Genomic DNA, 53,933 nt, shown 5'->3' with positions numbered 1-53,933 from the left:
GCGCCGCGGGGGTCCGGCCCGTGACCGCAGGGGCCCCGGGGGGGGGGGGCCGGGGCCCGGGGCGCGGCTGGGCCCCCCCCCGGGGGCCCCCCCGCCCCCCCCCCCGGGGCCCCCCGCTGCAGTTTTCCCGGAGAAATCCGGGTTCGGCCGGTCCGCCACCGCGGGACCGGCGCCCGCCCGCGACCGGATACCGGCCGGCCGTCGGCTGGGGCCGGGGCGGCCCTTCCGGCGGTTGGCCGGAGCCGCCCCCTTGCGGAAGCGGCGGGAACCGGCCTTTCGCCCCGAGCCGCCACCGGCACCACGGCAGGGGCCGGACCGTGCGTCCCGCCGGAGGCCGGAACCGAACACGCGGGGAGAGGCAAGCCGCCCGCGCGGGGGGAGGCGAAGCCGCCCGTGCGGAGGGAGGCCGGAACCGTCCGTGCGGTGGGAGGCCGGAACCGTCCGTGCGGAGGGAGGTCGACGCCACCGCCCGGAGAGAGGCCGGAACCGTCCACGCGCAAGTGGTCGGGGCAACCGCCCGGAGGGAGGGCGCAGCCGCCCGCGCCGAGGGGGCCGGAACCGTGCGGCGGCACCCGGGGTGCAACCCGGGTCGGAGGCGCCGCCCACCGGTCCGCCGAGCGCGACAGGCCGGGTGCGGGCGTTGCCGGCCACCGCGTCCGAACGGGTGAACGCCGGAGCGCGCGGAGCGCGGCGGGCGGCGTTCGAGGGGGCCGGCCTCAGCCGTGGCCCAGGGCCCTCGTCAGCTCGATCTCGATCACCACGCGGGCCGGGTTCGGCTTCGGCACCTTCTGGTAGCGCTCGGTGTAGCGGCGCTCGGCCTCCACGACCCGCTCGGGGTCCGCCGAGACCCGCGCCCGCCCCTCCAGCGTCGCCCAGCGCCGGCCGTCCACCTGGCAGACCGCCACGGGCGCGCCGTCCCGGCCCGCGGCCCGGACGTGTGCCGCCTTGGCGGTGGCGCCGCCGGTGATGATCCGGGCGAGGCCGGCCTCGGGGTCGTAGGTGACGCCGACGGGCACCACGTGCGGGGTGCCGTCGCGCCGGAGCGTCGTCAGGGTGCAGAGGTGCCGCTCGCGCCAGAAGCGCAGGTAGGCGGCGTCGGGCTGTCGCGGGTCCACGGGAGGGGAGGCCATGGGGCCCGAATCTACGCTCCGCCGTCCCCGTTTCCCGCCCCACTCCAGCCTTGAGTGGAATAGACTCAAGTTTGTGTACGCTGACCGAGTCAGGAAACGGTCGGACTTCAGGAGGAGGAGACAGCGGACGTGGACGCCGAGCTGACCAACAGGAGCCGGGACGCGATCAACGCGGCCGGCCGCCGTGCCGTGACCGAGGGGCACCCCGACCTCACCCCCGCCCACCTGCTGCTCGCTCTGCTGGAGGGGCAGGACAACGAGAACATCATCGACCTGCTGGCCGCGGTGGAGGCCGACCAGGCCGCCGTGCGGGCCGGCGCCGAGCGGGTGCTCGCCGGCCTGCCCAGCGTGGCCGGTTCGACCGTCGCGCCGCCGCAGCCCGACCGCGAGCTGCTCGCCGTCATCGCCGACGCGGCCGAGCGCGCCGGGGAGCTGGGGGACGAGTTCGTCTCCACCGAGCACCTGCTCGCCGGTATCGCCGCGAAGGGCGGCCGGACCGGCGACGTACTCTCACAGCAGGGCGCCGGTGCGAAGAAGCTGCTGGAGGCGTTCCGGAAGACAAGGGGAGGGCGCCGGGTGACGACCCCGGATCCCGAGGGCCAGTACAAGGCGCTCGAAAAGTTCGGTACGGACTTCACCGCCGCCGCGCGGGAGGGCAAGCTCGACCCGGTCATCGGCCGGGACCAGGAGATCCGCCGCGTGGTGCAGGTGCTGTCCCGCCGCACCAAGAACAACCCCGTCCTCATCGGCGAGCCGGGCGTCGGCAAGACCGCCGTCGTCGAGGGGCTCGCCCAGCGGATCGTGAAGGGCGACGTGCCCGAGTCCCTCAAGGACAAGCGGCTCGTCTCGCTGGACCTCGGCGCGATGGTCGCCGGCGCGAAGTACCGCGGCGAGTTCGAGGAGCGGCTGAAGACCGTTCTGGCGGAGATCAAGGACTCCGACGGGCAGATCATCACCTTCATCGACGAACTGCACACCGTCGTCGGGGCCGGAGCGGGCGGCGACTCCGCCATGGACGCCGGCAACATGCTGAAGCCGATGCTGGCCCGCGGCGAGCTGCGCATGGTCGGCGCGACCACGCTCGACGAGTACCGCGAGCGGATCGAGAAGGACCCGGCGCTGGAGCGGCGCTTCCAGCAGGTGCTGGTCGCCGAGCCGAGCGTCGAGGACACCATCGCCATCCTGCGCGGGCTCAAGGGGCGCTACGAGGCCCACCACAAGGTCCAGATCGCCGACCGCGCGCTCGTCGCCGCCGCCGCCCTGTCCGACCGCTACATCACCTCCCGCTTCCTGCCCGACAAGGCCATCGACCTGGTCGACGAGGCCGCCTCCCGGCTGCGCATGGAGATCGACTCCTCCCCGGTCGAGATCGACGAGCTCCAGCGGGCCGTCGACCGACTGAGGATGGAGGAGCTCGCCATCGGCAAGGAGACGGACGCGGCGAGCCGGGAGCGGCTGGAGAAGCTGCGCCGCGACCTCGCCGACAAGGAGGAGGAGCTGCGCGGCCTGACCGCCCGCTGGGAGAAGGAGAAGCAGTCCCTCAACCGCGTCGGCGAGCTGAAGGAGAAGCTCGACGAGCTGCGCGGCCAGGCCGAACGCGCCCAGCGAGACGGCGACTTCGACACCGCCTCCAAACTGCTCTACGGCGAGATCCCCACCCTGGAACGCGACCTGGAGGAAGCCTCGGAGGCCGAGGAGGAGGCCGGCCGGGACACCATGGTCAAGGACGAGGTCGGACCGGACGACATCGCCGACGTCGTGGGGTCCTGGACCGGCATCCCCGCCGGACGGCTGCTGGAGGGGGAGACGCAGAAGCTGCTGCGGATGGAGGAGGAGCTGGGCCGCCGGCTGATCGGGCAGACCGAGGCGGTGGGCGCCGTCTCCGACGCCGTGCGCCGCACCCGCGCCGGCATCGCGGACCCGGACCGCCCCACCGGCTCCTTCCTGTTCCTCGGCCCGACGGGCGTCGGCAAGACCGAACTCGCCAAGGCCTTGGCCGACTTCCTGTTCGACGACGAGCGGGCGATGGTCCGCATCGACATGTCGGAGTACGGCGAGAAGCACAGCGTCGCCCGGCTGGTCGGCGCCCCGCCCGGGTACGTGGGGTACGAGGAGGGCGGCCAGCTGACCGAGGCGGTGCGCCGCCGGCCGTACAGCGTGATCCTGCTCGACGAGGTGGAGAAGGCGCACCCCGAGGTCTTCGACGTGCTGCTCCAGGTCCTGGACGACGGCCGGCTGACGGACGGTCAGGGCCGTACCGTCGACTTCCGCAACACGATCCTGATCCTCACCTCCAACCTGGGCAGCCAGTTCCTCGGCGGGCAGAGCCTCGCCGATCCGGAGAGTTCCGAGGAGGACAGGAAGAGCCGGGTCCTGGAGGTCGTCCGGGCCTCGTTCAAGCCGGAGTTCCTGAACCGGCTGGACGACCTGGTCGTCTTCTCCGCGCTCGACCGGGCGGAGCTGGAGCGGATCGCCCGCCTCCAGATCGACCGGCTGGCCGAGCGGCTCGCCGAGCGCCGGCTGACCCTGGAGGTCTCCGACGCGGCCCTGGCCTGGCTCGCCGAGGAGGGCAACGACCCGGCCTACGGGGCGCGTCCGCTGCGCCGCCTCGTGCAGACCGCGATCGGCGACCGGCTGGCGAAGGAGATCCTGGCCGGCGAGGTCAAGGACGGCGACACGGTCCGCGTGGACGCCTTCGGGGACGGCCTGATCGTGGGGCCGGCCACCGGCAAGACGCTGTAGCGGCGGGCGGGGACGGGGCGCGCTCCGCGCCCGCCTGCCGTCCGGGCCGCGGGTGCGGCGGTCGCGGCCCGGACGCGGTCCGCGTGCGGAGCCCCCGCCGGGGCGGGTGCCCCGGCCGGGGCTCCGCCGTCGGGCCGTGTCGCGGGGCGGGCGGAAGCCGGTCCCGGACCCGTTCGGGACGGACATGTGCATGTTCATCCCGTCGACGGTCCCGGGACGCCCCGCATACCCCGGTGGCCCATCCCCACCTGGGCCGTTTCCCCCGCATGACCGGATCTTGTCCGCCCCCGGCGGACAGGCCCGGCCAGGGGTTGCCACCCCCCGCCCCGGATGGGGGAGGATGGCAGAATCCGTACGAAGGGAAATACACGGTGAGCATCGACCCGTCCTCGATTCCGAACTTCGGGGGCCAGCCCGAGCCGCAGCCCGGCGGCCCCGCGGGCCCCGTGGTCCCGGATCAGGACCTCGTGAAGCAGCTCCTGGACCAGATGGAACTGAAGTACGTCGTCGACGACGAGGGCGACCTCGCGGCGCCGTGGGAGGAGTTCCGTACGTACTTCATGTTCCGCGGCGAGGGGGACCAGCAGGTCTTCTCGGTGCGGACGTTCTACGACCGGCCGCACCAGCTCGAGGAGAAGCCCGCGCTCCTGGAGTCGATCGACGACTGGAACCGCCGCACCCTGTGGCCGAAGGTCTACAGCCACACGCACGACGACGGCACCGTCCGTCTGATCGGCGAGGCGCAGATGCTGATCGGCACCGGCGTCAGCCTGGAGCACTTCGTGTCCTCCACGGTCAGCTGGGTCCGCGCGGCCATCGAGTTCGACAAGTGGCTCGTCGAGCAGCTCGGCCTGGAGCAGGAGATCAACGAGGCCGAGAAGCCCGAGGACGACGGGGAGTAGCCCTCCCCCGCACGGTGGCGCGTCCCGCGCGCACCCTGGCACCCGCGCGGTCTCGCATCCGGCGCGGGCGGGGTGCAGCGGCGCCGGGCGCCGCGACGCGAACGAGAGCCCGGCTCGGGCACCGGCCGTCGGCCGGAAGCCCGAGCCGGGCTCTCGCCGTACCGGAACCCCCGGCCCGCGCCCCGCGTCGGACGCCGGCCGTGGGAACCCCGCGAGGACGCCGCCCGGGGACCGCGTACCTCGGGGACCGCACGGCCAAGCGGCCGCCGCCGACCGGCTCAGGCGGGGACGTCACCCAGACGACGGCTCGTCGGCCTGACTCTTCGCCGGCGGCGCGACAGGCGCCCCCTGCGGATCCACGGCATCCTCGGTGAGCCGTCGGCACAGCGTTCCGGACCGGTCTTCCGGCCGTACCGCTGGGCTCAAGGGCGCGGCACCGTCCGTCGTATCCTGACCACACACGGGAAGGAGCCGTCCATGAGCGTCGACGCGATCGTGCACACCGAGTTCCCCAAGGGATACACGGTTCTGTTCGGGGCCGACGGAAAGGTGATCATGACCCCGCAGAGCGAAGAGCACTCCAGCACCATCAGGTCGATGCAGATCGACTCTCTCGCCCTCGGTCGTCACGCGAAGGTCACCTCCGACGTCTACATCGACTTCCCCGCCGACGAGAACTCCGCCCCCGATCTGGCGATCCTGCGCGAGGACGCGCGCAAGGAAGGCAAGCGCTACAGCTTCGAGGATGTCCTGCTGATCTCCGAGGTCGTCTCGACCTCCTCCGCGCGCAAGGACTACGACGACTGCACGGTCAAGTACGGCCGCTACGGTATCCCCGTCTACCTGGTCGTGGACCCCTACGCCCAGGAAGTCGTCCTCCACACGCAGCCGACCGGCACCGGTTACATCGCGGCGCACACCCACAAGTACGGCACGGGCAAGCTCGCCATCCCCCTGGCCGACGGCCGCACGTTCACCCTCGACCTCGACGAACTCCCGCGCCCGGAGCGCGAGGGGGACGCCCGCTGACGAAGGACCCCGGTGCGGCCGGTCGGAGGAGGCGGCAGGCACGGCGGCGACGGCCCGCGGCGCGAAGGGACCGGGCGGGTGCGGTGTGGCAGGCGGCGGGGGGAGCGTAGATCCCCCGCGCGGCGGCGGTCAGCGTGCGAACGCCGTGCGGAGCCGCTCCGCCGCGTCCGTCAACACCTCGGTGCGTTTGCAGAAGGCGAACCGCACGAACGGGGCGCCCTCCTCGCGGTGGTCGTAGAAGACCGCGTTGGGGATGGCGACGACGCCCGCGCGCTCCGGCAGCGAACGGCAGAAGGCGAATCCGTCGCTCTGCCCGAGCGGGCGGATGTCCGTGGTGACGAAGTACGTGCCCGTCGGCCGGAACACCTCGAAGCCCGCCTCCGCGAGCCCGGTGGCGAGCAGATCCCGCTTCGCCCGCATGTCGGCGCGGAATGCGTCGAAGTAGGTGTCCGGCAGCGCGAGCGCCTCGGCGACGGCGTACTGGAACGGCCCCGACGCGACGTACGTCAGGAACTGCTTGGCGGAACGGACGGCCGTCACGAGGTCCGCGCCACCGGTGACCCAGCCCACTCCGTGCTCACGCACCCATTCTTCCTGGCTGGTTGCCGCCTCGCCGTAGAAATCAGAGTGCAGTCAGAGTATGGTCTGAGTATGAGCATCGTGCACCCGGCAGCCGAATCGGAGTCCGTCTCGTTCACTGATCTGTCTCGCAACCCGAAGGCAGTCGCCGCGAGGGCCGCCGCCCTGGGATGCCTGCGGGTCACGCACCGAGACGCACCCGACATGGTGCTGACCACGGCCATACACGCAGAGCGCACCGAAGAAAACCTGGCCACAGCGTCCCGGCTGTTCCTTGCTTTGATGAAGCAGGACGACGGCATCAGGTCGCTTCTGCTCGCGTTGCCCGAGGTGTTCCCGTGGGTGCGCCACCTGAATGACGAGGAAGTCCGGGAATTCACCGTCGAGCTCCTCGATGCGCTGTCCGACGCCGCTGAGCTGGGTGCCAAGGAGGCTGTGCACCGAGCGATCGTCTCGTGGCGGGCAACCGCCCGCATCAACGCTGACCCTGACCAGCTCAGAGAGGCACTCCGTCCGCTGGGCGACGTCGACCTCGGCCCGGTCGAGGTGCACGAGTGAGCCCGAAGAAAGGCGATCGGGTCAGTGTCCCTCCGCTGAGCGGCTGGAACGTCATCCACGGCACGACGGAGGCCGCGACCGGTTGGGAAGAGCTGTGCCGGGTGGCGTTGCCGAACGCGCATCGCTGCCTGGAGGCCCTTCGCACCGACCCGCTGTCGAGGGCCAACTGGAACCGCCAGCATCAGCTCCGCGGCAGGCATGCCACCAGGGAATGGAAGGGCTCCGAGCTGGAGCAGTGGGAGTACGAGATCACCAGCGGCGGCCGGGTCCGCTACCTGGTCAGCCCGGACACCTCGACTGTGATCCTGGTGTACGCCTCCCCGCGGCACCCGAAGGACACCGAGTAGCCTCCAGCGCTTCGCCCTTGCCGAACGTGGAGCCGGAGCGCGCGAGTTGCGTGCGCACCGGCTCCGCAGGTGGCGCTGGGCCGACCGGACCGGAGCCGGAGGGAAGGCCAAAGGCGACCGGCCCTCCATGGCGGTGGTCAGCGCGCGAAAGCCTTGTGGAGCCGTTCGGTCGCGTCCGCCAGCACCTCGGCGCGTTTGCAGAACGCGAACCGTACGAAGGGGGCACCCTCGTCGCGGTGGTCGTAGAAGACCGCGTTCGGGATGGCGACGACGCCCGCCCGCTCGGGGAGGGCGCGGCAGAAGGCGAAGCCGTCGCTCTCGCCGAGGGCGCGGATGTCGGTGGTGATGAAGTACGTGCCGGCCGGCCGGAACACCTTGAAGCCCGCCTGCTCCAGCCCGTCCGCTAGCAGTTCCCTCTTGCTCCGCATGTCGGCGCGGAACTCCTCGAAGTAGCTGTCCGGCAGGCGCAGGGCCTCCGCGACCGCGTACTGGAAGGGCCCGGAGGCCACGTACGTCAGGAACTGCTTGGCGGAACGGACGGCGGTCACCAGTTCTGCGGTTCCGGTGACCCAGGCGACACCTCGTTCGTACACTCATTCACATGACACGCAACAGACCCACCAGGGGCAACACCAGCACCGCCGTCCCCGGTGAGCCGGCGGCGATCTACTGCCGCATATCCCAGGCGGACGATGATGACCAGACCGGTGTCGACCGTCAGGAGCGCATCTGCCGTGAGATCGCCGAACGGCGTGGTTTTGTCATCGATCCCGCCCACGTCTTCGTGGACAACAGCCGCTCGGCCTGGAGTCGCAAGCGGAAGCGCCCTGGTTGGGACCGCCTGCTTGAGGACGCCCGGAATCGCGGCTTCCGGCACATCATTGCCTACCACCCCGACCGGCTCATGAGGCAGCCCCGGGACCTGGAGGAGCTGCTCCAGGTCTCCGACGACCACGCCATCACCCTCCACGGCGAGGCGAACCGGCGGGACCTCTCCGACCCCGACGACCGATTCATCCTCCGCATTGAGGTCGCGCACGCTTGCCGGTCGTCGGATGACACCTCGCGGCGGTTGAAGTCCGCGATGCAGGACCGGGCTCGGGAGGGAAAGCCGCAGGGTGGGGTGAGGCGGTTCGGCTACACCAAGGACGGGATGACGATCGTCGAGGAGGAGGCAGAGATCGTCCGGGAGGTGTTCGACCGCTACCTGAAGGGGGAGGGGGCGGCGCCCATCGCGAAGGACTTGCACAGTCGGGGCATCCGTACGGCCGGTGGCAAGGCGTGGAACAGCGGGACTGTTCGTGCGCTGCTCGACTCCCGGCACGTTGCCGGAATTCGAATGCATCAGGGCGAGGAGGTCGGCCCCGGCACCTGGCCCGCGATCATCGACGCGGGCGTGTGGGCGGAGGCGCGGACGCGGCGCGAGTATCGGTCGGCGGTGTACCGGGAGGCACTCAGCAAGCCCGCGCAGCGCTACTACCTGCTGCGCGGCCTCGTAATGTGCGGGCGGTGCGGCACCCTGATGTCCGGCACCGCCAAGAGCACAGGACCGGCTTATCAGTGCAACCGCAGGGGCCGGAACGACGAGAAGAAGTGCACCCGGTCGATCGCGGCCCTGACGCTGGAGGACTTCGTCGTCGACGCCGCGATCGAACTGCTCGGCAAGCTGCGGGTGGATGGTCGGCTCGCTAGCAGCAACCTCTCGGAGAGCGTGACCGAGGAGCTGGAGGACGACCAGCGGCAGCTCGGCGAGTTGAACCAGATGTGGACCGCGAAGGAGATCTCCACGGCGGAGTACCGCAAGATGCGCAAGGAGATCACCGACCGGATCGCCAAGGCGCAGCGCAAGGTCGTCGTCCGGCCGATGGTGCTCCTCGACGGCCTCACGGGCGCGGGCGCGCGGGCTGCCTGGAACGCCGAGGACATGACGGACGAGCGGCGCAACGCGGTGCTGCGGTTCCTGTTCTCCGGGGTGGTCATCGACAAGCCGAAGAAGTTCGGCCGGTACATGGACTGGGACCGGATCGGCATCGAGCAGAACCCGCTGTAGCGGGTCGGCGGCCCGGTCCTCGCGAAGACCTGCTGGGGGCGTGGGGAGGCAGGGGCGTGGGTCGTACGACGTCCTCAGGCGCAGCGGCGCCGCCTTCGTGTCGCGTCCGCCCGCTTCTCGGTCCTGCCCAAGTGCGCGTAGGGGAAGCGTAGTTGGTGCCAGGGATCGAGAGCGGCTCACGGTGTCGAGCCTGCGCGCAGCCAGGCAACATAGCCGATGATCCCCGGTTAGCGAAACCGGGGATTCTCCGGCTCTGGCGAAGATCTTGTGGTCAGGCTGGCGCTGACCCCGGCTGATGGGCTGCGGCGGCCTCGGGCATCATGATCGGATGCCGGAAACCGCAGCACGCGCTGCCCTTCTCGATCACCTTCGTCGGACGCTCCCGGGTCGCGTCATCGATGAGGTCCCAGGTGTGAATGGGCCCATCGAGGATCGCGTGCCCGGATTCCGGGTGTTCCGGATTCATCCCGCGTATCCAGGCGACTGGTGGCTGTATGTGACGTCGGGCTGTTGGGAGGCAACTCAGCACGACGGCCATGGCACGGAGTTCTTTCTCGCGGCACCGCGCGACGAATGGATCAACCTGGAGAGCGTCACGGTCAACGCGTACTACCACTGCGGACCGGTACACCAGCGACTCGACGTCGGACACACCGTCCCTATTGGCCGACCGTGGCTCGATGACTCCGACTGCGACCACTACCTGGTGAGCCTGCCGTATCCCTTCGGACCCGACTTCGAGGTCTGCAAGTGGGAAGGTGAAGCCCATGCCCGGATCCTGTGGCTGTTGCCGATCACCGCAGCGGAAAAGGATTACCGCCGGGAGATGGGACTCGAGGCACTTGAAGTCCGTTTCGATGAGCATGCGATCGACCCCGTCGATCCAAAGCGGGCCTCCGTGGCCTGAGACGGGCGGGCGGAGACGAGAACAGCTGAGACGACGGTCAGAGATCGAGAAGAATCCTTTTGCGGAGAAGGTCGAGGCTGGCCCGTCCGTAGCCCTGCCTCTTGATCAGCTTGATGCGTGTGACCTGGCCCTCGACCTGGCCCGAGCTCCAGGAGCTGGACAGGCCGGCGGTCACGGCGTCCTGGTCCCGGCGGAGGCCGGTGACCAGGGAGTGCAAAGCCGGTAGGTCGTCGGCCAGGACGCGGTCCATCCAGTCGGACAGCAGGTCGCCGCGTCGGTCGTGGAGCATGGTTGCGAAGTCGCGGACGTGTCTGGCTGCGACGTCCAGGTGCGGGCAGGTGGCCCGGATCTCCTTGAGCTCCAGGGCATCGCCGGCGGTCAGGCGGTCTGGGTCGGTCATGATCCAGCGGACCACCCGGCGGGGACGCGGTGCGGGCCGCGGTGACACAGGAAGCCCGCTCTCCTTCGACCAGCGCAGATACCGGCGGACAGTCTGGACATCCCCGGGGAAGCCAAGTTCTCGGACTTCGCGGTGGAGCCGGGGGATGTCGTGACAGCCCTCGTTCCACCGTTGGTGCAGGTAGGACTTGTACTCGTCGAGGATCGACTGCCGGTTGACCGCCTTGACCAGCAGCTCGTCGATACTGGTGGCCCGGGCGAATCGGCGGACGGTGGAGTGGTCAAGCCGCAGTTCCCGGCCGATCGCCGTCAGGGACTTGCCCTCGGCCAGCCGTTGCTGCACCGCTGCGTAGCGGTCCCTGGTACGGGCGACCAGGCGCCGCGGGCGGCCGAGGCAGTCACTCGTCCGGTCCGGAGGGTCGAAAGGCGGTCTCCTGACGCGGGCCGTGTCCAGCTCGGTGGTCGGCCTCGTCGCGAACGCGGAACGGATGCAGGTGTGGTGTGAGCCGACGGTCTTCTCCACGGCCTCGGCGAGGTTCCGCCACAGGTGCCAGCCGTCAGCGACCTGCATGGCCTGCGGGGCGCCGGTTCGGGCGCCCTCGGCGTAAGCGCCGGCTCGATCCCGGCAGATGATCTCCACCTCGGGGTGCCCGGCCAGCCAGGCGGCCAAGGGCTCGGCTTCCCGGCCTGGCAGCACGTCGATAGGTCGGCGGGTCTCCAGATCCACCAGAATGGTGGCGTACCAGTCGCCCTTGCGTAGCGCGAAGTCGTCCACGCCCAGCACCCGCACCGGGCTCGCTCGCCGGTCAGGCATAGTGCGAAGCAGGTGCAGCAGGGTGTCCTTGGCGACTCGGATACCCAGCAGGTTCGCAAAGCGGGCACCGGGCCGGCCAGCGAGCGTGCAGGCTATGGACAGCAGTACCGACCGCAGCAACGGGGTCTTGCGGGCGTGAGGTGTCGTCAGCCCCTCGATCTGCTCCGCGAACGTCACCGCTGTGCAGGCGCCGTTGAGACAGCGAAAGCGGCGCACGAGCAGCTCGACAACCACAGCCCTACCCCCGATCGCCGCGTCCGCCAGGCGTCGGACGTACCGGCCGTGCACCCGCCCCGACGCCCTGGAACAATGCGGACACCTCGCCTGGGCCGCTCGCGCGTGGGCGTGCAGCACGATCTGGGTCGCCGAATGCTGAACGAACTCGACTACGACACCCGCCATATGAGGAAGAAACGCCTCAAGACTTCGCGAACCACACGCCTGACATCATGTCAGGACGCCCCGGTGTCACGGGCCCGATCACAAGATCTTCGCCACAGCCGATTCTCCGGATCATTTGACGTCACTCACCGCCTGCCCGCTCGCTCCGCGTCCGGCAGGTGGATCGCCGCCCGATATGCCCCGAGGACGTCTATGCCCCAACGACAGCCACAGCTCACCGAGATCCAGCCCGATCTTGGCATCGCCCCCGAATGCGACTCCGGCCGCCGCCAGAAGCCGGATGAGGCCAGGGAGGCCGCTCTCCGGCGCGTGTGCGACGGGTTCACCGCGACGATCAGCCCGCGGAGCGCGGCTCGGCTCGCGGACCTGCTCTCCGCCGCGAGCTATGCCCAGGCGGCATGACCATGCCCGCTTCGGCAGCCTGGGATTCGGCTCTTCCGCTCCGGAAATGCGGCACAGGACGCGTTCGCCCTGAGCTGTTCTTTTTCTCGGCGTAGTGCTGGACTTGTGCCTGGTGGGTGTGGCTGTGTTGGTCGTGCGCGCCGGATGCTGGTTCCGGAGTTGCGAATCCCCGACACGCCATCGCGTGGGCCAAGGTGCCCCTTGCGTACGCCTGCGTGCAGCGGTGCCGACCGCCGCAGACGCGCCAGGAAACTCCAAGCCGCGCCCCCTTCCTGCACGCAGCCTGAAGCGGACCCGCGCGCAGCCTTCAGCCTCGACGTAGGAGCCGCCTCCAGATGAGCCTTGACGCCCGCGAATGGGTGTGGGACCACAGCCGCAGCAAGGGCACCGCCCGCATGGTCCTCGCCTTGATCGCCGACCGGTGCCCCGACCGGCGCTGCATCGCGTACGCGTCCGTGCCCACCCTCATGAAACGCGCCAACGCCTCCCGTACGGCAGTGCGTGACGCCCTGGCCAAGCTGATCGCCGACGGGGAGCTGGTCCCGCTCGCTGGCCGCAAAGGGCCGCGCGGAGAGACGTACTACCACCTGCCGGACGCGGCCCGGTTCCTCGCCGAACAGGCCGCCGAGGGGGATCAGGATCTGACCCTCCTGGGGGATCGGGTTCCGACCCCGGGGGGACCGAAATTCGACCCTGTCGACGCCTTCGAAGGGGGTTCGGAATCTGATCCTCCGGTGCGGATTCCGACCCCTGGGGGGTTCGGATTCAGACCCTCTGCGGGTGCGGATCCCGACCCCCAGAACAGAAGAGAACCGAAGGTGAACGGTAGTAACAGCAGCAGCTCTGCCCCGCTCATCTCCGCCGCCGACTGGCAGATCGACGACGACGCCGGGGCCTGGCTGCAACACCACGGCCACCTCGACCGACTTGGCGAGCACGCCCTCCACGCCGCCGACGAGAAGTGGCGCGCCTACCGGACTGCATGCGCGCCCCGCACCGCCTCCGCATGGGCCGCCGACTGGCGTGCATGGATCACCCGCGAGCACACCCCGACCCCCGGACGCCCGCATCTGCGCGCCCTGCCCGGTGGCAACGCCCCTGCCCCAGCCACCGGCATGAGCCGCTCCGAGGCGCACATGGCCGCTCTGCTCGCCGCCCTCGACGAACCGAACGAAACGGAGTGACCACCCTGCAACGACGCGAAGTTGCCGCCGTCCTCGCCTACATCGGCCGCCTCGACCCCCGCGCCATCCGCACCGGCACGAACGAGGTTCGTGACCAACTTGTCCAATGGCACGAACTGCTCCGCGACGTGCCGCTCGCGACGGAACACGGCTGGGACGTCCGCGAGGCGGTACGAGCGCATGTCCTGGACTCCCCGTACCCGATCCTGCCCGTGGACGTCGCCCGTAAGTGGCGCGCGTACCGGCGCGACTGCCTCGACCGACACACCGACCCCACCCCGTCCGCCGATCCAGACGACTCGGCGTCCTGGCGTGCTGAGTTGCTCCGCACGCGGCACGCTGTCGCCGCCGGAAGGGCCGCGCCCTCGACGCACCGGCAGATCACCAGCGGTGCCCCGCACCCGGACATCGAGTCCCGCCTCGCCGCCATCGGAACGTGCATCCCGTCGGCAGTCCGTGCCGAGCTGGCCCCCTACCGGCCGGCCCGCGCCGCACGCGAGGCGGCCGTCGCCGCGGGACAGCCCGACGCCCTCAGCGTTCCGTGCCAGTGGTGCCGCGCCGCCCAAGGCGAACCCTGCCGTAACCGGCGCGTCGGTCTCGACGGTCGAGCCCGGAGCAACGTGCCCCGGGCGACGCCCCACCCGACCCGCGTGGACTTCGCCGTGGCGGAGCGCGCTCGGCAAGAAGCGGCGTGACCCGCACTGGCTCCCCGCCGTGGACGCGCTGATCACACGCGGCAGCTATCACGCGTGGGGCCCCTCACAGAAGGGGTCCGCGTGTACGCCCCCTTCGTGTCGGCCCTCATTCCCCTCGCTTCCTCCCCGTGGAGACCGTCTGCATGACCCTCGGCAACACCGCACACACAAGCGCCGACGGCGGCATCACTCCGCCCCTGCCTCACTGGACCACCCTGTCGGCGGTTGGCGCCGTCCTGGTTCTCGTCGCCGTCCTGCTCGTTGGACAGCTGCTGCGCCGACGCCCCCAAAAGCCCGGTGCCGGGCAGCGACGTGGCAGCGCCGCCATCCCAGTCGCGGCTGTCGCGGCGATCGGCTGTACCGCCTACAGCGCGGACACCAGCTGGCGCTTCGCCTCCGACTACCTCGACATGGGCGGCACCGTCGAGCGCGCCGCGATGTTCGCCGTCGCTGAGCTCGCCCTGTTCGCCGCCGCGCTGATGGCCCGGATGAACCTCAACGGCCCGAAGCAGGCGCCAGGGGTGCCCGGCACGCTCACCTGGGTGATCACCGGCGTGCAGATCGTGCCCGCCTACGCCGAGTCCGGGCTGGTCGGCGGAACCGTGCGGGCATTCGTCGGCCCGGTCCTGGCGGCGGTGCTGTGGCACCTGGCCATGGGCATCGAACTACGCAACCGCAGCCCGCACGCCGACTCCCGCAGCCTGACCGCCGTCCTCACCCGGCAGGCACGCGAACGGCTGCTGGCCCGCCTGGGAGTCGCCGACCGAGACGCGGACGCCGCCCGGATCATCCGCGAGCGCGCCCTCGACCGGGCCGTCACCCTGATCCTCCGGGCCGAGGCCATGACGCCGGCGAAACGCGCCAATCGGCGCGGCCGACGCCTCACCCGCCGCCTGCACCAGGCCCTGGAACAGGCTGACGTCGACCACGACGAGCGCCAGGACCAGCTGCTGCTGCGCAAGCTCGCCACCCGCCAACAGGCGCTCGCCCTGGCCTCCGTTCCGCTGCCCCGGCGTTGGCCCGCCCTCATCACGGACACGACGGGCACCTCCACGACCACCCGCCCGCGGGCCACAGCGACAAAGCGGGCAGAGTATCCGGGCTGCCCGCCCGAGACCGGTACGGGCGATGACGCCGCCCACCAGGCTGCCCGCCTGGAGCCCGCAGTCCGCCCGCACCGGCCCGCCCGCACATCGAGCGAGGAACCGCCGGACGCCAATCCGGGCGAGGCCGCGCGGGCGAAGCCGAATCGCCCGGGCCGCAAGCCTCGGGTGACACCCGGTCTCCTCACCGAGTACGCCCATCGCATCTTCCGTGAAACCGGACGCCTCTCCCGCGACCTGCTGGAGGAAGCCGTGCGCGAGGACGGCTACAGGGTCGCCAGCGACACCGCCGGAGAAGTCGTCCGCACCGTCAAGGCCGAGCTGAAGCCTGCTCGCGCCAGCCAGCCCCACTGACCTGCTCCACCCAGCACCGGAGGAGAACCGCTCAATGCACGACCCGCACCACGAACTTCCCACTCCCCAGAAGGAGATGGTCACCACTCCCGTTACACGCGCAGCAAGTTGTCGGATAAGGAGTCCTTATCCGGCCCCCGCCCTGGAGGGGGCGGAGGCGTCCGGTGCCGAGGCGGCACCGGAGTCGGCCGGCCCAGGGGGGCCAACCGGGGCAGGGGGAGCCGAGCCGTCGTCGAGCATGCCGCAGCAGTCTGCGCCGCGTCGCCGTCTGCGTGACAAGCAGCTGCGCGAGCGCCGCGTCCACCCTCGCTACAACGACGACGAGTTCGCCCTAATCGTGAATGCCGCCGCTCTGAGCGGCATGGCCCTTGGTGGCTACGTGGCCGAGTGCTCGCTCGCCGCCGCCCGCACCGACGACCCCACCGCAGCGGTCGCCGACTACCGCGCCATGGTCAAGGCGCTGATGGCCGCCAACGGGCAGCTCGGCATGATCGGCAACAACCTCAACCAGCTCACATGGCACCTCAACAAGGACGGTGCCTGGCCCCACCCCGACGTCGTCCAACGGCTCCTGACGCGCGTCGAGGCATCCATCGCCGAGCTGGACACCGCCATCGCCCAGGTCGCCGAGGGGCGGTGAGCGGGTGATACCCAAGATCATCCTCAGTGCCGGCCCGTATGCCACGCGCCGCACGATCGGCTACCTCTTCGGCAAGGGACGGGCCAACGAACACATCGACCCCCACCTGGTGGCCTCCTGGAACGGCTTCGCCCCCGACCCCGGCCGTAGTCCCCACCGCGATCCGAAGGACGCGATGGCCCAGCTCGTCGCCCAGCTCGACCAGCCCGTGAAGATGCTGGGGGACAAGGCGCCCAAGGACACCGTGTGGCACTGCCCCGTCCGCGCCGCCCCCGAGGACCCGATCCTCGCCGACGCCCAGTGGGCCGACATCGCCCGCCGGATCGTAGCCGCCGCCGGCATCGCCCCCGACGGGGACGAGCACGCCTGCCGATGGGTGGCCGTCCGCCACGCCGACGACCACATCCACATCGCCGCAACCCTCGCACGCCAGGACGGCCGCCGACCCGAGCGCGGCTACGACCAGCGCGCCGTGCAGCGCGAGGCCCGCAAGATCGAAATCGACTACGGGCTCAGGCAGTTGAAGCAGGGCGACGGCACCGGCGCCAAGCGCCCCACCAGCAAGGAACACTTCAAGGCCAAGCGCCTGGGCCAGGACGCCGCCACCCGCGACGTGCTGCGTCTGCGGGTCCGCCGCGCGGTCGCCGCCGCGGCCGACGAGGCCGAGTTCTTCGCCCTGCTGCAGGCAACCGACGTGATCGTGCGCCTCAAGCTCGGCCCCTCCGGCGACGCGCTCGGCTGCAACTTCGCCCTGCCCGCAGACACCAACGACCAAGGCGAGCCGGTCTTCTACGCGGGCTCCACCCTCTCCCCCGACCTGTCCCTGCCCAAGATCCGCAAGAGCCTCGCCACCACCAGCTCCGAACCGGCCACCGCCCGGCCGGGCAACTCGTGGCACCAGGCCACCGCTGCTGCCGAACGCATCCCCCACCACCTCGCCCACGACGACGCCCCCGCCGCCCAGGGCCAGCTCGTCGCGCTCGGTGCGACGCTGGACCTGCTGCCGGCCACAGCTCCGGCCGCGATGAAGGCTGAACTCGAACGAGCCGCAGCCGCCTTCGAGCGCGCCACCCGCTCCCGCATCACCGCCGACCTCGCCAGCACCCATGCCCTGCACCGCAGCGTCCAGGCGATCTGGCGCGACCGCCCACAGGACCGTGACGGCACGGGGCTGGCGATGCTCCTCGACGCCGTCCTCACCGCCGTGGCGTTCGCCGTGCACTGGCACCGCACCCCCCAGCACGCCCAGCAGGAAGCCGCCGCCGAACAGGCACTCGCCCACCTGCAGATCGCGTACGGGCAGGCCGCCGAGCCGGTCCTGGCCGGCCTCGCACAACGCGCCCCCAGCGACCAGATCAAGCGCCGCTTTGCCCATCACCTCCAGGAGGCGGTGCCAGAGCACGCCGAGCGCATCCTCAACGACGCCTCCTGGGACGCGCTCGCCACAGTACTCGCCCAGGCGGAGGCCGCCGGGCACAACGCGGCCACCGTCCTGGACCAGGCACTTGGCCAACGCACCCTCGACGACGCCCACAGCCCCGCCCGCGCGCTGACCTGGCGCATACGGCGCCTCGGCGAGCGTCACGCCCCCAGCCCCCGCGCCCAGGCGGCCATGGCCCGCAGCACCGCACAACGCCCCGGTATCCCAGCAGCCCACCCCACGGCCGGCGTTCCGCTCCAGCAGCGGCCTCCAGTACGGCGGCGCTGACCCACAGGCGCGCGCACTGTAGCCGACGATCCCCGGTTACCGAAACCGGGGATCGTCCGGAGCATTTATGCCCCAACCCCGGCCTCCGGAAGGAACCCTCTGCATGGCCCAGACCGACATCCGCCCCCGTGTCGTCATCCTCCTCGCCGACGTAGACTCCTCCCGCCGCGACGAACCCGGTCGCCTGTACCGCCGCGATGGCCGCCCCCTCACTGGTGCCGAGCACGACCTGTTCGCCACCAGCACCTCGGACGAGATAGCCATGGCCGTCGCGCACGGGCTGCCCGACGAGGCCGACTGGATGAGCGAAGCCGACCTGGTGGCGAAGGCCCTCGTCAACCTGTACATGAAGTACGCGTACCAGTTGCCCGACGACTCCCTGGACAGCGTCTACGACCTCATGACCAACGAGGACTACGCGGAGTTCGAGCGTCTGACCGACCTCCAAAACGCCCTGCACGCGTCCGAAGAACACGCCGAACTCGAAAAAGACTGACCGACCACACACGGGCGGCAATTCAGGACTCCGCCCACCGGCCGACACCCTCAGCACCACGCACTCTGGTCCTACACACGCCGCAGGCCCGACCGGAAACATCACCGGCCGGGCCTGCGGCATCCACGCGAACTCACGTGGCCACACGGGCTTTCGCCACCGCCTCCACCACATGGGCATCAACCAGCGCGGCCGAACCCGAGACCACCGCAACCACCATCCCCACACGAACAGCCGTCTGCTTGATGACGTGGCTGCGCCCGTCAGCGGTGAAGGTGAGCAGCTGACTCCACCGCTCGTCCCCCAGCCGGGGCACGGACACGTTCTGAGCGGTGACCGTGACGGCCATGCTGCCGACGAGCACCTGGTAGCCGGAGCAGGAGGTCATCGCCTCGAAGATCCGGCCCACCCCGCTGGAGAGCTCGGCCGCGGTGCCGCTGTACAACTCCTCGGAGATCTCCGAGCCGGTGCCGCTTGCGTAGGTGAAGGAGACCTTCGCCCGGCGCGGGAAGTTGAGGCTCCCGCCAGCCGCAGCGTCGCCGCCGAGTTCACCCAGCGCGGGGCAGCCGACGACGGTGACGTCATCGTGCCGACCGGGCTGCTCCGCCTTGCGAGCGTAGCCCTCGCCCAGGTCGCCCTCGTCCAGAAGCCTCTTTGCCAGCGCGGCCGAGGACAACGGCCCCGCAGCCGGGGCGTTTCTGCCCTCCTGGCGTCCGGAAGCGGAGCCGGAAGACGTCGGGTTTGTGGTGTGGGCGCTGCCGTCGGAGCAGGCCGTCAGGACCAGGACGGTCGCGGTACCGAGGCAGAGCGCGGTCGTGATGGGAAAACGCATGTGGAACCCCCTGTTGATGCGGAGCGAAAGGTCTGACCAAGACGGCTCTCCGGGGCCGGCAATGCGGAGGGGAAGGGGACAGGGGGTTTCGCGGGAGTCAGTGGCCAATATGGCGCAGCCCGTCCTCAAGGGTGGGGTGCCAGTGATCGGCCGGACCGGAGTGGCGGTTGTACCAGGCCGCGTCCAGGCACGGCTCCCTCGCCGTATGACCGGCACGGCACCGCAGCCACACCGAGTCGTCGCGCATGCAGAGGACAACCCAGTTCCGGTATGCGCCGCACTCGGGACACTCACGTACCTCGCCGTCGATGACGAGCGGTTGGTCCCAGGGCATCATGAACCCGGCGACGTCCTGGCGGGACGGTGCTCGAAATTCCGGCGGCAGGAAGCCGGGCTCCGCTGCAGCCTCCGGGGTGTCCTCGGCGGTCGCGGCGACCTGGCTGGGCACATCGGGCCAGGGCATTTCTGTGTGCATCTGCAGCAGCGCTCGGCCCGCACGCTGGCCATCACGGAACTCACGGTCGGCGCGAGCACGGCGCCGGAACCTTCGGAACATATAGGTCTCCTTCTCTGCCATCTGGCGAGTACGGGGAACGGTCCGCCCAGGGGAAATCGGCAGTCGGCGAGGAGCAGCACAACAGCTACTCCTGGGGCACAGGTGGTCAGCTGCGGCGGACGACCATGAGCCGGCCCTCGGCGTCCTTGGGCAGGGTGCGGCGGGACACCAATGCCGGCGAAGCCAGAGCGGAGGCAAAGGCGGCGACCAGGTCATGGGGAACACCGGCGCTGAAGCTGGCACACCACAGATACGGGGCCCCGAGAACGGGTTCCGCCCACGCCTGCCAGCCCATCAAGTCCGGGCGTGGATGCGCGTCCTGGACCAGTGGCGGCTGCAGCCCCAGGGAGACGGTGGTGGAGAACCCGGGGTCCATGGCGGTGGTGTGGGGACAGTCCACGTCACGGACCCAGCCTTGGGCACCGAGCGCGTTGAGCACCGCTTCGGGCCTCTCGAAGCCGATGTCGGGTGCCTCACGGGTGTCGATCGCCATGAGGAGGTCGGCGAGTGCTTCGTACGGGATACCGGTGGTGAAGTAGGCGTTCCACTCCGTCATCGCGGAGTCGGCGTGCGGGCGAGCGCTCAGTTGCCAGGCCACGGGCCGTCCGCCCAGTTCGAACGGGTAGGCCGCGAGGATCCACTCGGCACCGCACAGCCCGTTGGGGCTCACGTACAGCAGGGTGTTGCGGGAGGTGGGCCACATGCGCCAGCCGAGGCCAGCAAGGGTGTCGCCGATCCGCTCGGCGAGTACGCCGTCGTCACCCGCCAGGTGCCGGGGCGTGACCCAGTAGACCGGGTCCGGGGAGTCGGGATGAGATGTGTCGCTGGGGTGGTGCGGACGCAGGGGCGCCTCCAAGGACTCGGGATCTCCGGCAGGGTGTTGTACGTTGACATCCTTTGCCGCGCCGTACCAGTACTTGCGGGATCTTTCCTGTCTGCCCCGGGCGAACTGTCTCGTGACAAGGGATCTTGACCAGCTGTCAGGCAGATTCTGCGTGCAGCACGACCCCGGCCGTCAGGGCCGCGGCCCGAACAAGATCTGCGCGAGACGCTGCCGTACCTCTGGTCGAGCGAGAGCGTCGCCGGTGCTGAAGAACGTGATGTTGCCCGTGTCGCTAATGAGCTGGGGTGCGAAGTACTCAAGCCCGGGGTGTTTCCGCATCACGGGGCATGTCGATTCGTGCGGCAGGCGGTGGCCTCCTCGCCCAGCGCACGAGGTGCAACTGCCGGTGGCATCTCGCCGACGCCCATCTTCTGGCAACGGCGTCACCCACCCTTCTCCTCTGCAGTCCTGACAGATGTTGCCCTTCGCCGGGCAGCTACAAGCTTCGGTGGCTTCGGCGACCTGTGACTTCATTGGGGGACGGTAGCCAATTGTTTGGCCGGCGGAGGTAGATCCGGGGAACGGTTGCAGCGATCAAACCTGCCTGGTAGATGGTCAAGATCACCTGACAGGGGAAGTGCTGCAGGCAGTCGCCGCAGGGCGTGGGACCCAGCGATCTCGCGCGACTACATCCTCGGCGACGGGCGCCTTTTGCCGCATCACTGCTACGGTCGCGTCCATGGCGCTCTCGGTCTCCATGGGTCAGGCTGTCGACCTTCGCGTACAGCTGGTTGACGAGGTTCTTGATCGCGTCGAGCGGTCTCTCCAAGTGGGCCTGCTTCCGGAAACGATGGTGCGCAAGCGCCGATCCGTGGGAGCCAGAACAGACCGCGACACCTGGGTGCGGATCGAGCGGCGCCTGCTCGACAAGATCTCCGACCAGGGGTGGAACGGGACTGAAAGTGCCGCCCGCCTGAAGGGCATTGCCCAGCCTGAATGGCACGGATGTGTGGTCTGGCGGGCCACGGACGGGCCGGTGATGTGGCGAGCCGACGAAACCGAACTCCTGCCAGGGGCTCCTGTCGGAATCGCCATCCTGAGCGAAGCCCCGGAGCTGCCGGACGGCTGGTGGGAGGCGTTGAACGCGTCGCTGGACGCGCTGGCGGCCCAGAGCACGAGGCGGGTCGCCACGCCGGACACCGACACCATCACCCAGGCCCTCGTCACCGAGTCCATCCGCGGTGTTTTCTCCGGCGACTTCGATACGACCATCAAGCAGTGGGTGCCGGCCCACGCGGACCTGAACTGGGCCAACATGACCGCTCCGGCGTTCAGTCTCTTCGACTGGGAGGACTGGGGTAACGCGCCACTGGGGCTGGACTCGGCCTCGCTGTGGGCGAGTTCCCTTGCAGTCCCGGCTCTGGCCGATCGCGTATGGCTCGAGCGCCGGTCCGACTTCGAGAGCCGGGACGGCAAGTTGATGACGCTGTTCGCCTGCTCGAAGATCCTCGGGCCGTACGCGCACCCGGAAGACCCTCGGCTGGAACCCGCCCGGCGCATGGCCGAGCAGGTCATCAAGGAGCTTCAGGCCGACTGATCGCGTGAACCGTCTCGCAGGAGACTCCGGTACTTCTGGACCGTTCGTTCCTCGACCTCGCCGACCAGGGCGCCGAGGAGTTCGCCCAGATGGGCGGGCTCATCAGTGCCCACAGCCACAGCGCCGACCCTCGGGAGGTGATAGGCGGCTATGAACGCCGCCTGCACGCGCGAGAGCTGACGGCTTCCCCCGAGAAAGACACGGGAGTCGATCTTGGCCCACACCGGGTCGCTGGTGCTGCCACCGAAGGGGCTCATACCCCATACCTCGCTGGGGTCCAGGTCCCACGCCTTGATGAGGGCGTCCGCGACATCCAGAGTTCTGGCTCCGACCAGCAGGCCGGCGCGGATCATGAGGGTCGCTGGCCTCGGTACGGTCGGGTCGATCAGCCCTACCAGGGATGATGGGTCCCAGGTCGCGATGCCCCAGGCGGCGCATAGGCCCTTGCCCGTAGCGTCATCGAGGGCAGCGCACGCTTCTGCCAGCAGCTCTTGGCCGTGAGGGCCTGCCTCGCGGAGCGAGTGTTCCGGGTTGTGCAGGAACACCAGATCGGGCTCCTGCCCCAGGTCCCCAGCCGCCTGTTCCACGGCCGCGCGCAGCCGTACAGGGTCCAGGGAATGCTCCGCCCCGCCCGGTCCCGGAAAGTAGCCCACCTTCGTGGAGACGGTGAACTTCGGCAGCAAGTCGCCGGCCGCCTGCGCCAGGACCTGATGCGAACGGAAGCCGAGGTAGTTGGTGCTGGTGTCGAGTGTCGTGACGCCGAGATCGAGCGCCCCGGTCAGGAGCCGGCGTTCGTGACGAGACCGGTGTAGCCCGAGAACAACTCGGGGGTCAGCACCGCGCACAGCTCCTCCTTCACCAGGATCTCCGCGACCTCCGTCACTTCGGCCCCGGCGACTGCCGCGGCCTGTTCCAGCTGGACCGGCCTGCCGCTCAGCAGCAGACGCAGAGCGGGCAGTACCTTGGCCGTGAGGGTGAGCTTCTTGCCCGAGGCCACGATGTCGATGGTCTCTCCGTGCTCCTGAAGCTGGGGCGGGAAATGCGTGGTGCACACCACGGCGTCGAGCGGCCCGAGTATGTCGAGGAAGGGCACGTGCCGAGGCAGTGTCGTCGCCTGCTCGTATGCGTCGAAGAAGTCGGCCGGCGGGCGCTCGCCGATCAGCTGGGCGGCGGCCTCGGTCAGGACATCGGTGCCGGTTCCGTGCCAGCGGTCGAGGTCGTGGCGGAAGATCTCGCGCTCACGGCACCAGTCGGCCAGCCACGCGAGCCAGCTCGCCCCTGTGCGCTTGGTGATGCCGAACGTGACGTGAAGGCTCTTGCCGGAGCCGCTGCCGGTCCGTGTCGCCTGGTGCCAGTGGCCGCGCGGAATGTGCATGACGTCGCCGGTCCGCATCAGACCGGACCAGATGATGTCGTCGCTCGGTGTGCTGTTGGGGTCGGCGTCCCGGTACATCGGGACCGCGCGGGAGGTTGCGCGCACCTCCCACTCCTTCTCACCGGCAAGCTGGACGATGACGACATCGTGGTCGTCCCAGTGCAGAGGGAAGCCAGAGGCGTCGTTCGTCGTCAGGTACGCGTTGACCTGGACTCGCTCGCGGGACCACCACTGCAGGGCCCGGCACGCGACTTCCATCGTCGGGTCGAAGACGTTGGCCTGGTCCATGATCACCGTCGCACCTTCGCCCAGGAGCCTGCCCAGGCTGCGCATGTTGACCATAGAGATGCTCTGGCCCCGAGGGCTGACGCTGTCCGTGTAGTAGATGGCCGGATGGACCTCCTCGCCCTTCTGGAAGCACCGGAACTGCGGGCGGTTCAGACTCCTGCGCATCGCGACGTCGAGCAGGCGGTTCGGGGTCATGATGCGGGAGACGAGTGCGGGATCGTCGATGCTCCCGCGTACGAAGTCCTTGCCGAGTTCCTCGGCTCCACTCCAGCCAAGCGCTGCCTCGATGGCACTGATCAACCGGTGTTCCATCGTGCGTCCTCCATGAGTTCGACCACTGATGCGGACACGGTGAGGGCCGGCCGCGCCGGCCCTCACCGCTTGGTGCCTACTCGCTGTCGTGCAGGTTGCCGTCGCCACCCGGCCACGGCGCGTCGCCGGAACTGCCCTGGTTGTCCGACCGGAGACTGTCGTAGCGGTCGTGGACGGCAGTCAGCTCTTTCACCGCCACCAGGAGGCTGCTCCGGGCCGGAGGCGGCGTTGTGGGCTCTGTCACCTCGTGCTCCTTCCTTTTCGGTTCTCCCGCCGGGATTCCGACGGGAGGTCCATGGCCGCCCCACGGCCATGGGAGGAGGGGGTGCCGTGGGGCGGCGGTCATTGGGCGCGCGATGAGCTGCAGTCCGGCGCCACGGACAGGACAGGTCAGCGGTGAATCGGCAGACCGCCGACGTCCTCGCGCATATTGATCTCCAGAACGCGCTGGTCCAGTTCGTACAGACAGGCACGACAGGCGTAGAGGGCCGCGTGCATGCCACTCGACCGGACGGGCCCGATCCACGTCACTTCGACATCGTCACGTCCGCACCACAGCCAGCACTCGCCGCGCGCCTGCCATTCGTGGCGATCCCATAGCGCGTAGTCAGTGGGCTCCCTGCTGACGGGGTCGATGTCGCGGCGCGTAGGCCGGAAGACCACGTCGGGATCAGGAAGCGGATTCGCTCGTAAAGCGTGCCGTCCCATCACGAGACCGCCAGGGAGAGCGACTCAGGCTCGGCCACCACGCCCTGCTTCGGCCGTAGCACGAATAACCGGCGCAGAATGGCTACTCGGATGGCGGGCGCCGCCTTGGGCAGCGCGATCTCCGCCCATACGCGCTTCCCTCGGCCGACAGGCTCCCAGGCACACCGCGAAGCGAGAAGCTCGACCAGTGCAAGGCCACGCCCACTCTCGGCATCGGCTTGGATACAACTCGCCTGCGGGGCAGAGGGATTGTCGTCGAGGACGTCGATCACCAGACGACCGGGGCGGTGGTACAGCGCGACGGTGACGGGCCCTCCTCCGTGGACCACGGCGTTGGTGATGAGCTCGGAAGCGACAAGGCGAATGGCGTCAGCCGTCGCGTCGTCCAACGGCACACCCCACGCACTCACCTTGTCGACGACCGTGCGCCGGGCGAGGGACACTTCCCTTTCCTCACCCGCGAGGACGAACCGATGGACGAGCGTGGGCATGGCTGACGCCTCCGAGGAGTTGGAGAGCGGCTCCGTCCCCGACGGGGAAACAGGGGCGGAGCCGCCGATCTGAGAACCGTTCCGGGGCTGACACCCTGCGCGGGCTCCGCGGACGGCTGATATTCAGTCAACGGCCCCAGCCAGCAAGGTGGAACGTTTCTAGGGGGTTCCTCATGGGGACGCCCTCCCCGTACGCGGCCACGCGAAGTAGCCTCCCCACTACGCCGCGAGGGGATGACGGGAGTGATGACATGCCTGGTGAGCCGTTGGCGGTCCACCCGCTGAGCTTCCTTCTGCAGACGCGCGGTTGGGGGAAGGCTGAGTTCGCCCGTCTTATGCAGGCGCACGGGCGGTTACTCGGAATCCCGCTCGCGACCAACCGGACCACGGTATGGAAGTGGGAGCAGGGCCAGGAGCCGGACGCGGACGCACAGCGCGTGCTCGCCGACTTGTTGCGTGTCCCGTATGAGCAGGCTCGCAAGGAAGGTTGGCCCCGCTGGCTTCCGGTCTGGGAGGTCACGGGACTCACCGCCCCGTGGACCGAGGCCGGTACCGTTGAGGCGTTGTCCGAACTCGTCGGGAGTGGCCGCATGGATCGCCGGGGCTTTCTCACCATCACCGGCGCCGCCCTGACGGGCCTCGCGGCAAGCTGGGTGGACGCTCCGTCCGCCTTCGCCTCGGCCTTGGGCGGGGATCAGGTCACGGACACGATGGTCTCGACGATCGAGCAGCGCATCAGCACGCTCCGTACTCTCGACGACCAGCTTGGCGGCGCCACGCTCCTGGAGCAGGCACGGGGCGATCTCGCCCTCGTCACCGGCCTCCTCAGCACCGGCCGGTACACGGAGAGCGTCCGCCTCCGCCTCTACGCCCTGGCGGCCCGGGTGTCGCACCTGACTGGCTGGATGGCTTACGACGCCGGGCTGCGCTCCGCTGGCCAGCGGTATTACGTCGGAGCCCTGCGCAGCGCCCGTACCGCCGGCGACGACGCGTTCGGCGCCTTCATCCTCGCGGAGATGGGCGTTCACGTCTCCGAGGCCGGACGGACCGCGGAGCGCGTCGCCCTCATCTCGACCGCCATCGACAACGCCCCTCGCACACTGTCGCCGTACACCCAGTCCTTCCTCCACCTGCACAAGGCCGAGGCGCTGTCCCGCGACGGCGACCACCGGAACGCCGGAGCAGCCCTCAACCGCGCCGTGTCCCACTGGGAACGCCACACGACGGAGGAAAACCCGGACTGGCTCAACTGGTTCGGCGAAGCCCAGCTGAAGTCAACCGAGGGCAAGGTCCTGCTGCGGTCCGGGCAAGTGGAGCGCGCGACGGGCTCCCTGGAGACCTCCGTGAAGAGCGCGGCTCCTCGGGACAAGGCCGTACGCTCCAGCCGCCTGGCCGAGGCCCGGCTCGCCGGCGGCGACCTGGACGGGGCGCTCGACGCCGCGAACTACGGCACGGAACTCCTGGAGAGCAGTGTCAGTTCCGTACGGGCGCTGGACCGCTTGAAAGAGTTCTCTGCACACCTCGAACCGCGCAAGTCCGTCCCCGCTGTCCGTGAGTTCCGCGAGCGTCTTCAGGCCGTGCCCGTCGCGGCGTGACCGTCACCTCTCGGACTTCGACGCCGAGCCCACCACCTCGGAGCAGGTAGTCCGAATGCCAGGATGGATGGCATGACGACGATCTACGGTGAGATCGCGCCTGGGTTCGAACCGGTGCGTGAGGCGTTCGCGACGAACTTCTCCCAGCACGGGGACATCGGCGCGGCGGTGTGCGTGTACCAGTACGGCCGACCGGTAGTGGACCTGTGGGGAGGCATCGCCGACCCCGAGAAGGGTCGTCCGTGGACGCGGGACACACTGCAGCTCGTCTACTCGGCGACCAAGGGTGCCACCGCGACCGCAGCACACGTGCTTTCCGAGCGCGGTGCGTTGGACCTGGACGCACCGGTGGCGGCGTACTGGCCGGAGTTCGCCGCGAACTGCAAGGCGGACATCCCGGTGCGCTGGCTGCTGTCCCACCAGGCCGGCTTGATCACACTGGACCAACCCGTTCCGCTGAACGAAGCATTGGCCTGGCACCCCATGGCGGCCGCACTAGCCGCTCAGCGTCCCCAGTGGACTCCGGGCACGGCGCACGGCTACCACGGTCGGACCTGGGGCTGGCTTGTCGGTGAAGTGATCCGCCGGGTGTCCGGCCGGATGCCGGGCCGCTTCTTCGCCGACGAGATCGCTGCCCCCCTCGGGCTGGACTTCTTCATCGGGCTGCCGGCGGATCAACGCGGCCGGGTAAGCAGCATGGTGTACCAGCGACCTGCCGTGGACCTCACCACCGTGCCCGCCGAGTCGGTTCCCGAGGAACTCCGCGAGCAGGTTGCCGCGTGGCGGGATCCGGGGTCATTCAGCAACAGGGCATATGCAGTTACCGACCCCGCCGCGATCGACTTCGACTCGCCCGACGTGCAGGCCGCGGAACTCCCGTCCTCCAACGGCATCAGCACTGCACACGGACTGGCGCGCATGTACGCCGGGCTGATCGGCGAGGTGGACGGCGTGCGGCTGCTGGCCTCGGAGACCCTCGCCTCGGCGACCAAGGAACAGGCCAGTGGGAAAGACCAGGTGATGCTGATCCCGAGCCGGTTCAGCTCCGGGTACATGCTGCCTACCGAGACCAACCCCATGATGGGGCCAAACTCCTTCGGTCACACAGGCAGAGGCGGCTCACTTGGTTTCGCCGACCTGGAGCACGGCATCGCCTTCGGCTATGCGATGAACAACATCATCGGGGGCCTCGACGACCTGCGTGCGACGTCACTGGTCGACGCGGTGCGAAAGTCGCTGGCGTAACAGCTGGCATCGCTGTGGCCCCGAGATCCGGAACGGCGCGCCAGCCACGTCGGTGTACGTCGTTACGGTGCGCGGCGGCTACGCCGCCAACCGCCGAGTCCCAGTCGAGGTGGCGGCCGACGGAGTGGAGGCGATGCCGACGACCTCGACCTGGACACCCCATGTTTCGAGCGTCCTGGCCGTCTGCACCAAAGTGACCTGTGAGAACGGGAAAAGGGTGTCGGCGGTGAGGTCGGTTCCGTCCTTCAACAGGATTGCGAATACGACCTTCGAAGGCCGGAAGTCTTCCGGTAGACCGCGCCCTTGCCGGGCGGCGACAACCTTCTCGGCGAACCGCTCCCTCCCCTCCGGGGAGTTCCGCAACGTCTGTACGGCGACGAGTGCCTGACTGAAGAGATGGCTCAGCGCGTCGGAACCCTTGGCGCGCTTCACCATGATCAGGACATCGTCCGGGCTCAGCAGGTCGCAGATCTCCACGCCGTTCCCGCGGTGCAGCACGGTCTGCACGTTGTCGCGGTCGAAGCAGACGTACCCGGGCCGCTGGTCCGGCACGGACGCGTTGTAGGTGCGCTCCTTCTCCCCGAGGACCCACGGAGGCAGGTCGACGGACGGGGTGTCGGAGATCAGCCGCTCGGCGTGCGAGCGGATCGCCTTCAGATACTCCCGGTCGATCTCGTACCAGTGCTCGTCCATCAGGAAGAACCGGCGAGAGTCGAGAAACACCTCCGCCTCGATCCACCGGAGAGCGCTGGACGTCCAGGTTTCGTCGGCCCGGTCGGCGCGGTCGTGCCGATAGAGGGTGACTGTTCCTTCCCGGAGCGCGGCCACGCGGTTGCCCGCACGCTGGATGCGCGCACGGCAGAGGACGTACTCAAGGTCGAAGTCGTCGGTCGACCGGCCGGCCGCGTCGCTGTTGATCCTGGCCCGGAACGCCCGGGCGGCCATGTAGTCGTCCCAATGGTCGGCGGGGACAGCGACGCTGATTCTCCCGTCAGGCTCCTGTCCCAGAAGGTCGTCGAGGACGGCCTCCAGGCGGGTGACAAGGCCGGGGTCGTCGACGGGCACGACGTGTTCGACGAACTCCAGCTCCGGACTCGGCTTCTCCTCGCGCAGCACGCGGGCGATCGCACGGATGTCGGCAATCAGGTCGGCGCCCTCCACACCGAGCCGCATGCGCAGGCCAGCGCCGCCCTCGGCACTGGAGATCTTCCCCGGGTTGTCCCGGGAGATGGTGAGCGGGATGTTGTCCAGGTGGCCGCCGAGGCGGCGCACGATCTGGGCGTGTTCGACGATGCCCAGGCTCCACACCGAGGCCCCGCTCGGGATCAGGGTGATGTCGGTGCGCCCTCCGCCCGGGGTGTGCGACACCAGATCCCGGATCTTCGCGGGGTCCACCCGGCGGGACGCGAAGCTCAGGCCGAAACGGTGGTCCTTCAGGCGGTCGGGCACCAGGCGGAAGCCCTGGTCGTAACCGATCGCGTACACCTCACCGTCGACGGCCAGCATCAGCAGGCCGGCCGAGCGGTTGACGGGCCGTGACACCTCGATACCTGTCGTACGGAAGATCTCGTCGCACCAGTTCGCGACGGGCTGCTCGAAGCTGCCGGTGACCAGGACCGCCGGTACACCGAGGTTCTCGGGGACGTCGAAGTCCGCGTGGACCCTTTCCAACTGGTCCGCGTCCAAGGCGTCGAACATCGCCTCGGCAGTGGGAGGCACGCCCCTGAGTCGGTACAGGGTTCGCTTGGACGTACGGGCCGTCATGGTGCTGCTCCTCGTTCCGCTCTTTGTGGACGGCGGCGATAACCGCCCTCGTGGTTTCGTTCTCATGCGCGTCCTCCCGGCAGTGCCTCTCCTGGCGCCAATGCGGATCAGCGGGCCAACAGGGCGACGAGCGCCGCAACTTCGGTGTGCCACGCGCGGACCTGGTCCTCCGTGGGACCGATCTCGTACTGGTGGTAGTGGCATCCCAGGCAGAGCTGGCTCCACACGGCCTTCGCGCGACGGGCCGCTCCGGCTTCGGCGCAACCGCGGAGCCAGAGGAACGCGGCCCGCTGGGTGCCCTCCCGGATTGCGCGAGGCGCCCGGTGGGCGGTGAGGCGGTCGGCGACCGCGCCCTCCAGCGCGACCCGTAGGGCGAAAGCTGCACCTCGACACCGGCTCGCCGTGGCGGCAGTGGACGTGGCGGGCTCGCCGGTGTCCGTGAGCAGCAGGTCGGCGGTGTCGAGCAGCTGGCGAATCGTCTGGTTCACGGCCCCTCCTCGGGCTTGCGTACCGTCAGGGCTACGGCCTTGATGTCGTCCACGAACCGCTGGGGGTCCGGCATCGAGGTGCCCGACGGGTGGGCGCCCTCCTGGCACTGCCGGACAACGTCCACCGCCTTGGAGCCGCACCGCCTGCGCAGCTCGCGGTAGACGTCACTGGCCCTCTTCGACGGGTCTCCGAAGAGCCCCAGGGCGGCGATGTCCATCAGCGTGACGGCCCCCGCGACGGTCTTCTCCGCCTCGTTCTCGGCCACCCCCGCCCGGTGCAGCCGCAGCCACGCAGCCTCGGACAGGGCCCGTTCCAGGACGGCGCGGCAGAGGCTGGGCAGCACATGGGTCATCGCGACCGGCGGGAGGTTTCGCGTCCGGATGAGGGCGCGTGCGTCGGCCAGTGCCTGACCGACCGGATCGGTCACCCGGTTCACGGTCACCACGGACCGGCCCGCCCGCTCCACCTCCAGTACGGTCACCGGGAGTTCCTGGTTGGTGAAGGCCCGCTGGAGTCGTGTGTCGTGGGTGAAGACCACGACCTGCCGGGTCTCCCCGAGGTTGTGCAGCACGTTCGCGAGGCCGTGGACCTTGGCGGGATCCATGGACTGCACCGGGTCGTCGATGACGACGAACCCGAAGGGGCTGTCCGGTGCGGCGGCGCGCGGCAAGAAGAGCGAGAGCGCGAGGGAGTGCAGTTCGCCCTGGCTCATCACACCGAGGGCCGCTGCCTCGGTGCCGTCGACGGACACGTCCATCACCAGCTTGCGCACGGTGGCCTTCTCGCTGCCGGTCAGGCGCACAGAACGCAGGTCCACGTTGCTCTGCTGACGCAGCTCCTCCCAGATCCGCTGCGAGTGGTCCTCGAACGGCCGCAGCCGCTCCTCGCGCAGCTCGGCACGCGCCTCCTTCAGCCACTTACGGGCCGCCCTGACCTGGCACAGCCGGGGCCTTCCGGCGTACGCGGGCCGGGCCCGGTCGAGCCAGCCCGCGAGGCGGGTGACACAGGAACGCCACTCCTCGTCGAGCTTCTCCAGCTCCCGCAGCGCCTCCTCGCGCAGCGCGGCGCAGGCGTCAGCGAGGACGAGCGCGGCGGTCTCGGCGCGGGCGGCGAGCCGCTCGGCGTCGTCGATCGCCCGGCACGCCTGCCACTCCTCCCACGGGTCCACAAGCGGGGCGGGCAGCCATGCGGGGACCGGCGTGACGAGGTAGCGGACGGCGTCCACCGCGTCCCGCAGCCCGGTGCGGGCCTCCCGTGCGGTCGCGGCCTCCTGCCGCAAGCCGGCCACCTGCTCGGCGGCCCGCTCGGCCCACGCCTCGTCGAGCGCCCGGTCGGACCCGCACACCGGGCAGGTGTCCTCGCCCTCGTGCCGACGGCTGTGCTCCAGCGCCTTGGCCAGCAGCTCCGCACGCTGGTGCGCGTCCTCGGCCCCCGAGGCACGTACGTCATCGAGTACGGCGACGGCCTCGCGGAGCCGGTCCACGGCCGCGCCGACCGCGCCGAGGTCGGGTCCGGCCAGCGCGGCGGTCGCGCGCAGTTCCCTCAGTCGGCCCTCGTCCGCGTCGGGCAGTGAGGTCACGAGGGCGTCGAGTTCGGCGAAGTCGTGGTCGCCCGCCTTGCTGACGACCGCGAGCGCGCGTACCGCCCGCGGGTCGTCCAGTGCGGACAACGCCTCGGCGAGTGCGGGCCGTTCGGCCTCGACCTGCTTCAGCGCGGAGTCGAGCGTCTTCTCGATGCCCTGGAGCCGCTCGTCCGCGGCGGTCAGTTCGCGGAGTCCGAGGATGGCGGCGACCGAGTCGTACTGCTCGCTGGGCCTGCCGTTGAGGACCTTGTCGAGATCCGCGTACGACAGAAAGGGGCTGTAGTCGTTCAGGGCCCGCTCCCAACCGATGCCGGCGAAGGGCCGACGGCCGTGGCCAGGCCGTCTGAACTCGACCTCGGGGGCGGTGACGTCGTCGCCGGGCCAGGTACACGTCAGAGTGGACAACCGGGGGTCGCCCGCGATGGCGAGGCGGACCTCGACCTTCGGGTCGGCCCCGTCGTGCAGGTTGCGCCAGTGCTGACGCCACACCTCGCCCCGCTGCTTGTCCAGGCGGGCGGTCCGGCCCGTGAGCGCCGTCTCGGCGCCCTCGGCGAAGCTGGACTTCCCTGAGCCGTTGCGCCCCACGACGAGGGTGACGCCGGGCTTCGCGGTCAGCGGCAGACGCGCCTTGCGGCCGATGCCGCGAAAGCCGTTGACGCTGATGGAGTCGAGGAACACCCGCTGGTCCGGGTGCGGAGCGGCGGGGGTGTCGGAGGACTCCGTCGCCGTGGCGTTCAGCGCCTCTCGCAGAAGTTCCCGGGGTGCCTCGGCGAGCGCCGAGCTTTCGAGGCGGGCGGTCAGGCGGGAGAGCGTCGAGGAGGAGCCTCGGCGGTGATCGACCTGATGATCAGATGCGTTCGGCTCGTTCTGCGCGGGGTGTTCCGTCATGGTGCTCTCCGCCCTCCGTGGTCGGTTTCCGGGGCCGGGCTCGTGCGGTGGGCGAGAGGGGTGAGTCTCTCGCTTTGCGCGAGCCCGGTGTGACAGAACCGACGGTAGAGGCGGAGAAGTTATTGAATCCAAGATTTCAGTGATAACCCTGGTTATCGAAAATTATACTCTCCGATGACCTGAACGCTGCCGGGACTGCCAAGCCAGAGACCGACTCCCTGTGGCTGGCTGAGCCGATGACTGGGTGTGCGGTCCACCTGCAGGTGGGAGGCTTGATGTGGCACGATGCGAAATCCGGTGCCAAGAGGAGGTGGGGCATGGTCGACAGGTTCAACGACGGGCTGCTGACGCCCGCAGAGACCGCCTCCTACCTTGAGATTCCACAGTCGACCCTGACCTCGTGGCTGAAGGGCAAGGCGGCCGGAGCGCCACTGGTCCACCAGGTCGAGCCGGTACGGAGGGGGCAGCCTTCGGTGCCGTTCATCGCGGTGGCCGAGGCGCACGTTCTTCGTTCTCTGCGTTCCCTGGGGCTTCGCATGAGCGAGATCAGGGAGGCGGCAGCCGCCGTACGGGACGCCTTCGACACCCCCTACGGCCTCGTGTCGAAGCGGATCGCCACGGACGGCGTGGACATCTTCATCGAGCACGGTTGGGGAGATCTCCGCAGAGCCCGCGACGGTCAGGTCCCCATCCACGAAGTGGTCTCCGACTATCTCCGGTACCTCACCTGGGAGCCGGGCGAGGACTTCCCCTCCAGCTTGCGGCTAAGGCAGTACCCGGACTCGGTGCCCGTCGTGATCGATCCGAGGTTCGGTCACGGTCTCCCCGTGGTGGCCGCCAACCGCGTCACGGTCCAGGCCATCACCGACCTGTGGGAGGCCGGGGAGACCGTCGAGGACATCGCGTACGACTACGACATGACACCCTCGCAGGTGGACGCGCTGTGCCGGGCAGTGGTGCACCTTGCCGCCTGAGTTCTTCCTCGACCGGAACCTCGGTCGCCGTGTCGCGGAAGGACTGAGGGCCTGCGGGTGGACGGTTCACCGCATCGGGGACGTCTTTCCTGACGACGGGCAGGACGTTCCGGACGAGGAGTGGATCACTTACGGTCTCGACCGGTCCTGGGTCCCGCTGTCGAAGGACGGGCGGATCAAGACCCGGGATCTGGAGATCCAGCCCGTCCTGGAGCGCGAGGCGGTGCTGTTCTACCTGGACAACCAGCAGCTTCGCAGTGCCGAGATGGTCGAGAGGCTCGTCGCACGCCGAGATGCCATCCACCGGGCCGTCGAGAAGGGCGGCCCGGCGGCCTACGCCGTACGGCACGACCGTGTTGAGCGCACCTGGCCGTGACGGGAGGGCGCCCCTGGTGGCGGCCTCCCGTATGCGTTGCTACTTCGCAGCGGGCGCCCAGAGGGCGGCCACGATCTCCATCTGCTTGAGGACGAGGTCGATCGCCTCGCGCTCCTCCTCCGGCGGATAGTCGAACATCGCCAGCACGCGGCGGATGCGGGTGCGGAGTTTGGCCCGGACGGGCTCGCGGGAGAGCCAGTCGACGGAGAGGTTCTTCTGGATGTCCTTGACGAGGGCACGGGCGATCTTGGCCAGGGTGTCGTCGCCGCCCTCCATCACCTGGGCCATGTCGCGGTGTGCGACGGCGTCGTAGAACGCCAGCTCGGCGTGGGTCAGTGGCGGGTCGAACCGTTCGCCGCGGCGGGCCTCTGCCGACACCTCCCGTGCCAGGGCGGCGAGTTCGGCGATGACCTGGGCACTGGTGAGCTGCTGGAGCATGTAACGCCGCATCAGGTCGTTCAGGCGCTCGGTGAAGCTCTCGTTGCGGACGACGTTGTGCTTGGTCACCTCCCGCATCTTTTGCTGGATCATGCGGCGCAGGGCCTCGGTGACCAGGTGCGGGGTCTCCGAGTTCTCCAGATTGCGCAGCTGCGCCTCGTTGAGGCGGGTGATGTCCAGCCGGCCAATCCCGGCCTCCGCGTACAGGTCGGTGATCTCGTCGGCGTCGACGACCGAGGCGGCGAGGGCTTGGAGATAGCGCTGGACCTCGGCGCTGAGCGGCTCCCCGCTTGCCTCGCGCTGGGCGGCGTCGAGCTTGATCATCCAGGCCCGGACCTCGCTGAAGAAGGAGATGTCCCGACGCCAGTCGTCCAGGTCCTCGCAGCGCTCGGCGATCTCCTTGCTCATCGCGCAGACTCGGTAGAAGCGGTCCAGCCGGGCCGCGCTGTCCTTGAAGCGGACGGAGAGCGGCTTGGCGGGGTGCTCGACCTTGTTCCCCGGGTTCTTCGGGTCGCGCAGGAAGTCGGCCGTCAGGCGCAGCGCGCGTTTGCGGGTGTCGGGGCGGCCGGTGTCGGCCAGCCATTCCTTCCAACGGCTGCCGACCAGCAGCCCCTTGATGGTGGCGATCTCGTTCTTGACCTCAGTGACGGCCCGTTCGATATCCGCGCCGAGGGTCTGGTCCTTTCGGTCCTGGTCCGAGTACTCGCGCAGGGCCTTGGTGAGGTTGTCGGTGAGGGGCGCGTAGCCGACGAGCAGGCCGTCCTGCTTGCCGCGGAAACGGCGGTTGACGCGGGCGAGCGCCTGCATCAGGTTGGCGCCCTGCATCGGGCGGTCCATGTACAGGGTGTGGATGGGCGGGGCGTCGTAGCCGGTGAGCAGCATCGAGTGAACGATGAGCAGTTCCAGCTCGTCGTCGGCGTTCCTGGCTCGCTTCTGGACGACCTTCTGCTGGGACTTGCGCAGCGAGTGCTTGCGCATGTGCTCGGGGTCGGAGCGGTCGCCGTGGAAGACGATCTTCATGACGCCCTTGTCGACCTCGTCACTGACCCAGCCGGGCCGCCGCTCGGCCAGTGCGTCGAAGACCCGTACGCAGATCTCGCGGGTCGCGCACACGATCATCGCCTTGCCGGGGGCGCCGATGTCGGGCTTGACCAGCTCGCGGCGCTGCTCCCAATGGGCGATCAGGTCGTCGGCGAGCTTGGCTATGCGGTCCTCGGCGCCGTAGAGCGTGTTCATCGTCGTGGCGTACTGGATGGCTCGGCGGCGCTCGGCGTCGTCCATGCCCTCGGTGAGGGTGTTGGCCTGCTCATCGAGCGTGTTCGGGTCGACGTCCTTGGGCAGGTCGACCTTGATGACACGCGGCTCGTGGAACACACGGACCGTGGCCCCGTCGTCGACGGCGCGCTTCAGGTCGTAGATGTCGATGTACTCGCCGAAGACGGCACGCGTGTCAGCCTCGGCCTTGGAGATCGGCGTACCGGTGAAGGCGAGCAGGGTGGCGTACGGCAGGGCGTCCCGCAGGTGGCGGGCGTAGCCGTCGAGGCTGTCGTAGTGCGAGCGGTGGGCCTCGTCGACGATCACCAGGATGTTGCGGCGCTCGGAGAGGAGCGGGTGCGACTTGCCGGCGTCCTTCTCCTCCTTGCTGAGGCCGAACTTCTGGAGGGTGGTGAAGACGATCCCGCCGACGTTGCGCCGCGTCAGCTCGGTACGCAGTTCGTCCCGCGTGTCGATCTGGTGGGCCTTCTGCCCGAGCAGGGTCTCGCTGTCGAGGAAGGTGTCGTAGAGCTGGTCGTCGAGGTCGTTGCGGTCGGTGATGACGACGATGGTGGGGTTGTTGAGGGCCGGGTGGCGGGCGACGAGCGCCGCCGTCTCGACCATCTCCTCCGACTTGCCCGCGCCCTGCGTGTGCCAGACGACGCCGGCCTGGCCGTTTGTCCGCGATGCCTCGACTACGGCGTCCACGGCCTTGTTCACGGCGAAGTACTGGTGCGGCTTCGCGATGCGCTTGCCGGAGAGGGGCTCGCCCGGCTTGGGCGGGGGGAAGTTGACGAAGTTGCGGGTGAGGGAGAGGAACCGGTCCTGCGTGAACAGGCCGTGGAGGGACAGGTTCAGCGCGTCGAGGCCGTCGTAGCCGGGCTCGTTGGTGTCAACGGGCTTGCCCTCGTGGTCGACGTTCCAGGGCGCGAAGTGCTCGTAGGGCGTGAATGCCGTGCCGTACTTGGCGGTTATGCCGTCCGAGACCAGGCAGAGCACGTTGTAGCGGAACGCGATGGGGGACTCCGAGACGTACGTCTGGAGTTGGGCGTGCGCCGACTTGAGGGTTGCGTTCTCGTCGGAGGCGCTCTTGAGTTCGACGACGGCGAGGGGGAGGCCATTGACGTACAGGACGATGTCGAAACGGCGGTGGCTGCCGTCGGTGTCCCTGACCGTGACCTGGTTGACGGCGAGGTAGCGGTTCGCGTCGGGGTCCGTGAAGTCGACGAGGCGGACGGTCGGGGTCTGCTCGGCGCCGAACTCGTCGGTGTAGGTGAGGCGGATGCCGGTGGTCAGGTACTCGTGGGCCTGCTTGTTCTCCGGGTATGCCTCGCGGGAGGTGGGGTCGGTGGCGATGCGCGTCGCCTCGTGGACGGCGGTGGAGGTCAGCTCCGGGTTCAGCTTCTCGATGGCCGCCTGGAGTTCGTCGTGGAGGATCAGGTCGTCCCAGTCTCGGCGGTGGCCGGTGCCGGGGGCGAGGTCTTTGCCGGGCTTGGTTTCCCAGGCGAGTTGGGCGAGTTCGTCTAGGGCCAGGTGCTCCCAGGTGGACTCGGTCATTTTGGCGTCGAGGTGGGCAGGGGCCAGCGTGGGCTCGCTGCCGCTTCCGGTGGTCATACGGCGTCCTCCACGATCTTCTCGGCGTCTCGGACTCGGAGCTGGCCGGACATTAGTTGGGGGAGGAGGGTGTTGCGGAGGTTGGCCAGGGCGCGCGACTCATTGCGGGCTTGCATAGCACGATCAACCAGTGCTTGTGCTTGCCCTCGGACGTCTCCAAGTTCACGTGGGTCAACGACCCTGGAATCCATGATTTCACCCGGACGAACTCGCTGGTGACTTTTGGAAGTGCCGGTCACTTTGGCGGCGAGCCTGCCAAGCAGCTCAGGCTGAGACAAGACCGCCCACAACTCGGCTGTGGACACTCCATTCTTTGGTTCCAACACAAGGAACTCGGTAGACGCAAGAGCTGGAATTTTTCGATCCGGGGAAACATTCCACACCCGAGGGATCTCGGGGTTCAATTTGGACAGAAGAACCGACGGCTGGTGAACTGCAAACTTCGCACTCTTGATGGACCGAGGATCCGTGATCTCCGGCATCGCATCCGAGTCGAATGCGGGCAGGCTGTAATGAGCTACGTCCACCTCGGTCAGGGTCTCTGGCGCAACTTGCCCCTTGTGCAAGATCGCGATCTCCCCGACAGTGGTGCGCGCTTCCCGTGACCGTTCTGCAAAAATGGCCTGGCAGAGGCTCTCGGCAGAGCGTGCGACGCGCTTATTGCTCGCGACTTTGTCGTCCAACGCGCCAGCTACAGCAGCGATGGCCTGTTGCTCTGCGGGCTCCGGAAGGGAAATCTGGATCTGGGTGATATAGTTCCGATTAAGCATGGGCTGAGCTGCCCCAGAATTATACCCGGAAAAATCGATTCGATCCAGCAGGTAATAAGCGAACCTAGGGTCATTTCCCTGGAAATCTGTGACGTAAAGCGCCGTATTGAGCGGCCAGAAATCGACATCGCAATAAGTCGCCTTACCCATGGAGGCCCCTGCGCGCCCCAGTGTGACTCCCGGTGCTTTAGCCATCGCCGTGTCATGCGTACCGCTCTGGCCCGCAGCGCCCATGACAGGCACGCTTCCCACTCTCCTCTGGGAGGTCGGGAGGTCGTGGCCACGCTGAAGCCTGACCAACTGGTCCAAGGTAGTCTGGCGCCACTCAGCCATCGATCCTCCCCAACTGCTCCCGCACTACCGCATCCAGCCGCGCCGACTCGCTCAACTGCTCGAACAGTTCCTTCGTCAGCCGAGCGATCCGCTCCTCCGCTGGTTCTGCGTTCGGGTCTTCCTCGGCTTCTGCCGCCCCCACATAACGCCCCGGCGTCAACACATAGTCGTGCTTCTCGATCTCCTCCAGCGTGGCGCTGTAGCAGTATCCCGGCACGTCCTCGTATGTAAGACCCTTGTCCTTCGCCGACTTCGTGCCTCGCCACGCGTGGTAAGTGTCGGAGATTTTCTCCAAATCCTCGTCCTCAAGGACACGCTCCGTGCGGTCGCGCATCGTGCCCATCGACCGGGCGTCGATGAACAGGATTCGGCTTCGCCGGTCCTCCAGCGCCTTCGTGCTCTGCGGAGACTTGTCCTTGGTGAGAAACCATAGGCATGCCGGAATCGAGGTCGTACGGAACAAGTTTCCGGGCAACGCGATCATGCAGGACACCACGTCCGCCTCGACCATTGCAGCTCGGATCTCGCCCTCGCCCGACTGCTTGGACGACATTGAGCCGTTGGACAGCACCACGCCCGCGCTGCCCCTGTCCCCTAGCTTCGAGACGATGTGCTGGAGCCACGCGTAGTTGGCGTTCGACTGCGGCGGAACCCCGTACCGCCACCGCCTATCATCCGACTTCCTCGCCCAGTCCGACATGTTGAACGGCGGATTGGCCATCACGAAGTCGGCCTTCAGATCAGGCAGTTTGTCGTCCGCGAACGTGTCCGCCCAGCGGTCGCCGACACCCTTGGGGTCCATGCCGTGGATGGCGAGGTTCATCTTGGCCAGACGCCACGTGCGCTCGTTCGCCTCCTGGCCGTACACCGCGATGTCATGCGTGTGGTCCTTGCCGCGCCGCTTCGCGACGAACTTGCCGCTCTGTACGAACATGCCGCCCGAGCCGCACGCCGGGTCGTACACCCGCCCCTCGTACGGCTCCAGCACCTCGACGATCAGGCGGACCACGCTTGCCGGGGTGTAGAATTCGCCGGCTCGCTTGCCCTCGGCCCGCGCGAACTTCTCCAGGAAGTACTCGTAGGTCTCGCCCAGGACGTCCTGCGCGGGGCGGTCGCCATGCCCCGTGAAGCGCGCGTCGCTGATCAGGTCGACGAGTTCCTTCAGACGCTTCTGGTCGACGTTGTCGCGGTTGAAGATCTTCGGGAGGACGCCGGTGAGGGTCTTGTTGGCCTTCATCACCTCGTCCATGGCCTCGTCGAGGAGCTTGCCGACGCCGCCCTCCGCGCTGGCCGCGTTCTCCGAGATGTGGTCCCAGCGGGCGGTCGGGGGCACCCAGAAGACGTTCTTCTCCGTGTACTCGTCCTTCTCCTCAAGGAAAGCCGCCCGGCGGTGTTCCGGGATCTGCGCCAGCTCGGGGTCGGCGGCCAGTTCCTCACGGCGTTCGGCGAAGGCGTCGGAGACGTACTTCAGGAAGACCAGGCCGAGCACGAACTCCTTGTACTGAGCTGCGTCCATGGAGCCGCGGAGCTTATCCGCGGCCTTCCACAGGATGTCCTGGATCTCCTTGGTGCTGGAGACACTGAGCAGTTCGCCTTGTCCGGCGGCTGCCGCGGCTCGCTTGCGGGGAGGCATCGTTCCTTCTTCCAGACGGTGTCGGTGGATGGGTTACGTGCGGTTGGTCGTTCGTAGTTCGCCGAGGGCCAGGGTGCCGTCGGCCACGCCCGCGATCGTGAGGCCGCGGGCCTCGGCGAGCGCGTCGGACTGGGCGCGCAGCAGGCGTTCCCGGCGTTCCGTCTCGGCCAGGAGGGCGTCGAAGCGCAGCACCTCGTCATGGTCGAGGTCGGGGAGCTGGTAGTCCTCGATACGGCGGGCGGGGCGTACCGCGCTGGGGCTGCGCGCGGTGCCGCGGGCCGCGCCGAGCAGAGCCGCCAGGACCCGGGGGGTGAGCGGGCGGGCAGTTCCGGCATTGACCCGGAGGACGCGGGCCGGGAACGCGACGACCGAGAAGCCGTCATGGTCGACGTACACGCCGAGGCGGGGCACGAGCGTGTAGACGACGTCGCCGGGCTCGGTGAGCGCCGCCCGTTCGTACGCCGTCGCCAGCAGTAGGCGGTCGATGCGGCGGTCGCCCACGGGTCGCTCGCCGGTGATCTCCTCGGGTCCCAGGACGTTGTGGTGGCCGTCCCGGGTGAGGTGCTTCCCGTCGATACGGTGGCCGGGGAGGCGGGTCACCCTGCGTGCGGTGATCAGTTTGCCGAGGGTGGTACGCCGGGGCAGGCGACCGACCCTGCGCTGTACAGCCCCTCGGTAGGGCCCCCGCTCGTCCTCGTACGCGTGCGTGTCCGCCGTCGCACGCTCCAGGCGGGCCTCAGCCTCGGCGATCAGGGCGGGGCGTTCGGTGACCTTGTCGGACCAGATCGCGGAGGCGGGTGGCGCGGGTGGGGTCAGGGGACCACCGAAGGCCCGGTCGAGGTCGGCGACGGGGACCACACGGCCGTAGCGCGGGTCGTGACCGTCGAGTCCTCGGAAGCCTTCTGCCCGCCAGAGGAGGACGTCCTCGGCGAGCCGCATGCGCACACCCGGCGTGAGCTGTTCCGAGCTGATGTCGGCCAGTAGGACCATGCCCTCCGCCTCCCGGACGGGACCGCGTGTGAGCGTCCACAGCGCGGGACGGTAGCCGGGGCGGAAGGGCAGGACCCCGCCGGGAAGCGCGATGACCGACTCGACGATGTTCTCGCGCAGGAGGGCCGAGCGGAGCTGGGCGGCCTCCGTGCTCTTCAGCTCGTCGACGAGCGCGTCGGCCGGTCCGAGGACGAGGGCCGTGCAGCCGGGGCGGAGGAGGTAGGCGACGCGTTCGAGCTCCGTCAGGACGGCGAATACCGAGCGGTCCTCGCCCGGGCGGTACGGGAGCTGGGTGACGACGATGTCCGGGTCCGCGAAGCGTTCCTCCAGGTCGGAGCCGGTCTGCACGTCCAGGTCGAGTTCGCTTACGCCCGCCAGCAGGAAGCGGCGGCGGGTGATGCGGGTGAGCCGGTCGTCGGGGTCGGCGGCGAGGACGGTGACGCGGTCGCGGTCCTCCGTGTCGTCGAGGAGCGCGGCGAGCAGGTCGCCGGCGCGGGCGTGCGGGTCGGCGAGGGTGAGGGATTCGCCTCGCTCAAGACGGACGCGGAGGTCGGTGAGCTGGGTGAGCAGACTCCGCAGCTCCGGGGTGACCGCGTCGGCGGCGAGGGAGTCCAGTCCGAGCCGGGAGCGGGCGGCGAGCAGCCACTCGTATGCGCCGCGCTCGTCATAGGCGGATTCGACCAGGTCCTCGGCGAGGCGGGCGAGCGGGGCCGCCGTGGCGTCGATCGAGCGAAGCTCGCGGAGTACGAAATCGTCCTCGGCGTCGATCCGTTCGGCTCGGCGCAGCAGCGCGGACCAGAGGGCCTCGTCCGCTTCGGCGTCGGGAGGGGAGGTTGGGGAGGCGTTCGCGCCGTCGTCGGCCAGTGGCCGGACGTCGAGCCGGCGCAGGCACAGCAGGCTGCCCAGCGTCTCGACCAGCTGCCACGGCGTGAAACGGTCCCGCAGCGCGATGATGCCGAAAAGGGCCAGCTCGGATCGGAGCTCCTGCGGGGCTGCGTTGCCCAGGCCGGAGGCGATCAGCCAGTCCGTCACCTGTGCGCCGTCGAACAGGGGGCGTCCCGAGTTCTCGGACACGTCGGCGGGGAAATCCGGGTGGCGTCGGCGCCAGGTGGACACGACAGGGCGCTTCACCCGGGCGAACGTCGCGATGTCGGACATCGACACCAAGAGGGGCAGCGGCCCTGGGGAGCGGAGTGCCGGGTCCGGCAGACCAGTGACCACGGTGCGCATCCTTCCCCCGTTCGTCTATCGTCACATCAGCCGCTTCGGCCGTCAGGCTGGGCCTTGTCTTGCGTCACGGCTTCGTTTGCAGCAGATTCCGCCCGACGCCTCAAGACGATACGCCGACCCCGGCGAGGCGGAGGCGCCATCATTTGATAATGACGGTTATCAGGCTCCCAGTGGAGTTACCCCGCTGTCTCGTCCGACTGGGGCTTCCCATCTGAAGTGCCGCTTCCCCAAGAGATGCGCCAGAATGACGGATCGGTTTCCCGACTGAACAGCGCTGAGGGGGTGACAGCGGGAAATGGTCGAGGGCATGGTCGCCGTCGGTGCGAAGGGGCAGACACCGGAGCTCGTGGACGGACCGGGCTGGAGCCGCCCAGGACTGGACGTCGCCGCGGGCCGTTATCCGCTCTCGGTGGAGCGGCATGTGGCGCGCATGGTCGATCACCTGGTCCCCGGGGTGACCACGCAGACGCCGCACGGGCGTTACTACGCACTGCACGGGCTGATCGCGGCGCAAGCCGACGGGGAGGACCTGACGCTCCCGGCCGCCCAGACTCTGCTGCGCCGCGCGGAAGTGGCGCTGGCCGCCGTGTCGTTTGCGCATCATCCGCAGGCTCTGGACTGGCTGCCGCGTGCTCATGGGGTCGACGCCCTTGCTCGGCGGCTGCACTCCGGGACGGTCACCCTGTCCGAAGCCGAGGTCCCGGGCAAGAACGGGTACGTGGGCAACTCGTGGGGGTTCTGGGCACCGTACGCCGGATCCGAGGTCGCGCTCGGCATCCTCGGTGCGGGTCCCATGCCGGTTCCCGGACCGCGGCTGGAGACCGCGGCACTGCGAGCCGGACTGGGCGAGCTGCTCGAACTCGCCGCCGAGGACACGCTGAACGTGGATGATCTCGCCTCTTTCGGGGACCGGCTGTGCGTGTGCACGGGCGGTGAGCATCCTGACGGGGCGTGGCTGGCGAACCTCATGTGCGAGCCCGGTGCACCGGCCGAAGCAGGCTCCCGCTCGGCAACACGGCGACAGACGATTCAGCTTATGGCTCGTGTGGTCGCCACACATCCCGTCCGATATTTCACCCGCGACATCGGCCACGTGCTCGCTTTCGGTGACTTCCTGACCACCGATCCCGTGACCAGCGGCATCGACGCGGCCGGTGCCTGGCGCGGAGTGGTGCTGAGGAACTACTCCGTCGGAGCGTGGCGCCGCCTGTGGTCCTGGCTAGTGGAGCAGGTCGACGGGCTGGTGCCGATCGAGGAAGTGGCCGACCGCTTCGCCGCGGAGCTGCCCGACATGACGGTGGACGCGTTCCTGTCCTCCCTGCCCGCGACGCAGAGTACGACGGGAGCGCCGTTGCCCGCCGAGCACGACCTGCGGTGGGCGGGTGATCCCTTGCCTGTCGCCGAGCTGCGGGTGCTCGCTGCCAGCGCCCGCCGGGTGGACGAACTCACCGGCCGGGTCCGGGACGCGTTCCTCGGCCAGCGCGGTGTCGAGCTCGGCCCGGAATGGGTCCAGCGGCGGCTTGACGAAGCGCGGCCCATGAAGCTGCGCGATGTCGCCCGCCGACTCACCTACGACCTGGTGGCGCGGTCGCAGCGGATCGCGCTGGCCAAGGCCCGCCGACGTGCAGACGGCACGCTGTGGTTACCGACCCGGCTGCACGAGCGGGGCGGGCTGCTGTACCGGACGAGCCAGGAGGGGCGCGGTGACGTCGGGCTACGGCTGGACCAGCTCGGGACCGTCCTGGCCACCTGCGGCGTGCTGCACTACGACGACCAGCACTGGTCGGTGACCAGCAGCGGGAGGGCTCTCGTTGACTGAGACCGCACCGGCACCGGTCGTGGTGGAGCCACCAACCGCGTTCGCCTCTCCGTTGACCCTCATCCTCGACGAGGAGCGCACGGGCGGGCGGAACCTGGAAGAAGCGCTCTTCCTCAGCTTCACCGCCGATCTCGGCTTCTTTGAGGAGGTAGCCCTCGGCGTCACCCAGGCCACCGGCGCACGCGTCACGGTGGCGGGAGACGTCTCCATGACCCGGAACGATCCCCGCTCCGTCCGGCGGGCCGGCCGCAGCTACCTCGCCGGTCTGGCCTACGCCCACGGTGCCGCGTTCCATCCCAAGCTGATGGTCCTCGCCGGACCGGAGCACGCCACCATCGCCCTCGGCTCCGGCAACACCACGCTGGCCGGCTGGCAGGCCAACGCCGAACTGTGGACGGTTCTGCGGGTGGACGGCGAGCAGAGTCCCACGGCAGTTCCGGAGCTGTCGGCATGGCTGCGCGACCTCCCGGAAAAGGTGAGGTTCTCCGCCGGAGTGCCACAGGCGCTGGGTCGGGTCGCAGCGCTGCTGGACCGGCTCCACCGCGACAGGACACCTGCGGCGTCACAGGTCCGCGTCGTCAGCAGTCTGCGCTCGCCGATCATCGATCAGCTGCCGCAGGGGCCCGTCGACGAACTGGCCGTGTTCGCGCCCTTCTACGACCGGCGCTCGATGGCACTGCGGCGGCTGCTCGAACGCTTCCGCCCGAGCCGGTTCACCCTCGCCTACCAACCCGGACTCAGCGATCTCGACGGTCCGTCGGTCGCCGCCCTGGTGAAGGAGTACGACGGACGCGTCGTCAGCGACAACGGCCAGCGGTACCGCCACGGGAAATTCGTCGAGTGGGTCTCCGAGGGGCAGCGTTGGGCCCTGACCGGCAGCCCGAACCTCTCGGCCGCGGCCCTGCTGCTTTCCCAGGGCGAGGGCGGCAACTGCGAACTCGGCGTCATCACCCCCATCCCCGCCACCCTCCTTCCGGACGGCACCGACGAGCCCGCCGCCCGGCTGCACACGGTCCCGCCCCTTCCCTGCCCCATCGCCGGCGGTGGGCCGCTGCTGCTCGGTGCCCTACGCGTATCGGACGGCCTGGAGATCAGCGTGGCCCGGCCTCTCTCCGACACCGCTCACCTGGAGTTGTCCCAGGCCGCAGCACCGCCGGAGGCATGGGAGCGCATCGCCGACATCCCGCCCGGACAGGCCACGCTGACGGTGACGGCTCCGGCCGATGCGGGCAGCCGTGTGCGCCTGGTCGTAGTCGACAGCGACGGTGTACCGAGCTTCGGCAACATCGTGTTCGTCGTCGACCCTGACCGCGCCCTGCGCCGAATGACCCCGACCCAGTCCCAGGCCCCCACGACACGGCCTCCCGACCTGTTCGCGGATCCCCGGCTCGCCGAACGATTCCTGGGCGACCTGGAAACCCTCCGTACGGGACTGACCCCCACCCCAGCGGGCGTATCCGCGAGCAGTAGCACTGGCGGTGCGGTCACGACGGCCCCGCTGGACGGCGACGAGGACGGCTGGGAGCGCTATCTGGACGAATGCGCCGGACGCGTCGGACATCCGCTCACGCGCTTCGCGCTGGGGCTCCCCCTGCCCACCGACATCAGCACGCCCTTTCAGGACCTGCTGCCCGTCTCCTGGGACGAGCGGTTCACCGACGACATCGAAGCCGCCCTTGACGATGACACCGCGGAGGCCGTGGCGGCAGAGCACGACCCCGAGGCAGCCGGTGCCGAAGCGAGCAGCACCGCCACCCTTCCCGACCTCCGGCAGGCGGACCAGGAAGTCCGCCGTAGATACCGGCGCTGGGTGGAACGCCTCGTCGCCCTCGCTCCCCACCTGGGCCCTCCGGAGCGCATGCTCGTCGTCCGGCTGACCCTGTGGACCGTCGCGGCAGGCGCCTGGCCGCCGGCGTACACCGACTGGGTGCCACTGCTTTCCCAGGCCGTCCGCGCACTGAACCGAAACGACCTCCCCGAGCGGATCGAGCCCCAGGTCGGCAGCCTCGCCGCAGTCGCCCTCGCCGTACTCCGAAGCCACGCCCCGCGCTACGAGATCACGCCTGAGACCATCGCCTTCAACGAAGCCGCCCAGGCGGTCGACCGCCTGCTTCCCGCAGTGGATTCCGCGTACGTTACGGAGTACACGACGCTGCTCGACACAGTTTTCGGCCCGGCCGTCGACCCGGCCGCCGTGCTCGATGTCGCGTCGGACGTCGTCCAGAACGATCCCCTCGCTGACGCCGTATGGTCCCTCGCCGAGAAGGGGCGTGACGTACACCGCCACGGACGACTCCTCCTCCATGTCACCGGCCGCTTCAGCAACCCCGCGCTGGTGGCACTCGAAGCAGTCGGCGCCGCCGAGGATGCGCCCCTGGTCGGGGCCTGGGCCGACTCTGGCTCGGACTCCGGCGGGGGAGCCTGGGCGCTGGTCGTCTGGCGTCGGCCCGACCTCATCGTGGTCGATGCCCGTCGGCCGATTCCCCTCTGGCGGCATTACCGGCTCACCGGGCTGGTGGGCCCCAGAGCCCTCGCCGCACAACGCGGCTTCGAATCCGCCGCCTCCGTACCCCACGGCCCCCGCAACCAGCCCTTCGAACTGGCTGACCAAGCCCTGTCAGACCTGCGTCTGGCCGGGCCACGGCCACCACGGTGCGAGCCATAGTCCGTCGACTACCCCGGGTGCTCGCCTCGGAGGACACCGTGTCACCGGCCACCGGTGGCACGGTCCTCAGTATCGGTATACGGCAAGGTGCGAGCGGAGAGTGCTGTACGCCCCTACGGGGTCAGGGGCCATCAATCCGCTGCTGCGTCGTCCGGGTCGATCATGGCCAACCACCCGGACATCTCTTCCTCAGCCTGGCGTTCGTCAGCAGCGCTCTGTTCCTTGTCCTCCTCCCAGGCCACGCTCTTGAAGATCTCCTCCGATTCCCACTCATCAAGCAGCTCGTGAGGTCTGTGATCCCAGTCGCCGAGTTCCCCGTAGTACTCCTTGGCGCTGTACAGCAGTCGGAGATCTGCTTCGATGAGCCGATAGCGGGGGCTCACGCCGTAGAAATGCTGGTGTGTCGGGCGCCGAAGATTCGCCTCGACCGCCCCGAGGTAGCTCTTCGACTCAGCCAGGAGCGCTTGGTGCAGGTCATCGAGTTGGCCTCTACGCACGCCATGGACGAGGGCGAAGGCCACTTCCACGTCCGCCAGCAGAGTGCCCAGGCCGTTGATGGAGTGCGTCGACCACACCTTGGGTTCGCCCGCCAAGTGGGCCGCTGCGATGTCAAGCGGCTTCGGCAGGCCGGTCAGTCCGGAGTGGGTGAAGAGAGTGCCCAGGGCGACCGTGAGATCGCGCCGGAACTCCGGCACCACCCGCATCAGCTGCCGGAATGTCTCACGCTGGATCTGCCCCGGGTCGACCTCAAGTTCGTTGAAGTGCAGTGCCACAGTGACGTCATCGTTGCTCGGGTCACGAGTAGAGCCCAGCAGCCGCGATCCCGACCCGCGCGACGACAACCCTGTCTCGAAGTCGTCGACAGAAACCTTCCCTACGGTCTCGTCCCCGCCCTGTATGACGTACTTCATGTATGCCCCTTCTGCGGTTTGCGGCTTCCCGAAGAACAGCGCGGAGATCCGAATCGCATCGGCGGATTCACCCACGACAAGGCCGATCCCCGCATAGGTGGCCTGCTCTGTCGCTGCGCTGGCCAAGTCCGTGCCAGCGGTAGTGGTGGTGAGCCATTGCGGGTCAAACCGGATCATGACCGTGCGTCCGTCCAGTCGGAAGGACAGGTAGGGGTCGTCTTGCCATGTTCCGGTGAGCGGCCGAGGAAACGGCCGGTTGGACACGTTGCGGCTACGCATCGGCGCGTTGAACGCCACGTACATCCCCTGCCGGATCGCGTCCGGATGGGCTTCGTCGAGAGGAACAGCGTGCCCTCGCCACGACTCGAAGACGGGACGCACAGTCCCGACGAATAGTCCAGGGGCGAACCCCTGTCCAGAGAAGGGCCGCGTCGGGTCGAGGCCGGCACGTTGAGCCGCCTGTTGCACGACCTCCCCGCCCGGAAGCATCGCAACTCTCGGCACGTTGAGGTAGTCGATGCTGCTGTAGCTCATCCTCCACGCCTGCCCGGCTTTCCTCAGGGCGGCGGTCCAGGTCTCGTGCTCCGCCTTGAGTCTGGACAGCTCCTCAGCGGTGTACGCCTCCCCGTTGTTCTTGTCGACGATGTCGTGGCAGGTCGAGCACAACAACAGGAGGTTCGATACGGCGTTCCTGGCCTCGATCGGCAGGGTGGGGTCCGCCCGGGGACCATGATCGCTGAGTGCCATGTTGTGTGCCGTCTGAGCCGTTGGGGTGCGTCCGGCAGTCCCAGGGTCCAGCTCCCGTCGACATAGCTGGCACATGCCGTTTGCCAGCCTCCAGAGCTCCCGGCGAACGCGCTCACTGACCTCCGGCCCTCTGGCCATACCGTCCCACCCCGTTGCTACTTCGAGTCGTACGCGTGTTCACGCTCCTCAGGGGCACCGATCCTGCCAGCGATCAAGCCTCCAAGTGGTCACTCCACGCCATCTCTTCAGGCACCTCACGCGACATTGGCCGATACCGTGTGGGTTCAGCCGTCGTAAGAGGGCCCTCGCGCCCGTTCCGGCTTGAGCAGCTTTCCATCCGGATGACCCGCGAAGCGCCAGAGGAATCTCGATCGAGAACACGTTGAAGCGAGTGCTGGCCATTGACTGGTGGCCGAGGCAGCAACGGGCACTGAAGGGCTCGGCCGGTCGCGCCCGTCAAGCACAGACCGCTGGCTGCCGCATGAGACGGTGACGATACCGACCACCGGACCGTCGATCGGGCCAGCCAGGAATTGACGCAGCCGCCACCTCAGCCAAGCCATCCGGCAATGGCGTGAGCGAGCGCGTCACCCCCCTGCTGCACCACGGTCCCCGCCACCAAAGCTGGCAGCGCTTGCACAGCGCCGCGCAGCGCCCCGATCGCCGGTGTATCCGGGGCTGTCAGCGAGGTGTCGATGGAGTCCGCCATGGCGCGGAGCACCTGCGCGTTCGGCAGGACCGATCCGTTCTGATCCACATCGGTGCGGAATGCAGCAAGGAGATCGCGCACGGTTTCCACGCTGACGGCGGGACTCTCGACGGACGCGGACTGGTGGACGTTCGAGATCTTCTGCCCGACCACGTTCTGGAGCGGGGCGATGTTGTTGCCGCCGATGCTGATGCCCGAGCCGTGTCCCTGTTCCGGGTCGGGGCGGCGACGTCCTACAACCATCAACTTCCTCCTCCTTGAGCCTTGCTGTCCTGGCCGACATTGCTGATGCCGCTGCCGGCGACGTTCTGGATGGGTGCGTTGTTGTCGCCGTAGACCTGGATGTTGGTGATGACCGCGGCCACCTGGCGCTCGTACGCAACGGTGTCGACGCCCAGCTCTTCGAGGTACGCGGAGACAGCGCGGAAGACACAGGTCTGCATGAGGACGACGTGCCGCTTCGCGTCGTCGGCCTGGTGCATGTCGGTGACTTCTTCGGTGGAGAACCGGTCCCGGAGGCTGACCGGATCCTTTTCCTCGGCCCGGCCGCCGTCCGACTGGACTCCGAGGGCGAGCCGGGTCAGCAGCCGCCACAGTGTGAGCGGCCCGTGGACGGCGTCCAACAGGGCCTGCACCACCACCCAGCCGTACAGTCGCGTTCCGCGCTTGGCCACGGGTGAGTCGGTCACCCTCAGCTCGTTGTAGAGGGGCGTCATCACGTGGGGGCGCAGGGTAAGCCGCAATTCGCCTGCCTCCAGTGCGGCATGCGCGAACAGGGTGACCACGACCTGGCCGTCCCAACTGACGCACTGCGCCCGCAAATACAGTCGGTCCGGCACGCTGGACGGTGATCGGCGGCCCCGGCCGCGCAGGTCCGGTAGCTCCAACTTCGCAGCCCGGGTCCGTCGCAGCCACAGCTCGGACGGCAGCCCGAGAATCTCCGTGACGGAGAAGCCAGGTAGGGGATCGGTGATCTCCCGTGCGCCACGGCCCAGTTCCCTCAGGGCGTCGCCCATCCGCCGCAGCAGTTCCCGTTCGCCGAAGGGCTTGATCGATACCTCTGGGTCCTTGGGCTTGAGCGGGATACCGATATCAGCCACGCCCCATACATAGCGTCCGGCTCCGACGAAAGTTTCCGGATGGTCATAGGGCAGTTCGAGCCGCGTCTGTTCGTTGTTGATGATTGCCATCCGGCGCCTGGCCTTCGCCGATGCCCAGGGCAGGCGGTCAGACGCGATGCCGTCCTGGACGATCCTGGACAACCCCGCCCGCGCCATGAGGCGATCTCCCGCCCAGACGAGCACGGCTCCGGCCAGCAGGACGAAGGGCAGCAGTAGCAGCCCGGTTCGCAGGGCGACCGCCTCGCCGCGTATCGGCTCGTAGGGCACCACCGCGAGTATCCAGGGCACACACAGAACGAGGTAAGCCAGACGGGGCGAGGGCGCCAGCCTCGACTTCTTGCCCTTGCGGGCTGCCCGTAGCCCGGCCCACCACATGAGGCAAGCCAGCAAAACGGCACCGCCCCAGACGACGGCGGCACGGGGAACCTCGTACGCGACGGCGATGGCGAGGAGCAGGACGAGTGTTCGCCGCAGCCATCGGCGTCTCCTTGCGCGCAGACTGTGCGCGACGGCGGGCACAAGGTCGAATCCGTACGACGGGACAGGTAACGGCGGCCCGTGCAGGACGTGATCTCGTACCCACTGGGCCATGGGCTCACCCAGGGGAGGGCAGTCGTCGCTGCCCTCCAGATAGATGCGTCTGCGAGTGCTGCGCCGCGGCTTGTTCGGTTTCTGATCCTTGCCCCGGATCTTGCTCCACCACGCCTTGACGGCCTTCACCCGGTCGGGACGGGTGTAGACGGCTTGGCACAGCAGCCTTGTCACCTCCGACGAGGTCGGGTCCACCTCGCCGCGGGCAGAGGCGGCAGGGCTGACTTGAACCGGCACTGCGGGCCCGTCGACCATCCCGGCCGGGGCACGCCCCTCTCGTACGCGAAGTCCCCGACCGAACCCCATTCCCGCCCCCCGTTCGCCGACACGGCGGGCATCATCACGGTGAAGTCCCGGAACCACCAGGCCGCAAACGCGACAATGCGCCCAACCGGCCTGGATCGGTGAAGGTTTGACCGAATACCGCTCTCAACCGTCGCCGTCATAACTCCGCTCGACCGCTGGGTCCTCAAGTCGCACTTGTCGCATGTTGTGCGCTCGCATGGGGGAGTCCATCCTCAATTCACCTGCCGTGCCCGCAGGTTGTCGTGCATCCACTTCGGGGGCTGAACGTGCCGCAGATCGACACCCGTCTCGTCCAGACCGCAGTCATCGGCGGCCGGGACTCGGACCAGCCCGTCATCCTCCCCGAGGAGCCGCACAACCTGGACGAGTTCCGCCGCCAGTTCGGCACTGACCGCTTCTGGTGCGGCGCGCTCCTCGGCGGTTGCGGAGAAAAGCTGATGACCAAGCGGTACGAGACCAAGGTCTGTCACTTCTCCCACTACCCGGATCGTCACGGAAACCGCTCGGTATGCGGCCGCACCGCCAACGGCGTGGACAGTGCCGACCACCTGTTCATCAAGCTGCATGTCACTCGATGGTTGGCGGACCAAGGGCACGCCGCGAGGGCCGAACTGCGTAGTCTCGGACGCGGTCCTGGGGACGCCGTGGATTTCTGGCTGCGTGCCACGGATCAGCATCTTCGATTCGAACTGCACCCGGAGGACTATCGGAACTGGCGCAAGGCCGCGGACAGTCTCGGGGCCAAGGAAGGCCACATCGAGTGGGTCTTCGGCCGAGACGGCGCGATCACGCGCGACATGGTGGCCCGCCAGGGCTACGCACTACGTGTGCGATGCGAGACCGAGGGGAACGATCGTCGCGTTCTCATCGGGACTGTGACCGAGAACCGTATCGTCACCTGGGCACCCCTTGAACAGTGCCGGATGGTGGGCAGCGGCTTGGTGACGCCGGCCCTTGAAGAACTGCGTGCCGAAGGGGTCATCCGAGAGGGCGGGATGCGTAACGACCCGCTCCCGGGAAGCCTGCCGTTACGCGGTGCCGAGATCGTTTTCGCGGTGGACGGTGAAACCGCGCCTCCGGCTGAGTCGCCGTTCGCCGCAGGCGGCCGCCACCTGGTGTCCGGCTTCGTCAAGCCGGCGGGCAGCCGCATCATTCGGGCTCATCTGTCCCTGCCCGAGGCGATCCCGGTACCTACGGAGCAGTACGTCTATCGGCTGTCGGGCGTGGTACGGCTGTTGATCACGGACCCTGTCGAAGGACAAGGCTCATCGTGGGCGGTCCGTGCCGACAGCCTTGTACAGCTCAACGGCCTGGACGCGGAACGCACCGGTCTGTGGCGTCCCAGCGTCGCGCTCGACGAGCGGCTCGACACAGCACCCCGCACATCACGCACCCGTACCGACACTGCGCCGGCGCAGCCCGAACGCAGCAGGGCGGCGACTATGCTCCGCCAGGCACTGGAACGTGTGGCGCGAGAGAGCACGACAACTACGTGGAACGAGCTCGCGCGCCGGATCCGTCTCGATCTCGCGCATCTGCCCGATCCCAAACGCAGGGACTTGCTGGTCGAGGTAGATAAACCGCTGAGCCCGGACAGGCCGCTGCTGTGTGTCCTGATCCTTGCAGGTTCCGGGCGCCCCCTTCCTTACCTGGGGACAGTCCTGAGGTTGCTCGGAGCCTCCGCCCCGGCGTCGGAGGCCGCTCTGCACCGGTGGAGCGAGACCGCGATCAAGAAGGCGCACGAGGTGTACGGGCAGACGCCGACACCCGCGCCGACGGCGTCCACGATTTCCAGGGAGGAGCCCGTCACCGAGGAGCAGACGCCCTCGCGCACCGACCTGCTGACGGCATCCCGGAAATTGGTGGGCATTCGAGCGAAACTGCGAGAAGCCACAGCCGCGCTCCCGCGAGCGAACGGTCGTCGTGCCACCCGGCTGTCGCAGACCATCGAACAAGGCGAGGCACACGCCCAGCGGTATTACGCCGCCCGCCGTCAGCGCCAGGCCCTTCGCGCCTGGCTGAAGGCCGGCGACCCCATTCTGGATGAACTCGACCGTTTGGTCGGCCGACCGGTCGCATCCCCGGAGACCGCTAGCCAGCCGGCCGACAGGGGCAATTCGGCATACGAGCCTTCCCAGCCCCGTGACGGAGCATCGAAGACCACCACGGGTGTGGAACAAGGAGCGCACGACCGACAGATCGAGACGGCTCGGAGTGTCGCCCGGGTCGCAGAGCTCTTCGTGGCGGCGACGATCACCAGCGATCTGGCAGAGGTAACAAAGCTCCGGCAAGAGGCGGAGAACATCCGTGACCACGAGCTCACAGTGGAGGTACGAGAGCGTCTCCAACGTCTGCGTGCAGACATGCGGAAATGGATCGGTGACCGTGAATCCGAGCCAGATCATGACGCGGAGGACGTCGACGAACCATCGGAAGCGCCACAGCTCACCGCCTTTGCCGAGGCAC

The 53,933-nt window shown here is 68.9% G+C and carries 42 protein-coding genes and 2 pseudogenes (1 of these 44 cut by a window edge); 22 read left to right on the top strand and 22 right to left on the bottom strand.

What is annotated here, in order from left to right; all coding sequences use genetic code 11:
* Nucleotides 1–716: 716 nt before the first annotated feature.
* Nucleotides 717–1,130, bottom strand: coding sequence for a pyridoxamine 5'-phosphate oxidase family protein (locus ACGFS9_RS25950; protein ID WP_393256586.1), 414 nt, complete (start codon nt 1,128–1,130; stop codon nt 717–719).
* A 129-nt stretch (nt 1,131–1,259) separates the two neighbouring features.
* Between ACGFS9_RS25950 and clpB the strand changes: the two genes are divergently transcribed.
* The 3 genes from clpB (at nt 1,260) to ACGFS9_RS25935 (ending at nt 5,803) form a co-directional block, all read left to right on the top strand.
* Nucleotides 1,260–3,872, top strand: a complete 2,613-nt coding sequence (clpB, locus tag ACGFS9_RS25945; RefSeq protein ID WP_393256585.1) for an ATP-dependent chaperone ClpB — start codon at nt 1,260–1,262, stop codon at nt 3,870–3,872.
* 371 nt (nt 3,873–4,243) lie between these two features.
* Nucleotides 4,244–4,774 carry a YbjN domain-containing protein gene (locus tag ACGFS9_RS25940; protein WP_393256583.1) on the top strand — a complete coding sequence of 177 codons (531 nt, stop codon included), beginning with the start codon at nt 4,244–4,246 and terminating at the stop codon, nt 4,772–4,774.
* 477 nt (nt 4,775–5,251) lie between these two features.
* Nucleotides 5,252–5,803, top strand: coding sequence for a Uma2 family endonuclease (locus tag ACGFS9_RS25935; protein ID WP_393256581.1), 552 nt, complete (start codon nt 5,252–5,254; stop codon nt 5,801–5,803).
* Nucleotides 5,804–5,932: 129 nt separating this feature from the next.
* On the opposite strand, the pseudogene ACGFS9_RS25930 reads toward ACGFS9_RS25935, so the two are convergent.
* A pseudogene (locus tag ACGFS9_RS25930) lies at nt 5,933–6,373 on the bottom strand (aminotransferase class I/II-fold pyridoxal phosphate-dependent enzyme); the annotation flags it as partial.
* Nucleotides 6,374–6,454: 81 nt separating this feature from the next.
* Between ACGFS9_RS25930 and ACGFS9_RS25925 the strand changes: the two are divergent.
* Both ACGFS9_RS25925 and ACGFS9_RS25920 read left to right on the top strand, forming a co-directional pair.
* A complete protein-coding gene (locus tag ACGFS9_RS25925) occupies nt 6,455–6,940 on the top strand; it encodes a prevent-host-death family protein (RefSeq protein ID WP_393256580.1) in 486 nt (161 codons plus the stop codon).
* Nucleotides 6,937–7,287 carry a hypothetical protein gene (locus tag ACGFS9_RS25920; protein WP_188287761.1) on the top strand — a complete coding sequence of 117 codons (351 nt, stop codon included), beginning with the start codon at nt 6,937–6,939 and terminating at the stop codon, nt 7,285–7,287. Before ACGFS9_RS25925 ends, ACGFS9_RS25920 begins: the two co-directional genes overlap by 4 nt.
* Nucleotides 7,288–7,424: 137 nt before the next feature.
* Here ACGFS9_RS25920 and ACGFS9_RS25915 read toward each other — a convergent pair.
* Nucleotides 7,425–7,865 (bottom strand): annotated as a pseudogene (locus ACGFS9_RS25915) (aminotransferase class I/II-fold pyridoxal phosphate-dependent enzyme); the annotation flags it as partial.
* A 23-nt stretch (nt 7,866–7,888) separates the two neighbouring features.
* Here ACGFS9_RS25915 and ACGFS9_RS25910 point away from each other — a divergent pair.
* On the top strand, nt 7,889–9,337 hold the full coding sequence (locus ACGFS9_RS25910) for a recombinase family protein (RefSeq protein ID WP_393256579.1): 1,449 nt from the start codon (nt 7,889–7,891) through the stop codon (nt 9,335–9,337).
* Nucleotides 9,338–9,665: 328 nt separating this feature from the next.
* Complete coding sequence (locus ACGFS9_RS25905) at nt 9,666–10,244, top strand: suppressor of fused domain protein (RefSeq protein ID WP_393256578.1); 579 nt, start codon at nt 9,666–9,668, stop codon at nt 10,242–10,244.
* A 37-nt stretch (nt 10,245–10,281) separates the two neighbouring features.
* On the opposite strand, the gene ACGFS9_RS25900 is transcribed toward ACGFS9_RS25905, so the two are convergent.
* Complete coding sequence (locus ACGFS9_RS25900) at nt 10,282–11,859, bottom strand: ISL3 family transposase (protein ID WP_393256577.1); 1,578 nt, start codon at nt 11,857–11,859, stop codon at nt 10,282–10,284.
* Nucleotides 11,860–12,051: 192 nt separating this feature from the next.
* Between ACGFS9_RS25900 and ACGFS9_RS25895 the strand changes: the two genes are divergently transcribed.
* From ACGFS9_RS25895 to ACGFS9_RS25865, 7 genes are all read left to right on the top strand, one after another.
* Nucleotides 12,052–12,261, top strand: a complete 210-nt coding sequence (locus ACGFS9_RS25895; protein ID WP_393256576.1) for a hypothetical protein — start codon at nt 12,052–12,054, stop codon at nt 12,259–12,261.
* A 335-nt stretch (nt 12,262–12,596) separates the two neighbouring features.
* Nucleotides 12,597–13,445, top strand: a complete 849-nt coding sequence (locus ACGFS9_RS25890) for a helix-turn-helix domain-containing protein (RefSeq protein WP_393256574.1) — start codon at nt 12,597–12,599, stop codon at nt 13,443–13,445.
* A gap of 5 nt (nt 13,446–13,450) precedes the next feature.
* Complete coding sequence (locus ACGFS9_RS25885) at nt 13,451–14,140, top strand: hypothetical protein (RefSeq protein ID WP_393256589.1); 690 nt, start codon at nt 13,451–13,453, stop codon at nt 14,138–14,140.
* A 143-nt stretch (nt 14,141–14,283) separates the two neighbouring features.
* Entirely contained in the window at nt 14,284–15,597 is a 1,314-nt protein-coding gene (locus ACGFS9_RS25880) for a hypothetical protein (protein WP_393256573.1), read from the top strand.
* Between the two features lie 238 nt (nt 15,598–15,835).
* A complete protein-coding gene (locus ACGFS9_RS25875) occupies nt 15,836–16,237 on the top strand; it encodes a plasmid mobilization protein (protein WP_393256571.1) in 402 nt (133 codons plus the stop codon).
* A 4-nt stretch (nt 16,238–16,241) separates the two neighbouring features.
* The gene (locus ACGFS9_RS25870) at nt 16,242–17,945 is read left to right on the top strand and encodes a mobilization protein (RefSeq protein ID WP_393256570.1); all 1,704 of its coding nucleotides are present in this window, start codon (nt 16,242–16,244) and stop codon (nt 17,943–17,945) included.
* 103 nt (nt 17,946–18,048) lie between these two features.
* The gene (locus ACGFS9_RS25865; protein ID WP_393256568.1) at nt 18,049–18,441 is read left to right on the top strand and encodes a hypothetical protein; all 393 of its coding nucleotides are present in this window, start codon (nt 18,049–18,051) and stop codon (nt 18,439–18,441) included.
* A gap of 133 nt (nt 18,442–18,574) precedes the next feature.
* Here ACGFS9_RS25865 and ACGFS9_RS25860 read toward each other — a convergent pair whose 3' ends face one another.
* The 3 genes from ACGFS9_RS25860 to ACGFS9_RS25850 form a co-directional block, all read right to left on the bottom strand.
* Complete coding sequence (locus ACGFS9_RS25860; RefSeq protein WP_393256567.1) at nt 18,575–19,273, bottom strand: hypothetical protein; 699 nt, start codon at nt 19,271–19,273, stop codon at nt 18,575–18,577.
* Between the two features lie 97 nt (nt 19,274–19,370).
* Complete coding sequence (locus ACGFS9_RS25855; RefSeq protein WP_393256565.1) at nt 19,371–19,850, bottom strand: hypothetical protein; 480 nt, start codon at nt 19,848–19,850, stop codon at nt 19,371–19,373.
* An 85-nt stretch (nt 19,851–19,935) separates the two neighbouring features.
* Nucleotides 19,936–20,685 (bottom strand): DUF317 domain-containing protein, encoded by a 750-nt coding sequence (locus tag ACGFS9_RS25850; RefSeq protein ID WP_393256564.1) that lies wholly within the window; start codon nt 20,683–20,685, stop codon nt 19,936–19,938.
* Nucleotides 20,686–21,391: 706 nt separating this feature from the next.
* On the opposite strand from ACGFS9_RS25850, the gene ACGFS9_RS25845 reads away from it, so the two are divergent.
* A complete protein-coding gene (locus ACGFS9_RS25845; RefSeq protein WP_393256562.1) occupies nt 21,392–22,249 on the top strand; it encodes a hypothetical protein in 858 nt (285 codons plus the stop codon).
* On the opposite strand, the gene ACGFS9_RS25840 is transcribed toward ACGFS9_RS25845, so the two are convergent.
* From ACGFS9_RS25840 to ACGFS9_RS25820, 5 genes are all read right to left on the bottom strand, one after another.
* Nucleotides 22,237–23,094, bottom strand: a complete 858-nt coding sequence (locus tag ACGFS9_RS25840) for an aldo/keto reductase (protein WP_393256561.1) — start codon at nt 23,092–23,094, stop codon at nt 22,237–22,239. The genes ACGFS9_RS25845 and ACGFS9_RS25840 overlap by 13 nt on opposite strands.
* Nucleotides 23,028–24,224, bottom strand: coding sequence for a JmjC domain-containing protein (locus ACGFS9_RS25835; RefSeq protein ID WP_393256560.1), 1,197 nt, complete (start codon nt 24,222–24,224; stop codon nt 23,028–23,030). Before ACGFS9_RS25835 ends, ACGFS9_RS25840 begins: the two co-directional genes overlap by 67 nt.
* 76 nt (nt 24,225–24,300) lie before the next feature.
* Nucleotides 24,301–24,468 carry a hypothetical protein gene (locus tag ACGFS9_RS25830; protein WP_217458995.1) on the bottom strand — a complete coding sequence of 56 codons (168 nt, stop codon included), beginning with the start codon at nt 24,466–24,468 and terminating at the stop codon, nt 24,301–24,303.
* Between the two features lie 146 nt (nt 24,469–24,614).
* On the bottom strand, nt 24,615–24,755 hold the full coding sequence (locus ACGFS9_RS25825) for a hypothetical protein (protein ID WP_393256558.1): 141 nt from the start codon (nt 24,753–24,755) through the stop codon (nt 24,615–24,617).
* A gap of 176 nt (nt 24,756–24,931) precedes the next feature.
* Nucleotides 24,932–25,423, bottom strand: a complete 492-nt coding sequence (locus ACGFS9_RS25820; protein WP_393256556.1) for an ATP-binding protein — start codon at nt 25,421–25,423, stop codon at nt 24,932–24,934.
* Between the two features lie 251 nt (nt 25,424–25,674).
* Here ACGFS9_RS25820 and ACGFS9_RS25815 point away from each other — a divergent pair, with 251 nt between their 5' ends.
* Nucleotides 25,675–27,018 carry a transcriptional regulator gene (locus tag ACGFS9_RS25815; RefSeq protein WP_393256555.1) on the top strand — a complete coding sequence of 448 codons (1,344 nt, stop codon included), beginning with the start codon at nt 25,675–25,677 and terminating at the stop codon, nt 27,016–27,018.
* A gap of 72 nt (nt 27,019–27,090) precedes the next feature.
* Nucleotides 27,091–28,263, top strand: a complete 1,173-nt coding sequence (locus ACGFS9_RS25810) for a serine hydrolase domain-containing protein (protein WP_393256553.1) — start codon at nt 27,091–27,093, stop codon at nt 28,261–28,263.
* Nucleotides 28,264–28,341: 78 nt separating this feature from the next.
* Here the strand turns inward: ACGFS9_RS25810 and ACGFS9_RS25805 are convergent, their stop codons facing one another.
* The 3 genes from ACGFS9_RS25805 to ACGFS9_RS25795 form a co-directional block, all read right to left on the bottom strand.
* Complete coding sequence (locus tag ACGFS9_RS25805; protein WP_393256551.1) at nt 28,342–30,027, bottom strand: TIGR04141 family sporadically distributed protein; 1,686 nt, start codon at nt 30,025–30,027, stop codon at nt 28,342–28,344.
* Nucleotides 30,028–30,134: 107 nt separating this feature from the next.
* Nucleotides 30,135–30,515, bottom strand: coding sequence for a hypothetical protein (locus tag ACGFS9_RS25800; RefSeq protein WP_393256549.1), 381 nt, complete (start codon nt 30,513–30,515; stop codon nt 30,135–30,137).
* Entirely contained in the window at nt 30,512–32,986 is a 2,475-nt protein-coding gene (locus ACGFS9_RS25795; protein WP_393256548.1) for an AAA family ATPase, read from the bottom strand. Before ACGFS9_RS25795 ends, ACGFS9_RS25800 begins: the two co-directional genes overlap by 4 nt.
* A gap of 317 nt (nt 32,987–33,303) precedes the next feature.
* Here ACGFS9_RS25795 and ACGFS9_RS25790 point away from each other — a divergent pair, with 317 nt between their 5' ends.
* Nucleotides 33,304–33,960, top strand: a complete 657-nt coding sequence (locus tag ACGFS9_RS25790) for a DUF433 domain-containing protein (protein ID WP_393256547.1) — start codon at nt 33,304–33,306, stop codon at nt 33,958–33,960.
* Complete coding sequence (locus ACGFS9_RS25785; RefSeq protein ID WP_030189502.1) at nt 33,950–34,336, top strand: hypothetical protein; 387 nt, start codon at nt 33,950–33,952, stop codon at nt 34,334–34,336. Before ACGFS9_RS25790 ends, ACGFS9_RS25785 begins: the two co-directional genes overlap by 11 nt.
* Before the next feature lie 39 nt (nt 34,337–34,375).
* Here ACGFS9_RS25785 and ACGFS9_RS25780 read toward each other — a convergent pair whose 3' ends face one another.
* From ACGFS9_RS25780 to ACGFS9_RS25765, 4 genes are read right to left on the bottom strand one after another with little or no spacing between them, the layout of a single operon-like run.
* Complete coding sequence (locus ACGFS9_RS25780) at nt 34,376–37,642, bottom strand: type I restriction endonuclease subunit R (protein WP_393256546.1); 3,267 nt, start codon at nt 37,640–37,642, stop codon at nt 34,376–34,378.
* Nucleotides 37,639–38,745 (bottom strand): restriction endonuclease subunit S, encoded by a 1,107-nt coding sequence (locus ACGFS9_RS25775; protein WP_393256545.1) that lies wholly within the window; start codon nt 38,743–38,745, stop codon nt 37,639–37,641. Before ACGFS9_RS25775 ends, ACGFS9_RS25780 begins: the two co-directional genes overlap by 4 nt.
* Entirely contained in the window at nt 38,738–40,378 is a 1,641-nt protein-coding gene (locus ACGFS9_RS25770) for a type I restriction-modification system subunit M (RefSeq protein ID WP_393256544.1), read from the bottom strand. Before ACGFS9_RS25770 ends, ACGFS9_RS25775 begins: the two co-directional genes overlap by 8 nt.
* A 33-nt stretch (nt 40,379–40,411) precedes the next feature.
* On the bottom strand, nt 40,412–42,589 hold the full coding sequence (locus ACGFS9_RS25765) for a hypothetical protein (protein ID WP_393256542.1): 2,178 nt from the start codon (nt 42,587–42,589) through the stop codon (nt 40,412–40,414).
* A 304-nt stretch (nt 42,590–42,893) separates the two neighbouring features.
* Here ACGFS9_RS25765 and ACGFS9_RS25760 point away from each other — a divergent pair, with 304 nt between their 5' ends.
* Nucleotides 42,894–44,417 carry a hypothetical protein gene (locus tag ACGFS9_RS25760; protein WP_393256541.1) on the top strand — a complete coding sequence of 508 codons (1,524 nt, stop codon included), beginning with the start codon at nt 42,894–42,896 and terminating at the stop codon, nt 44,415–44,417.
* Complete coding sequence (locus ACGFS9_RS25755) at nt 44,410–47,082, top strand: hypothetical protein (protein WP_393256539.1); 2,673 nt, start codon at nt 44,410–44,412, stop codon at nt 47,080–47,082. Before ACGFS9_RS25760 ends, ACGFS9_RS25755 begins: the two co-directional genes overlap by 8 nt.
* 131 nt (nt 47,083–47,213) lie before the next feature.
* On the opposite strand, the gene ACGFS9_RS25750 is transcribed toward ACGFS9_RS25755, so the two are convergent.
* The 3 genes from ACGFS9_RS25750 to ACGFS9_RS25740 form a co-directional block, all read right to left on the bottom strand.
* Nucleotides 47,214–48,740: a hypothetical protein gene (locus ACGFS9_RS25750; protein ID WP_393256537.1), complete on the bottom strand. Its 1,527-nt coding sequence runs from the start codon at nt 48,738–48,740 to the stop codon at nt 47,214–47,216.
* Nucleotides 48,741–49,290: 550 nt separating this feature from the next.
* A complete protein-coding gene (locus ACGFS9_RS25745) occupies nt 49,291–49,692 on the bottom strand; it encodes a hypothetical protein (RefSeq protein WP_393256535.1) in 402 nt (133 codons plus the stop codon).
* A complete protein-coding gene (locus ACGFS9_RS25740) occupies nt 49,692–51,335 on the bottom strand; it encodes a hypothetical protein (protein WP_393256534.1) in 1,644 nt (547 codons plus the stop codon). The genes ACGFS9_RS25745 and ACGFS9_RS25740 overlap by 1 nt, the downstream gene beginning before the upstream one ends.
* 398 nt (nt 51,336–51,733) lie before the next feature.
* On the opposite strand from ACGFS9_RS25740, the gene ACGFS9_RS25735 reads away from it, so the two are divergent.
* Nucleotides 51,734–53,933 carry the 5' portion of a hypothetical protein gene (locus ACGFS9_RS25735; RefSeq protein WP_393256533.1) on the top strand. 842 nt of this gene lie beyond the right edge of the window, so 2,200 of the gene's 3,042 nt are visible here — the first part of the coding sequence; its start codon is at nt 51,734–51,736; the stop codon falls past the right edge of the window.

This window comes from Streptomyces sp. NPDC048566, assembly GCF_043199735.1.
In the GTDB taxonomy this organism is placed as follows: domain Bacteria; phylum Actinomycetota; class Actinomycetes; order Streptomycetales; family Streptomycetaceae; genus Streptomyces.
The sequence above is the reverse complement of the archived record's forward strand: the minus strand, read 5'-3'. Positions and strand labels throughout refer to the sequence as shown.

Excerpts from the sequence above, each read along its gene's own strand:
- ACGFS9_RS25950 (WP_393256586.1), bottom strand. The coding sequence starts at position 1,130 with ATGGCCTCCCCTCCCGTGGACCCGCGACAGCCCGACGCCGCCTACCTG.
- ACGFS9_RS25890 (WP_393256574.1), top strand. The coding sequence starts at position 12,597 with ATGAGCCTTGACGCCCGCGAATGGGTGTGGGACCACAGCCGCAGCAAG.
- ACGFS9_RS25910 (WP_393256579.1), top strand. The coding sequence starts at position 7,889 with ATGACACGCAACAGACCCACCAGGGGCAACACCAGCACCGCCGTCCCC.
- ACGFS9_RS25865 (WP_393256568.1), top strand. The coding sequence starts at position 18,049 with ATGGCCCAGACCGACATCCGCCCCCGTGTCGTCATCCTCCTCGCCGAC.
- ACGFS9_RS25810 (WP_393256553.1), top strand. The coding sequence starts at position 27,091 with ATGACGACGATCTACGGTGAGATCGCGCCTGGGTTCGAACCGGTGCGT.
- ACGFS9_RS25835 (WP_393256560.1), bottom strand. The coding sequence starts at position 24,224 with ATGGAACACCGGTTGATCAGTGCCATCGAGGCAGCGCTTGGCTGGAGT.
- ACGFS9_RS25795 (WP_393256548.1), bottom strand. The coding sequence starts at position 32,986 with ATGACGGAACACCCCGCGCAGAACGAGCCGAACGCATCTGATCATCAG.
- ACGFS9_RS25815 (WP_393256555.1), top strand. The coding sequence starts at position 25,675 with ATGCCTGGTGAGCCGTTGGCGGTCCACCCGCTGAGCTTCCTTCTGCAG.
- ACGFS9_RS25860 (WP_393256567.1), bottom strand. The coding sequence starts at position 19,273 with ATGCGTTTTCCCATCACGACCGCGCTCTGCCTCGGTACCGCGACCGTC.
- ACGFS9_RS25775 (WP_393256545.1), bottom strand. The coding sequence starts at position 38,745 with ATGGCTGAGTGGCGCCAGACTACCTTGGACCAGTTGGTCAGGCTTCAG.
- ACGFS9_RS25935 (WP_393256581.1), top strand. The coding sequence starts at position 5,252 with ATGAGCGTCGACGCGATCGTGCACACCGAGTTCCCCAAGGGATACACG.
- ACGFS9_RS25760 (WP_393256541.1), top strand. The coding sequence starts at position 42,894 with ATGGTCGAGGGCATGGTCGCCGTCGGTGCGAAGGGGCAGACACCGGAG.
- ACGFS9_RS25880 (WP_393256573.1), top strand. The coding sequence starts at position 14,284 with ATGACCCTCGGCAACACCGCACACACAAGCGCCGACGGCGGCATCACT.
- ACGFS9_RS25855 (WP_393256565.1), bottom strand. The coding sequence starts at position 19,850 with ATGGCAGAGAAGGAGACCTATATGTTCCGAAGGTTCCGGCGCCGTGCT.
- ACGFS9_RS25875 (WP_393256571.1), top strand. The coding sequence starts at position 15,836 with ATGCCGCAGCAGTCTGCGCCGCGTCGCCGTCTGCGTGACAAGCAGCTG.
- ACGFS9_RS25780 (WP_393256546.1), bottom strand. The coding sequence starts at position 37,642 with ATGACCACCGGAAGCGGCAGCGAGCCCACGCTGGCCCCTGCCCACCTC.
- ACGFS9_RS25750 (WP_393256537.1), bottom strand. The coding sequence starts at position 48,740 with ATGGCACTCAGCGATCATGGTCCCCGGGCGGACCCCACCCTGCCGATC.
- ACGFS9_RS25845 (WP_393256562.1), top strand. The coding sequence starts at position 21,392 with ATGGCGCTCTCGGTCTCCATGGGTCAGGCTGTCGACCTTCGCGTACAG.
- ACGFS9_RS25770 (WP_393256544.1), bottom strand. The coding sequence starts at position 40,378 with ATGCCTCCCCGCAAGCGAGCCGCGGCAGCCGCCGGACAAGGCGAACTG.
- ACGFS9_RS25900 (WP_393256577.1), bottom strand. The coding sequence starts at position 11,859 with ATGGCGGGTGTCGTAGTCGAGTTCGTTCAGCATTCGGCGACCCAGATC.
- ACGFS9_RS25820 (WP_393256556.1), bottom strand. The coding sequence starts at position 25,423 with ATGCCCACGCTCGTCCATCGGTTCGTCCTCGCGGGTGAGGAAAGGGAA.
- ACGFS9_RS25925 (WP_393256580.1), top strand. The coding sequence starts at position 6,455 with ATGAGCATCGTGCACCCGGCAGCCGAATCGGAGTCCGTCTCGTTCACT.
- ACGFS9_RS25790 (WP_393256547.1), top strand. The coding sequence starts at position 33,304 with ATGGTCGACAGGTTCAACGACGGGCTGCTGACGCCCGCAGAGACCGCC.
- ACGFS9_RS25895 (WP_393256576.1), top strand. The coding sequence starts at position 12,052 with ATGCCCCAACGACAGCCACAGCTCACCGAGATCCAGCCCGATCTTGGC.
- ACGFS9_RS25745 (WP_393256535.1), bottom strand. The coding sequence starts at position 49,692 with ATGGTTGTAGGACGTCGCCGCCCCGACCCGGAACAGGGACACGGCTCG.
- ACGFS9_RS25905 (WP_393256578.1), top strand. The coding sequence starts at position 9,666 with ATGCCGGAAACCGCAGCACGCGCTGCCCTTCTCGATCACCTTCGTCGG.
- ACGFS9_RS25805 (WP_393256551.1), bottom strand. The coding sequence starts at position 30,027 with ATGACGGCCCGTACGTCCAAGCGAACCCTGTACCGACTCAGGGGCGTG.